The 56,327-nt window shown below is 73.5% G+C and carries 57 protein-coding genes and 1 riboswitch (2 of these 58 running past the window's edge); of the genes, 35 read left to right on the plus strand and 22 right to left on the minus strand.

The features are described from left to right. The 5 genes from ybeY to FHX75_RS23625 form a co-directional block, all read left to right on the plus strand. Window positions 1–445 carry the 3' portion of an rRNA maturation RNase YbeY gene (gene ybeY, locus FHX75_RS23605; RefSeq protein ID WP_154942500.1) on the plus strand. It extends 29 nt beyond the left edge of the window, so only the last 445 of its 474 coding nucleotides appear in the window; the start codon falls outside the window, past its left edge; it ends in the stop codon at window positions 443–445. Next, a complete protein-coding gene (locus FHX75_RS23610) occupies window positions 421–1,827 on the plus strand; it encodes a hemolysin family protein (protein WP_170285454.1) in 1,407 nt (468 codons plus the stop codon). The genes ybeY and FHX75_RS23610 overlap by 25 nt, the downstream gene beginning before the upstream one ends. Next, a complete protein-coding gene (locus FHX75_RS23615; protein ID WP_088960793.1) occupies window positions 1,820–2,206 on the plus strand; it encodes a cytidine deaminase in 387 nt (128 codons plus the stop codon). Before FHX75_RS23610 ends, FHX75_RS23615 begins: the two co-directional genes overlap by 8 nt. Then, window positions 2,203–3,099: a GTPase Era gene (era, locus tag FHX75_RS23620; RefSeq protein ID WP_154942502.1), complete on the plus strand. Its 897-nt coding sequence runs from the start codon at window positions 2,203–2,205 to the stop codon at window positions 3,097–3,099. Before FHX75_RS23615 ends, era begins: the two co-directional genes overlap by 4 nt. Before the next feature lie 160 nt (window positions 3,100–3,259). Continuing rightward, on the plus strand, window positions 3,260–4,666 hold the full coding sequence (locus tag FHX75_RS23625; protein ID WP_425463526.1) for an acyltransferase family protein: 1,407 nt from the start codon (window positions 3,260–3,262) through the stop codon (window positions 4,664–4,666). Here the strand turns inward: FHX75_RS23625 and FHX75_RS23630 are convergent. Then, window positions 4,653–5,429 (minus strand): DUF4097 family beta strand repeat-containing protein, encoded by a 777-nt coding sequence (locus tag FHX75_RS23630; protein ID WP_154942503.1) that lies wholly within the window; start codon window positions 5,427–5,429, stop codon window positions 4,653–4,655. The two genes, FHX75_RS23625 and FHX75_RS23630, sit on opposite strands and share 14 nt — an antisense overlap. A 102-nt stretch (window positions 5,430–5,531) precedes the next feature. Here FHX75_RS23630 and recO point away from each other — a divergent pair, with 102 nt between their 5' ends. The 5 genes from recO (at window position 5,532) to FHX75_RS23655 (ending at window position 8,603) form a co-directional block, all read left to right on the plus strand. Further along, on the plus strand, window positions 5,532–6,407 hold the full coding sequence (gene recO / locus FHX75_RS23635; RefSeq protein ID WP_154942504.1) for a DNA repair protein RecO: 876 nt from the start codon (window positions 5,532–5,534) through the stop codon (window positions 6,405–6,407). A gap of 32 nt (window positions 6,408–6,439) precedes the next feature. Next, window positions 6,440–7,216, plus strand: a complete 777-nt coding sequence (locus tag FHX75_RS23640) for an isoprenyl transferase (RefSeq protein ID WP_211364577.1) — start codon at window positions 6,440–6,442, stop codon at window positions 7,214–7,216. 80 nt (window positions 7,217–7,296) lie between these two features. Further along, entirely contained in the window at window positions 7,297–7,482 is a 186-nt protein-coding gene (locus tag FHX75_RS23645) for a hypothetical protein (RefSeq protein ID WP_088960799.1), read from the plus strand. Between the two features lie 162 nt (window positions 7,483–7,644). Beyond that, window positions 7,645–7,839 (plus strand): thioredoxin reductase, encoded by a 195-nt coding sequence (locus FHX75_RS23650; protein WP_231925317.1) that lies wholly within the window; start codon window positions 7,645–7,647, stop codon window positions 7,837–7,839. Further along, window positions 7,836–8,603 carry a pirin family protein gene (locus FHX75_RS23655; protein WP_154942506.1) on the plus strand — a complete coding sequence of 256 codons (768 nt, stop codon included), beginning with the start codon at window positions 7,836–7,838 and terminating at the stop codon, window positions 8,601–8,603. The genes FHX75_RS23650 and FHX75_RS23655 overlap by 4 nt, the downstream gene beginning before the upstream one ends. Before the next feature lie 98 nt (window positions 8,604–8,701). Here the strand turns inward: FHX75_RS23655 and gndA are convergent, their stop codons facing one another. Both gndA and FHX75_RS23665 read right to left on the minus strand, forming a co-directional pair. Continuing rightward, the gene (gndA, locus tag FHX75_RS23660) at window positions 8,702–10,144 is read right to left on the minus strand and encodes an NADP-dependent phosphogluconate dehydrogenase (protein ID WP_154942507.1); all 1,443 of its coding nucleotides are present in this window, start codon (window positions 10,142–10,144) and stop codon (window positions 8,702–8,704) included. A gap of 140 nt (window positions 10,145–10,284) precedes the next feature. Then, the gene (locus tag FHX75_RS23665) at window positions 10,285–10,581 is read right to left on the minus strand and encodes an MTH1187 family thiamine-binding protein (RefSeq protein WP_154942508.1); all 297 of its coding nucleotides are present in this window, start codon (window positions 10,579–10,581) and stop codon (window positions 10,285–10,287) included. A 250-nt stretch (window positions 10,582–10,831) separates the two neighbouring features. Between FHX75_RS23665 and FHX75_RS23670 the strand changes: the two genes are divergently transcribed. Beyond that, window positions 10,832–11,080 (plus strand): hypothetical protein, encoded by a 249-nt coding sequence (locus tag FHX75_RS23670; protein WP_154942509.1) that lies wholly within the window; start codon window positions 10,832–10,834, stop codon window positions 11,078–11,080. A gap of 329 nt (window positions 11,081–11,409) precedes the next feature. Here the strand turns inward: FHX75_RS23670 and FHX75_RS23675 are convergent, their stop codons facing one another. The 3 genes from FHX75_RS23675 to FHX75_RS23685 all read right to left on the minus strand — a co-directional run bounded on the left by FHX75_RS23675 (window position 11,410) and on the right by FHX75_RS23685 (window position 14,377). Further along, window positions 11,410–12,210, minus strand: coding sequence for an energy-coupling factor transporter transmembrane component T family protein (locus FHX75_RS23675; RefSeq protein ID WP_154942510.1), 801 nt, complete (start codon window positions 12,208–12,210; stop codon window positions 11,410–11,412). Further along, the gene (locus tag FHX75_RS23680; RefSeq protein ID WP_154942511.1) at window positions 12,207–13,658 is read right to left on the minus strand and encodes an ABC transporter ATP-binding protein; all 1,452 of its coding nucleotides are present in this window, start codon (window positions 13,656–13,658) and stop codon (window positions 12,207–12,209) included. The genes FHX75_RS23675 and FHX75_RS23680 overlap by 4 nt, the downstream gene beginning before the upstream one ends. A gap of 134 nt (window positions 13,659–13,792) precedes the next feature. Then, window positions 13,793–14,377, minus strand: a complete 585-nt coding sequence (locus FHX75_RS23685) for an ECF transporter S component (protein WP_154942512.1) — start codon at window positions 14,375–14,377, stop codon at window positions 13,793–13,795. Window positions 14,378–14,452: 75 nt separating this feature from the next. Then, window positions 14,453–14,558: riboswitch (TPP riboswitch) on the minus strand. Between the two features lie 84 nt (window positions 14,559–14,642). On the opposite strand from FHX75_RS23685, the gene FHX75_RS23690 reads away from it, so the two are divergent. The 4 genes from FHX75_RS23690 to FHX75_RS23705 all read left to right on the plus strand — a co-directional run bounded on the left by FHX75_RS23690 (window position 14,643) and on the right by FHX75_RS23705 (window position 19,018). Further along, complete coding sequence (locus FHX75_RS23690) at window positions 14,643–15,473, plus strand: alpha/beta fold hydrolase (protein WP_154942513.1); 831 nt, start codon at window positions 14,643–14,645, stop codon at window positions 15,471–15,473. Between the two features lie 48 nt (window positions 15,474–15,521). Continuing rightward, window positions 15,522–16,271 (plus strand): sugar isomerase domain-containing protein, encoded by a 750-nt coding sequence (locus FHX75_RS23695; protein ID WP_154942514.1) that lies wholly within the window; start codon window positions 15,522–15,524, stop codon window positions 16,269–16,271. Between the two features lie 149 nt (window positions 16,272–16,420). Continuing rightward, on the plus strand, window positions 16,421–16,924 hold the full coding sequence (locus tag FHX75_RS23700) for a DUF6328 family protein (RefSeq protein ID WP_154942515.1): 504 nt from the start codon (window positions 16,421–16,423) through the stop codon (window positions 16,922–16,924). A 120-nt stretch (window positions 16,925–17,044) separates the two neighbouring features. Continuing rightward, on the plus strand, window positions 17,045–19,018 hold the full coding sequence (locus FHX75_RS23705; protein WP_154942516.1) for an acyl-CoA dehydrogenase family protein: 1,974 nt from the start codon (window positions 17,045–17,047) through the stop codon (window positions 19,016–19,018). Between the two features lie 24 nt (window positions 19,019–19,042). On the opposite strand, the gene FHX75_RS30950 is transcribed toward FHX75_RS23705, so the two are convergent. The 8 genes from FHX75_RS30950 to FHX75_RS23740 are packed head-to-tail and all read right to left on the minus strand — an operon-like array spanning window position 19,043 to window position 23,491. Next, complete coding sequence (locus FHX75_RS30950; RefSeq protein WP_170285442.1) at window positions 19,043–19,210, minus strand: hypothetical protein; 168 nt, start codon at window positions 19,208–19,210, stop codon at window positions 19,043–19,045. Between the two features lie 9 nt (window positions 19,211–19,219). After that, entirely contained in the window at window positions 19,220–19,825 is a 606-nt protein-coding gene (locus tag FHX75_RS23710; RefSeq protein ID WP_154942517.1) for a hypothetical protein, read from the minus strand. A 50-nt stretch (window positions 19,826–19,875) separates the two neighbouring features. Beyond that, window positions 19,876–20,268 carry a Fur family transcriptional regulator gene (locus FHX75_RS23715; protein ID WP_154942518.1) on the minus strand — a complete coding sequence of 131 codons (393 nt, stop codon included), beginning with the start codon at window positions 20,266–20,268 and terminating at the stop codon, window positions 19,876–19,878. After that, window positions 20,265–20,564: an ArsR/SmtB family transcription factor gene (locus FHX75_RS23720; protein ID WP_154942519.1), complete on the minus strand. Its 300-nt coding sequence runs from the start codon at window positions 20,562–20,564 to the stop codon at window positions 20,265–20,267. Before FHX75_RS23720 ends, FHX75_RS23715 begins: the two co-directional genes overlap by 4 nt. Before the next feature lie 43 nt (window positions 20,565–20,607). Next, on the minus strand, window positions 20,608–21,474 hold the full coding sequence (locus FHX75_RS23725) for a metal ABC transporter permease (RefSeq protein ID WP_154942520.1): 867 nt from the start codon (window positions 21,472–21,474) through the stop codon (window positions 20,608–20,610). Between the two features lie 2 nt (window positions 21,475–21,476). Further along, window positions 21,477–22,238, minus strand: coding sequence for a metal ABC transporter ATP-binding protein (locus tag FHX75_RS23730; RefSeq protein ID WP_154942521.1), 762 nt, complete (start codon window positions 22,236–22,238; stop codon window positions 21,477–21,479). Further along, window positions 22,235–23,179, minus strand: a complete 945-nt coding sequence (locus tag FHX75_RS23735) for a metal ABC transporter substrate-binding protein (protein ID WP_154942522.1) — start codon at window positions 23,177–23,179, stop codon at window positions 22,235–22,237. The genes FHX75_RS23730 and FHX75_RS23735 overlap by 4 nt, the downstream gene beginning before the upstream one ends. A gap of 54 nt (window positions 23,180–23,233) precedes the next feature. Continuing rightward, a complete protein-coding gene (locus FHX75_RS23740) occupies window positions 23,234–23,491 on the minus strand; it encodes a DUF6703 family protein (protein ID WP_154942523.1) in 258 nt (85 codons plus the stop codon). Between the two features lie 27 nt (window positions 23,492–23,518). Here FHX75_RS23740 and FHX75_RS23745 point away from each other — a divergent pair, with 27 nt between their 5' ends. The 7 genes from FHX75_RS23745 (at window position 23,519) to dusB (ending at window position 30,007) form a co-directional block, all read left to right on the plus strand. Beyond that, entirely contained in the window at window positions 23,519–23,860 is a 342-nt protein-coding gene (locus tag FHX75_RS23745) for an antibiotic biosynthesis monooxygenase family protein (protein ID WP_154942524.1), read from the plus strand. Between the two features lie 105 nt (window positions 23,861–23,965). Next, a complete protein-coding gene (locus FHX75_RS23750; RefSeq protein WP_154942743.1) occupies window positions 23,966–24,439 on the plus strand; it encodes a hypothetical protein in 474 nt (157 codons plus the stop codon). Window positions 24,440–24,553: 114 nt separating this feature from the next. Then, the gene (locus FHX75_RS23755) at window positions 24,554–25,933 is read left to right on the plus strand and encodes a glycine--tRNA ligase (RefSeq protein WP_154942525.1); all 1,380 of its coding nucleotides are present in this window, start codon (window positions 24,554–24,556) and stop codon (window positions 25,931–25,933) included. 150 nt (window positions 25,934–26,083) lie between these two features. Then, the gene (locus FHX75_RS23760; protein WP_154942526.1) at window positions 26,084–26,914 is read left to right on the plus strand and encodes a hypothetical protein; all 831 of its coding nucleotides are present in this window, start codon (window positions 26,084–26,086) and stop codon (window positions 26,912–26,914) included. Window positions 26,915–26,988: 74 nt separating this feature from the next. Continuing rightward, on the plus strand, window positions 26,989–27,906 hold the full coding sequence (locus FHX75_RS23765) for a hypothetical protein (RefSeq protein ID WP_154942527.1): 918 nt from the start codon (window positions 26,989–26,991) through the stop codon (window positions 27,904–27,906). Beyond that, window positions 27,899–28,729, plus strand: coding sequence for a hypothetical protein (locus tag FHX75_RS23770; protein ID WP_154942528.1), 831 nt, complete (start codon window positions 27,899–27,901; stop codon window positions 28,727–28,729). Before FHX75_RS23765 ends, FHX75_RS23770 begins: the two co-directional genes overlap by 8 nt. Before the next feature lie 102 nt (window positions 28,730–28,831). Next, a complete protein-coding gene (gene dusB / locus FHX75_RS23775; protein ID WP_154942529.1) occupies window positions 28,832–30,007 on the plus strand; it encodes a tRNA dihydrouridine synthase DusB in 1,176 nt (391 codons plus the stop codon). Between the two features lie 83 nt (window positions 30,008–30,090). On the opposite strand, the gene FHX75_RS23780 is transcribed toward dusB, so the two are convergent. After that, complete coding sequence (locus FHX75_RS23780) at window positions 30,091–30,753, minus strand: C39 family peptidase (RefSeq protein WP_154942530.1); 663 nt, start codon at window positions 30,751–30,753, stop codon at window positions 30,091–30,093. Window positions 30,754–31,200: 447 nt separating this feature from the next. Next, window positions 31,201–33,003, minus strand: coding sequence for a family 20 glycosylhydrolase (locus tag FHX75_RS23785; protein ID WP_425463533.1), 1,803 nt, complete (start codon window positions 33,001–33,003; stop codon window positions 31,201–31,203). A gap of 414 nt (window positions 33,004–33,417) precedes the next feature. On the opposite strand from FHX75_RS23785, the gene ppdK reads away from it, so the two are divergent. After that, entirely contained in the window at window positions 33,418–36,126 is a 2,709-nt protein-coding gene (ppdK, locus tag FHX75_RS23790; protein WP_154942532.1) for a pyruvate, phosphate dikinase, read from the plus strand. Window positions 36,127–36,198: 72 nt separating this feature from the next. Here ppdK and FHX75_RS23795 read toward each other — a convergent pair whose 3' ends face one another. After that, the gene (locus FHX75_RS23795) at window positions 36,199–36,669 is read right to left on the minus strand and encodes a roadblock/LC7 domain-containing protein (RefSeq protein WP_154942533.1); all 471 of its coding nucleotides are present in this window, start codon (window positions 36,667–36,669) and stop codon (window positions 36,199–36,201) included. Window positions 36,670–36,921: 252 nt separating this feature from the next. On the opposite strand from FHX75_RS23795, the gene FHX75_RS23800 reads away from it, so the two are divergent. The 6 genes from FHX75_RS23800 to FHX75_RS23825 all read left to right on the plus strand — a co-directional run bounded on the left by FHX75_RS23800 (window position 36,922) and on the right by FHX75_RS23825 (window position 43,739). Then, the gene (locus tag FHX75_RS23800; protein ID WP_154942534.1) at window positions 36,922–37,272 is read left to right on the plus strand and encodes a VOC family protein; all 351 of its coding nucleotides are present in this window, start codon (window positions 36,922–36,924) and stop codon (window positions 37,270–37,272) included. 3 nt (window positions 37,273–37,275) lie between these two features. Continuing rightward, entirely contained in the window at window positions 37,276–38,598 is a 1,323-nt protein-coding gene (locus tag FHX75_RS23805; protein WP_154942535.1) for a deoxyguanosinetriphosphate triphosphohydrolase, read from the plus strand. A gap of 10 nt (window positions 38,599–38,608) precedes the next feature. Further along, a complete protein-coding gene (locus tag FHX75_RS23810; protein WP_154942536.1) occupies window positions 38,609–39,442 on the plus strand; it encodes a siderophore-interacting protein in 834 nt (277 codons plus the stop codon). A 142-nt stretch (window positions 39,443–39,584) separates the two neighbouring features. After that, window positions 39,585–41,234 (plus strand): BCCT family transporter, encoded by a 1,650-nt coding sequence (locus FHX75_RS23815; RefSeq protein ID WP_154942537.1) that lies wholly within the window; start codon window positions 39,585–39,587, stop codon window positions 41,232–41,234. 94 nt (window positions 41,235–41,328) lie between these two features. Beyond that, complete coding sequence (dnaG, locus tag FHX75_RS23820; protein ID WP_154942538.1) at window positions 41,329–43,203, plus strand: DNA primase; 1,875 nt, start codon at window positions 41,329–41,331, stop codon at window positions 43,201–43,203. Next, complete coding sequence (locus FHX75_RS23825; RefSeq protein WP_154942539.1) at window positions 43,203–43,739, plus strand: hypothetical protein; 537 nt, start codon at window positions 43,203–43,205, stop codon at window positions 43,737–43,739. Before dnaG ends, FHX75_RS23825 begins: the two co-directional genes overlap by 1 nt. 6 nt (window positions 43,740–43,745) lie before the next feature. Here the strand turns inward: FHX75_RS23825 and FHX75_RS23830 are convergent, their stop codons facing one another. The 5 genes from FHX75_RS23830 to FHX75_RS23850 form a co-directional block, all read right to left on the minus strand. After that, entirely contained in the window at window positions 43,746–44,714 is a 969-nt protein-coding gene (locus tag FHX75_RS23830) for a TAXI family TRAP transporter solute-binding subunit (protein WP_154942540.1), read from the minus strand. Continuing rightward, on the minus strand, window positions 44,711–45,103 hold the full coding sequence (locus tag FHX75_RS23835) for a roadblock/LC7 domain-containing protein (protein WP_154942541.1): 393 nt from the start codon (window positions 45,101–45,103) through the stop codon (window positions 44,711–44,713). Before FHX75_RS23835 ends, FHX75_RS23830 begins: the two co-directional genes overlap by 4 nt. Then, window positions 45,100–47,526: a sensor histidine kinase gene (locus FHX75_RS23840; RefSeq protein WP_154942542.1), complete on the minus strand. Its 2,427-nt coding sequence runs from the start codon at window positions 47,524–47,526 to the stop codon at window positions 45,100–45,102. The genes FHX75_RS23835 and FHX75_RS23840 overlap by 4 nt, the downstream gene beginning before the upstream one ends. A gap of 65 nt (window positions 47,527–47,591) precedes the next feature. Further along, the gene (locus FHX75_RS23845) at window positions 47,592–48,590 is read right to left on the minus strand and encodes a TAXI family TRAP transporter solute-binding subunit (protein ID WP_342799403.1); all 999 of its coding nucleotides are present in this window, start codon (window positions 48,588–48,590) and stop codon (window positions 47,592–47,594) included. Further along, the gene (locus FHX75_RS23850; protein ID WP_246158494.1) at window positions 48,472–50,811 is read right to left on the minus strand and encodes a TRAP transporter permease; all 2,340 of its coding nucleotides are present in this window, start codon (window positions 50,809–50,811) and stop codon (window positions 48,472–48,474) included. The genes FHX75_RS23845 and FHX75_RS23850 overlap by 119 nt, the downstream gene beginning before the upstream one ends. 360 nt (window positions 50,812–51,171) lie before the next feature. Between FHX75_RS23850 and FHX75_RS23855 the strand changes: the two genes are divergently transcribed. The 6 genes from FHX75_RS23855 to FHX75_RS23880 form a co-directional block, all read left to right on the plus strand. Continuing rightward, window positions 51,172–52,104 carry an ABC transporter ATP-binding protein gene (locus FHX75_RS23855; protein ID WP_088960835.1) on the plus strand — a complete coding sequence of 311 codons (933 nt, stop codon included), beginning with the start codon at window positions 51,172–51,174 and terminating at the stop codon, window positions 52,102–52,104. 66 nt (window positions 52,105–52,170) lie between these two features. Further along, a complete protein-coding gene (locus FHX75_RS23860) occupies window positions 52,171–52,707 on the plus strand; it encodes a hypothetical protein (protein ID WP_154942544.1) in 537 nt (178 codons plus the stop codon). A gap of 137 nt (window positions 52,708–52,844) precedes the next feature. Beyond that, window positions 52,845–53,633: an ABC transporter permease gene (locus tag FHX75_RS23865; RefSeq protein WP_154942545.1), complete on the plus strand. Its 789-nt coding sequence runs from the start codon at window positions 52,845–52,847 to the stop codon at window positions 53,631–53,633. A gap of 9 nt (window positions 53,634–53,642) precedes the next feature. Next, window positions 53,643–54,452 (plus strand): ABC transporter permease, encoded by an 810-nt coding sequence (locus FHX75_RS23870; protein ID WP_154942546.1) that lies wholly within the window; start codon window positions 53,643–53,645, stop codon window positions 54,450–54,452. Between the two features lie 64 nt (window positions 54,453–54,516). Continuing rightward, window positions 54,517–55,602, plus strand: a complete 1,086-nt coding sequence (locus tag FHX75_RS23875) for a YihY/virulence factor BrkB family protein (protein WP_154942547.1) — start codon at window positions 54,517–54,519, stop codon at window positions 55,600–55,602. Window positions 55,603–55,810: 208 nt separating this feature from the next. Next, window positions 55,811–56,327, plus strand: the 5' end (the start) of a protein-coding gene (locus FHX75_RS23880) for an ROK family protein (protein ID WP_154942548.1). Its footprint extends 662 nt past the window's final position; 517 of the gene's 1,179 nt are visible here — the first part of the coding sequence; it begins with the start codon at window positions 55,811–55,813; the stop codon falls past the right edge of the window.

The following is a 56,327-nucleotide window of genomic DNA, read 5'->3' on the forward strand; positions in this document are numbered from 1 at the left end:
TGTCGACGTCGACACCGACGCCGTGCTCGCCGTCGCCCGGCACGCCCTCGACGAGATGGGGGTCAACCCCCTCGCCGAGCTCTCCGTGCTGCTGGTCGACATCGAGTACATGACCGAGCTGAACCACCGCTGGATGGGTGGGGACGGGCCGACCGACGTGCTCGCCTTCCCGATGGACGAGGGCAGCGTCGACCACGGTCCGGGGGAGAGCGCCCCGGCCGGCGGTGAGCCGGCCCTGCTCGGCGACATCGTGCTCTGCCCGGAGGTGGCGGCCAAGCAGGCCGCCACCGCCGGCCACACCACCGCCGACGAGCTGCACCTGCTCACCGTGCACGGCGTGCTGCACCTGCTCGGGTACGACCACGCCGAGCCGGAGGAGGAGCGGGAGATGTTCACGCTCCAGGCCCGACTGCTGGCCAGCTGGCGGTCGACCCGGACCCGGTGATGACCACCCAGGCGGCGGCCGCCGCCGGCCTACCCGACCTCCAGCTCATCTTCTTCGCGGCGGGGCTGGTGGTACTCGCCGGTCTGATCGCGATGACCGAGGCGGCGCTCGCCGCCGTCTCCCCGGCCCGGGCCGCCGAGCTGGCCCGGGACGGGGTACGCGGCGCGCGTACCCTCCAGGCCGTCGCCGGCGACGTGGTCCGCCACCTCAACCTGTTGCTGCTGCTCCGGCTGCTGGCCGAGCTGACCGCCACCACGCTGGTCGCCCTCGTCGCGGTGGACACCTTCGGCGCGGGCTGGCGGGCGGCGCTGATCACCGCCGGCGCGATGACCGTGGTCAGTTTCGTCGTCGTCGGGGTGGCCCCGCGCACCATCGGCCGGCAGCACGCGTACGCGGTGGGCCGGGCGGTGGCGCCGCTGGTCCGCTGGCTGGGGCGGGCGCTGAACCCGCTCGCCTCGCTGCTGATCCTGATCGGCAACGCGGTCACCCCGGGGCGCGGCTTCCGCGAGGGGCCGTTCGCCAGCCAGGTGGAGCTGCGCGAGCTGGTCGACCTGGCCGAGCAGCGCGGCGTCGTGGAGCACGGCGAGCGGCAGATGATCCACTCGGTCTTCGCGCTCGGCGACACCATCGCCCGCGAGGTGATGGTGCCCCGCACGGAGATGGTCTGGATAGAGGAGGGCAAGACGCTCTCCCAGGCGCTGGCGCTCTTCCTGCGCTCCGGCTTCTCCCGTATCCCGGTGATCGGCGAGAGCGTCGACGACGTGCTCGGCGTGCTCTACCTCAAGGACCTCATCCGGCGTACCCGGGGCGGCGACCTGCGGGCCCACCAGAGCCCGGTCTCCGAGCTGATGCGCCCGGCGACCTTCGTGCCCGAGTCCAAGCCGGTCGACGACCTGCTCTCGGAGATGCAGGCCGCCCGCAACCACCTGGTCATCGTCGTCGACGAGTACGGCGGCACCGGCGGCCTGGTGACGATCGAGGACATCCTGGAGGAGATCGTCGGCGAGATCACCGACGAGTACGATGTCGAACGCCCGCCGGTGGAACACCTGGAGGACGGCGCGGTGCGGGTCACCGCCCGGCTCCCGGTGGAGAACCTGGGCGAGCTGTTCGACACCGAGCTGCCCACCGACGAGGTGGAGACCGTCGGCGGCCTGCTGGCCCAGTCCCTGGGCCGGGTGCCGATCCCCGGCGCCCGCGCCGAGGTGGCCGGGCTGCGGCTGATCGCCGAGGGCACCACCGGGCGGCGCAACCGGATAGACACCGTGCTGGTCAGCCGGGTCGAACCGAGTGACGCGCCGGACGGGGCGGGGCGCGGCGAGCAGGCCGAGACCCGCAACAACCAGACCAGAACCGAGGAGAGGCAACCCGCCGATGCCTGAGTCACCCGCCGTACCGGCCGCCCGGCCCACCCCGTCCGACCCGGCCGAACTGAGCGCCGAGGACGGCAAGCTGGTCGTCCTGGCGCGGGGCGCGCGTGGCCGGGTCGCGGCCGTCGAGGGCGCGGCGGTGCGGGACCAGGACGGTCGGACGTACGCCGCGGCGAGCGTCTCGCTGCCCTCGCTGACCATCACCGCGCTCCAGCTCGCCGTCGCCTCCGCCGTGGCGGCGGGCGCGAGCCGGCTGGAGGCGGCCGTGGTGGTGACCGAGGCGTCGACGCTGGACGGGGCGGGGCACGCCGCCGTGCGCGACCTTTCCGCCGACGCGCCGATCCACGTCGCGGCGCCGGACGGCACGGTCCTCGGCACGGTGGTCGAGTGACCGGCACCGAGGAGCGTCCGTACCGGGCCGGGTTCGCCTGTTTCGTCGGGCGGCCCAACGCGGGCAAGTCGACGCTGACCAACGCGATCGTCGGCCAGAAGATCGCGATCACCTCCAACAAGCCGCAGACCACCCGGCACGTCATCCGGGCCGTGCTGCACCGCCCGGACTCGCAGCTCGTGCTGGTCGACACCCCCGGCCTGCACCGCCCCCGGACGCTGCTCGGCGAGCGCCTCAACGACCTGGTCCGCTCGACCTGGAGCGAGGTCGACGTGATCGGCCTCTGCATCCCGGCGGACGAGCCGATCGGCCGGGGCGACCGGTTCATCACCGGTGAGCTGGCCGAGCTGAAGGCCACCGTGCTGGCCGTGGTGACCAAGACCGACCTGGTCGACAAGAAGCGCCTCGCCGAGCAGCTGCTGGCGGTCAGCCAGCTGGGCGAGTTCGCCGAGGTGGTGCCGGTCAGCGCGGTCTCCGGGCACCAGGTGGACACGCTGGTCGACGTGATGACCAAGTACCTGCCGCCGTCGCCGCAGCTCTACCCGGACGACATGCTCACCGACGACCCCGAGCAGGTGATGGTCGCCGAGCTGATCCGGGAGGCGGCGCTGGAGGGGGTCCGGGACGAGCTGCCGCACTCCATCGCGGTCGTCGTCGAGGAGATGGTCCCCGAGGGTCAGGTCATCAAGATCTTCGCCGACGTCTACGTCGAGCGGCCCAGCCAGAAGGCGATCGTGATCGGTCACCGGGCCAGCCGGCTGAAGGCGGTCGGCACGGCGGCCCGCAAGCAGATCGAGGAGCTGCTGGGCAGCCGGGTCTACCTGGACCTGCACGTACGGGTGGCCAAGGACTGGCAGCGGGACCCGAAGCAGCTGCGCAAGCTCGGCTTCTGACCGCACCGCGGGCGGTGACCGGCGATGTCCGGTCGGTCACCGGTCCGGCGGCGGTATGGGAAGGTTCACGTCCGCCCCGGGGGTGACGGCCGTTTGGCGGGGTGAAGTCGGAGGGTAGGGAGCGGTTCTGCTCCGCCGCCCCCGACATAGATGCAGGCTGATGCGCAACCGATACCTGGACCTGCTCCGCTTCCTGGCCATCATCCGGGTCGTGGTCTACCACGTCACCGGCTGGGCGTCGCTGACCCTCGTCTTCCCGGCGATGGCGGTGATGTTCGCCCTGGCCGGGTCGCTGATGGCCGCCTCGCTGGACCGCTCCGGCCCGGCCGCGCTGCTGCGCCGGTTGCGTCGCCTGCTGCCCTCGCTCTGGGTGGTCGCGGTCGTCCTCGTGCCCGCCATGCTGATGACCGGCCTGCCGCTGGGCCCGAAGGTGCTGCTCTGGCTCTTCCCGGTCGCCGACCCGCCGGCCAACCACTGGGGCGCGCTGGCGTTGAGCCCCATCTGGTACCTGCGCGACTACCTCTGGTTCCTGCTCGCCTCACCGGTCGCCCTGTGGCTGTTCCGCCGGGCGCCGGTCGCCACCCTGGCCCTGCCGTACGCGCTGCTGCTGGTGATCGAGCTGGGCCTGCTGCCCGCCGCGCCGGTCCCGCTGCGCGAGTTCGGCGTCTACTTCGGTGCCTGGCTGCTGGGCTTCGCCCACCACGACGGCCTGCTGCGCCGGCTCACCAACCGGGTGCTGCTGCCCACCGCGCTGGCCCTGGCGGGCGCCGGAGCCGCCTGGATCGTCACCCATCCCGGGCCGCGCGGCTTCGACCTCAACGACATCGACCTGGGCAACGCGCTCTGGTCCGCGGCGTTCATCCTGGTCCTGCTGGGCCGGGCCCCGGCCACGGCGCACTGGATCGAGCGCAGCCCGGTGTTCAGCCGGGCAGTCACCGTGCTCAACCGCCGGGCGCTGACCGTCTACCTCTGGCACATGTCGTTCGTGGTGCTGCTCACCCCGCTGGTCGACGTGGTCGGCTGGTCGCACGAGGACCCCCTCGGCCTGGCGATCCGGGTGGTGCTGGTCTTCGCCCTGGTCGGGGTGGTGACCCTGCTGGTCGGCTGGGTGGAGGACGTGGCCGCCCGGCGCCGGCCCGAGCTGGTGCCGGGCGGGCGGCGCGCTGCCCGGCCGGCCCGCGCTGTCGGGGCGACGGCCGCTGCCCTTCCGCCGCGAGCGGTCGTCCGCTGTCCCGGTGACGGCGACGATCGCCAGGAGCCCGCCGGGCCGGTGCGCCCGGTGGCCGCCCGCCGAGGCGTACCCGTGCCGCTGAACTCGGCGCCGGTGGCCGCCGATCGAGGCGTACCCGCCGTGCCGGTGCGCCCCGCGCCGGCGGGCCCCCGGACGCCGGCCCGCCCGGTCCGGACGCTCGGCGTGCCGGCCGGCCCGGTGGGTACGGTCGGACGGCCGGCCAGCGGACCCGGCGGCAAGCGGCGCGAGCGGTCGACGGTCGGCGTCGCCGGCCGGGCCGTGGTCCCCGCTCCCCGGGTGGCCGAGCTGGCCACCGTCGAGATCAACGCTGGCTGACGCGCACGTTCCCGCTGCCGGTGCTCAGGTCGAGCACCAGCGACGCCCCCGGGTCGTTCGGCACCCCTAGGTCGCTGTCGCCCGACCCGGTGCTGGACCGCACCCGGTACCGGCCGGCGGGCACCAGCACCTGCACGTCGCCGCTGGAGGCGTGTGCCCGCGCCGAGGCGGGCTCGTCCAGCTCGATCGTGACGTTGCCGGACTCGGCCTCGGCGTTCACCTGGCCCCGCAGCCGCAGCCCGGTGATGTCGCCCGACGAGGCGCGCAGCTCGACCGGGGCGGCCACGTCCTCCACCTCGATGTTCCCGGAGCCGGTCGTGGCGCGTACCGGGCCGGTGGCGCCGGCCACCCGGATGTTGCCCGAGCCGAGGGCCAGCTCCACCACACCGACCCGGCTCAGCTCGACGTCGCCGGAGCCGGTCTCGCCCCGCACCCGGACCCCCTCCGGGGCGGTCACCTCGTACGACACCGAGCAGCGGGGGCCGCACTCCGCGTCCAGCACCAGCTCGTCGCCCCGCACCTCGTACGTGGTGCGCGGCTGGTCGCCCTGGTAGCGCAGCACCCGCTTGATGCGTACCTCGGTGGCCGGCCCGGTGGCCCGGATGACCACGTCGCCCGCGCCCGGCCGTACGGTGACGGTGCTGATCCGCACCGCCTCGGTGTGGTCGAAGTCCAGCCGCCGGAAGGAGAGCGTGTCGCACCCGGCGGCGAGGATGACGGTGGCGGCCGCGCCCAGGGCGACGGCGGTGCGGGGAAGAGCCATGGTCAGCAACCTACGGCCGGCCCCGCCCGCCGCACATCGGGGACGCGACGCCGGTCCACCCCGAACCGACCCTGATTTCCCACCCCGAGGGAGAATGGCCCGATGCCCGGGTACCGCCGCCAGCTCTACCGCGACGACGCGGTGGTCCTGCGTGTGCAGAAGCTGGGCGAGTCCGACCGGATCATCACCCTGCTGACCCGCCGGCACGGCCGGCTGCGCGCCGTGGCCCGGGGCATCCGGCGCACCACCAGCAAGTTCGGCGCCCGGCTGGAGCCGTTCGGCCACGTCGACGTGCAGCTCGCCGGCGACCCGAAGGGCAACCAGGGCAGCTCGCTGCACACGGTCAGCCAGGTCGAGGGGATCGACCTCTACGGCAAGCGGTTCCTCGGCGACTATCCCCGCTACACCGCGGCGAGCGCGATCGCCGAGACCGCGGAGCGGCTCACCCCGGTCGAGCGGGAACCCTCGCTGCGGCTGTTCCAGCTCACCCTCGGCGCGCTGCGGGCGCTGGCCGACGGGAGCCACGCCACCACGCTGGTCCTCGACGCGTACCTGCTGCGCGGGATGGCGCTGGCGGGCTGGGCGCCGGCGCTGATCGCCTGCGCGGTCTGCGGCACGCCGGGGCGGCACCGGGCCTTCTCCGTACCGGCCGGCGGCGCGGTCTGCCCGGACTGCCGGCCGCCCGGCGCGGCCCACCCCGCCCCGGCCACCATCGACCTGATGTCCGCGCTGACCAGTGGCGACTGGCGGGTCGCCGACGCCACCGAGACCGGCGTACGCCGGGAGTGCAGCGGCCTGGTCGCGGCGCACCTGCAGTGGCACCTGGAGCGCGCGCTACGCTCGCTGCCGCTGGTCGACCGGGGTGCCCCGGCGGCCGGCGCGGTCCCGTCACCCGGCGGTGGCGTGGCCGGTCCGGTCCCGCCGCCGCCCGGCGTCGGGGCCGGCGTGGACGGCGTGGACAGGGAGATGACCGAGTGATCCGATCGTTGAGGGCCGGCCGGCGCACGCCGGTGCCGCCGACACCGCACCCGTCGGGCGCCCGGCCGCCGGCGCTGCCCGCCGAGGCGGTGCCGAAGCACGTCGCGGTGGTGATGGACGGCAACGGCCGGTGGGCCAAGGAGCGCGGCCTGCCCCGCACCAAGGGTCACGAGGCGGGGGAGTTCAGCCTCTTCGACACCATTGAGGGCGCGATCGAGCTGGGCATTCCCTACCTGTCGGCGTACGCGTTCTCCACCGAGAACTGGCGGCGCTCGCCGGACGAGGTCCGCTTCCTGATGGGCTTCAACCGGGACGTCATCCGCCGCCGCCGCGACCAGCTCGTCGACCTCGGCGTGCGGGTGGTCTGGTCGGGCCGGGCGGGGCGGCTGTGGAAGAGCGTCATCTCCGAGTTGCAGACCGCCGAGGAGATGTCCCGCGGCAACTCGACGCTGACCCTGCAGTTCTGCGTGAACTACGGCGGCCAGGCGGAGATCGCCGACGCCGCCGCCGCGATCGCCCGCGACGTGGCCGCCGGTCGGCTCGACCCGGCGAAGGTCAACGAAAAGACGGTGGCGAAGTACCTCTACCACCCGGAGATCCCGGAGGTGGACCTGTTCCTGCGTCCCTCCGGTGAGGAGCGGATCTCCAACTTCCTGCTCTGGCAGACGGCGTACGCGGAGCTGGTGTTCCTCGACACCCTCTGGCCGGACTTCGACCGCCGGCACCTCTGGTACGCCTGCGAGCTGTACGCGAAGCGGGACCGCCGGTTCGGGGGCGCGCTGCCCAACCCGGTCGCCCCGCAGGTGTAGACGTCACCGGGCTCGCGCTTATTCGAGCGTCCGGTGGGGTACCTCTTGGGGTAGCAGCCAAGACGCGGAGGTGAACCCACATGATTCAGAAGCGGATTGCCCAGTGGGCGGTCATGGCGGTCGCCGTGCCGCTGGCCGCGGCCGGTGCGCGCCGGCTCAGCCACACGCTGGAGGCCCGTCGGGGCCCGACCGGCGTGAGCCGACTGCTCAGCAAGGGCGCGGACATGCTGCGTCCGCAGAAGGCCAAGCGTCGCCGGTTCTGGTGACCATCGACGTCCGGTACGCCGTCGGCGCCGCTCCCTCGGGGGCGGCGCTGACGCGTTCCGGCCGGTCGGCGCGGCCCGCGCGCGTACGATCGGCGCAGGGCGCGCCGCCCGGGCGCGTCCGCCACGGGGGTGGGGATGCCGGATCTCCGGTACAAAATGATCATGGCGCTGAACGCCGCCGACCTGGGCAGCCCGATCTGCGAACAGGTCGCCGGGATCTGCGCCGAGATCGCCGAGCAGCACTGCGCCGAGCTGGGGCACGCCCCGAGCGTGCGCTCCGGCGAGATCGCCGAGCTGGCCACCGGTGAACCGGCGCTGACCTGGGCGCCGAACGAGACCGGGCAGCGGGCCTGGTGACCGCGCTGGCGCCGAGCCCGGCGGTGGACGTCCGCCGGGCCGAGGACCGGTTCAAGACCCGACTGTCCTGGCTCGACTCGAAGCACTCCTTCTCGTTCTCCCGGCACTACGACCCGGCCAACACCCACCACGGCCTGCTGCTGGTCAACAACGACGACATCGTCCACCCGGGCACCGGTTTCGAGACCCACCCGCACGAGGACATGGAGATCGTGACCTGGGTGCTGCGCGGCTCGCTGGTGCACCAGGACTCCACCGGGCACAGCGGGATCATCTATCCCGGGCTGGCCCAGCGGATGAGCGCCGGCACCGGCATCCTGCACTCGGAGAAGAACGACTCCTGGCGGCTGGAGGGTCGGGAGCCGCACGGCGAGCCGGTCCACTTCGTGCAGATGTGGGTGGTGCCCGACACCGACGGCGTCGACCCCGGCTACGAGCAGCTGGAGATCGGTGACGAGCTGCTGCGCGGCGGCCTGGTGCCGGTCGCCTCCGGCATGGACCGGTACGACGGCGCCTCCGCCATCCGGATCCGCAACCGGTACGCCACCCTGCACGCCGCCCGGCTCGCCGCCGGCGACGAGGTGACCCTGCCCGACGCGCCCTACCTGCACCTCTACGTGCCCAGCGGTGCGGTGACGCTGGAGGGCGCCGGCCGGCTCGGCGAGGGCGACGCCGCCCGGATCACGATGACCGGCGGCCACCGGGTCAGCGCCACCGAGCCCGCCGAGATCCTGGTCTGGGAGATGCACGCCACCCTCGCCTGAGCCCGGCCTCGCTGCCCTTTCGCGCCGTCGGCCCCGGTTTGCGGCGTATCGGGGTGTCCCCGGCTCGGGACACCCCGACACGCCGCAAACCGGGTCGATCAGCCGGCCACCTCGGAGCGGTCGCCGGCCCAGACGGTGTGGAACGAGCCCTCCCGGTCGACCCGGTGGTAGGTGTGCGCGCCGAAGTTGTCCCGTAGGCCCTGGATGAGCGCCGCCGGCAGCCGCTCCGCGCGCAGCGCGTCGAAGTAGGCCAGCGACGAGGAGAACGCCGGGGTGGGCACGCCGGCCCGGGCCGCGTCGGCGACCACCCGCCGCCAGCTCGGCACCCCGGCGCCGACCGCCTCGGCGAAGTACGGCGCCACCAGCAGCGTCGACAGGTCCGGCTCAGCGTCGTACGCCTCCCGGATGCGGTCGAGGAATCGGGCCCGGATGATGCAGCCGCCCCGCCAGATGGTGGCGGTGCCGCCGAGGTCGATGTCCCAGTCGTACTCGCGGCTGCCGGCGCGGATGTGGTCGAAGCCCTGCGCGTACGCGATGATCTTGCTGGCCAGCAGCGCGCGCCGGACGTCCTCGACGAAGGTCTCCCGCTCGTCGACCTGCCACTTCTCGCCGGCGTCGGCGAAGGCCCGGCGGGCGGCGGCGCGCTGGTCGGCGTGGCCGGACAGCGACCGGGCGAAGGTCGCCTCGGCGATGCCGGTGATCGGGATGCCCAGGTCGAGCGCGCTCTGCACGGTCCACCGGCCGGTGCCCTTCTGCTCGGCCTGGTCGAGCACCACGTCGACGAAGGCCCGGCCGGTCGCCGCGTCGGTGTGTGCCAGCACGTCCGCGGTGATCTCGATCAGGAAGGACTCCAGCTCGCCGGTGTTCCACTCCCGGAAGATGTCGGCGATCTCCGCCGGGCTCGCCGACAGCCCCGCCCGCAGCAGGTCGTACGCCTCGGCGATGAGCTGCATGTCGGCGTACTCGATGCCGTTGTGCACCATCTTGACGAAGTGGCCGGCGCCGTCCGGGCCGATGTGCCGGCAGCACGGAGTGCCCTCCACCTGCGCGGCGATCTTCTCGAAGATCGGCCCGAGCTTCGCGTACGACTCGGCGGAGCCGCCGGGCATGATGCTCGGCCCCCGCAGCGCGCCCTCCTCCCCGCCGGAGACGCCGGTGCCGACGAAGTGCAGCCCGTGCCCGCGCAGCGTCTCCTCCCGGCGGCGGGTGTCCGCGAAGTGCGCGTTGCCGCAGTCGACGACGATGTCGCCCTCCTCCAGCAGCGGAACCAGCTCGTCGATCACCGCGTCGGTGGGGCCGCCGGCCTTCACCATGACGATCACCGCGCGGGGTCGCTCCAGAGTGGCGACGAAGTCCGCGAGGGACTCGGACGCGACGAAGGTGCCCTCGTCGCCGTGCTCGGCGACGAGGCTGCGGGTGCGCTCGGGGGAGCGGTTGTGCACCGCCACCGTGAAGCCGTTGCGGGCCAGGTTCCGGGCCAGGTTGCGGCCCATCACCGCCAGCCCCGTGACCCCGATCTGCGCCGTCGCCTGCTGAGCCATCCGTCCGCCACCTCTCGTCGGCCTGCCGTCCTGCGACCGTATCGCGGCCACCGGCCGCCATGGTCCGGACATCGACGCTCGGTGAGCGGCGCGGTGCGGGCCGTCGTGGCCGGGCCCGCCAGCGGCGGCGCCCGCCGGGGTCAGCCCTCGGCCAGGCGGGCCTCGACGTGGGCCACCTTGCCGGTGAGCGCGTTGGTGACGCCGGGTCGCACGTCGGCCTTGAGGACCACGCTGACCCGGGGCGCCTGTTCGGCCACCACGTCGACCGCCCGCTTGACCACCGCCATCACCTCGTCCCACTCACCCTCGACGGTGGTGAACATGGCGTCGGTGTGGTTGGGCAGGCCGGAGGCGCGGACCACCCGGACCGCCTCGGCGACCAGGTCGCCGACGGACTCGCCGACGCCCAGCGGGGTAATCGAGAACGCGATCAGCATGCCGCCGATGGTGCCAGTAAATCGGCTGCGGCCGCCGCCGTCGGCGGGTTAGCGTGTCGGCATGCGTATCTGACGCCCCACCTTCAGCCAGTCGGGCCCGCCGCGTCGTCGGGGGTCCGGCCGCGCCGGGCGTCCGCATTCCCCACCTTTTCCTGCGGGTGGTGTCTCCGTGGTCGGGTCGCCCGGGCCCTTTCCTGCCCGCCGACCGCCCGCCTCGCGGCGCGGTCCCCGCATCCGAAGGAGGCAGCGTATGCCCGCCAAGCGCAGTCCGAAGAAGTCCCGCCCGTCGGCGCCGGCCAAGGTGGCGGTGAGCCCGCCGGATCTCGACGCGCTCACCGTGGCGCCCGCCGCCCCGGTCACCCTGCCGGAGGAGACGGGCTCCGCGCCCGCCGCCGCCCGGCCCGCCCCGACGACCCCGCCGTGGACCGGCCCGGCGGTACGCGGCGGCTCCACCGCCGCCCGTGGCCAGACCCGCCGGTACGCCTTCCGCCGCAGCTGATCAGCGCTGCCGGTACGACTGATCGGCGCTGTCGGTACGACGGCCGGTCGGTCGCGTACCTGATCCGGCGCTCCCGGTGCGGCGACCCGTCGGCTGCTGCACCGGGACCGCGTCCAGCGTGGCCCGGTGAGCCGGTTCGGCGTGTCGCGGCGCGGGGGGTATGACCGCGACGAGCGTGATACCTCTGAGGCATCTTGATACCTCAGAGGTATCACGCTCACCGGACACCTTCCCTCCGAAGGTGGCCGGCCGGAGGGTCCGCCGGCACCGCTCGTCACCACGGCCGAACCTGACCACCGGGCCGCCGGTCCGGACCCCGGTCGCCCGGGTCAGCCGATCAGCGGGCGGAAGGTGCCGAGCGCGACGCTGACCGCGATCGCCGCACTCCCGAGCACGGCCGCTCCGGCGACAAGCAGCCCGTCGGCCACGCCGAACCGCTGCCGGCGGGCGAAGGTGCGCGGGGTACCGGCGTCGAAGCCCCGGGCGTCCATCGCCACCGCCAGCCGGGTGCCCCGCCGGATCGCCCCGACCAGCAGGGCGAACGCGGTCGACACGAACAGCCGCAGCTTCGCCACCGGGTTGCGCCCGGCGTCCACGCCGCGCGCCCGGCGGGCCATCTCGATCATCTGCCACTCCTGGCCGAGCAGCGGGACCAGCCGGAACGCGGCCAGTGTCCCGATGGCGAAGCGGGCCGGCGCCTTCGCGTTCTGCACCAGCGCGTCGGCCAGGTCGGTCGGGTCGGTGGTGGCGAAGACGATCACGCCCGGCAGGGCCACCGCGAACATCCGCAGCACCAACCCGAGCGCCGTCAGCAGCACCCCCGAGGTGACCAGCAGCGGCCCGGCGTCCAGCAGCACCCGGCCGGACCGGTCGGCGGCGAAGAGCACCAGCGTGACCACGATGCCGGCCGCGGCGGCCAGCAGCGGCAGGGCCCGTCGGGCCAGCACCCGGTACCGGATCCCGAACAGCGGCAGCACGGCCAGCTCCACGGCGATCGCGATGGCCGGGGCGACCGGGTCCAGGGTGGCCACCAGGACGGCCGAGAAGACCAACGCGGCGGCCAGCTTCGCCACCGGGTTGCGCCGGGCCAGCGGCGCGCCGGGCGCCGCGACCGGTTCCAGGCTGATCACGGGCGCCGCCCGGAGTCGCCGCCGGCCGGGTCGGGCCGCCGGTTCAGGGTGACGGTGCGGTCGGCGAGCGCGGCGACGAAGTCCGCGTCGTGGGTGACGGTGACGACGGCGTGCCCGGCGTCGCGCAGGTCGGCGAAGAGGTCGAGCAGCTCCCGCCAGGTGCGCCGGTCCTGGCCGAAGGTCGGCTCGTCGCAGATCAGCAGGCGGGGCGCGGTGGCCAGTGCGGTCGCCACGCTCAGCCGCCGCGCCTCCCCACCGGAGAGGGTGTACGGGTTCGCCCCGGCCAGCCGGGTCAGCCGCAGCCGGTCCAGCAGGGCGTCCACCGTGGCGCGTACCGCCGGCTCGGACTGGCCGGTCCGGCGGGGGCCGAGCGCCAGCTCGTCGAAGACGGTGGCGGTGACGAACTGGTGCTCCGGGTCCTGGAAGACCGAGCCGATCCGGCGGGTCAGCGCGGGCGCCCGCCAGCGGTGCGGGGGAGTGCGGTCGTCCGCCCCGGCCAGCGCGGCGGTGGCGGTGACCCGGCCGACGCCGGGGCGGAGCAGCCCGCCGAGGAGCAGGGCCAGGGTGGACTTGCCGACTCCGTTGGGCCCGAGCACGGCGAGCGCCTCGCCGGCGCGTACCCGCAGGTCGGTGGGGGCCAGCCGGGGTGGCAGGCCGAGCCGGTCGGCGGTGAGCAACTCCTCGCCGGGCGGCGTGGTGGCGTGCCGGGGCGGGATGGTCCGGCCCGGCACCCAGACGCCCTCGGCGGCCAGTGCCTCGCCGTGCGCGGCGAAGACCGCCTCCGGCGGGCCGTCCGCGCGGACGCCGCCGCCCGGCTCCAGCACCACCACCCGGTCGACCAGCGGCAGCGCCTCGGCGACCCGGTGTTCGACCAGGATCAGGGTGGTGTCGGCGGACAGCGCGCCGGCGACCGCCCGGCGGACCAGGTCGGCGCCGGCCGGGTCGAGGTTGGCGGTCGGCTCGTCGAGCAGCAGCAGGCCGGGGCGCAGGGCGAGCGCGCCGGCCAGGGCCAGGCGCTGCTGCTCGCCGCCGGAGAGCGCCGCGGTGGGCCGGTCCCGGTCGTACGGGAAGCCGACCCGGCGCAACGCCTCGTCCACCCGCGGCCAGATCTCCCCGGCCGGCACCCCCCGGTTCTCCAGCCCGAACGCGACGTCGTCGCCGCTGCGGGCCATCACCAGCTGGGTCTCCGGGTCCTGGAAGACGATGCCGACCCGTTCCCGGTCCTTGCGCGGGTCGAGCCCGTCGATCTCGACGGTGCCCTCCTGCTCGCCGGAGTCCTCGGGCAGCAGCCCGGCCAGCGCGGCCAGCAGGGTGCTCTTGCCCGCCCCGGACGGCCCGAGCAGCAGGACCCGTTCCCCGGCCTCGATCCGCAGGTCCACCCCGCGCACGGCCCACGCCTTCCGTCCGGCGTGCCGCCACCCGAACCCGCGCACCTCCACCGCGCCCACCCGACCCCCTCCCTACCCAGGCCCACCCGGCTCCCGGCCGGCTCCGGCCGGGAGCCGGCCGGTGATCAAGAGGTTTGCGTCACGACGGTGGCTCCCGTTGACGCAAACCTCTTGATCAACGAAGCGGGGGGCGGTCAGATGGCGGCGCGTTCGCGGCCGGCGGGGAACCGGTCGAGGACGCCGGTGCGGGCGAGGGCGCGGGTGAGCGCGACACTGCCCAGGCCGGCGATCACCAGGGAGCTGACCGCGGTGATCAGGATGTAGGGGAGGCGGAAGCTGCCCCAGGCGGTGTCCGGGTACCAGATGAAGACGTCGTAGAGCGCCGCCGCCAGGCCGGCCAGCGTGGCGGCCAGCAGGGCGACGGGCAGCCGGAAGACGCGGTACCCGAAGGCGGCGAAGGCGAGTTCCGCCGCGGCGGCCTCCAGCGGACCCTGGATGACCAGCGTCCAGCCCCAGCTGCTGCCCAGCGCCACCGAGACCAGCGCGGCGACGGTGAGCGTGAAGAAGGCGGCGCCCGGCTTGCGGATGATCAGGCCGCCCAGGACGGCGGGGACCAGCCAGACGCCGTAGATGGCCGCCCGGCCGGGCAGCGGGATCGCGTCGGCGGGGCCGTTCCAGAGCAGGCCCCAGGCCCAGAAGATGATGCCGAAGGCCACCCCGAGCACCGCCGCGATGACGATGTCGATGGTGCGCCACCGGTTGCTGTCGGTGTTGGTCATGTGTGCTCCCAGTCCAAATGATCGAACCAGGAGAAGACGCACGCCGCGCCCGGTATGGGACCGGACGGCGGCGCGGCTGGAGGTCGACCGAACTCCCTGCGCTGGCATTACCCAGATCAGGTTCGAGGGTCTGCGGGCGGTGCCCGCACTCTCAGCGCTGTGCGCTCCCCTGTCGGATGTGAAGTTGTCTCGTCGACGCTAACAGCTCCGACCCCGCCACGGTCGGCCCGGGTGGACGACCGCCGGGCTGGGTAGGCTGCCGATCATGCGGGTCGAGGCGCGAGGGCTGACGTTCGAGGTACGCACCGGCGGCCCGGAGGGCGGCGAACCCGTCCTCCTGCTGCACGGCTTCCCGCAGCACGGCGGCGAGTGGGACGAGGTGGTGCCGGCGCTGCACGCCGCCGGCCTGCGTACGTATGCGCCGGACCAGCGGGGCTACTCGCCGGGCGCCCGCCCGGCCGAGGTGGCCGCCTACCGGCTGCCGAAGCTGGTCGAAGACGCGGTGGCGCTGCTCGACGCGCTGGGCGTCGAGGCGGCCCACGTGGTGGGGCACGACTGGGGTGCGGTCGTCGCCTGGGGCCTCGCCGCGGGGCACCCCGAGCGGGTCCGCACCCTGACTGCCGTCTCCGTGCCGCATCCCGCCGCGATGGCGCACGCGCTGGCGAACGACCCTCGGCAGAAGGCGCGCTCGTCGTACATGCTGCTGTTCCGCCAGCCGGGCAAGGCCGAGAAAGTGCTGCTGGCCGTGCGGGCGACTGCCCTGCGCCGGCTGCTCTCCGGGGTGGGCGACGCCGGGCGGGTGGCCCGGTACGCCGAGCCGATGCGGGAGCCGGGCGCGCTGACCGGGGCGCTGAACTGGTACCGGGCCATGTCCCGGGCCGACCTGGCGCGGACCGGGCCGGTCGCGGTGCCCACCACCTTCGTCTGGAGCGACGGGGACGTCGCGATCGGCCGGACCGCCGCCGAGGCCTGCGCCGCCCAGGTGACCGGGCCGTACCGGTTCGTCGCGCTCCCCGGCGTCACCCACTGGATTCCCGACGAGGCGCCGGCCCCGCTGGCCGAGGCGATCCTGGCCCGGGTACGCAACCTGGCCTGAGCCCGCCGTGGGCCACCCGACGAGCAGGACCGACGGACGGAGGAACGGATGACGGTGAGCGCCGAGGCATACCTGGCGGTGGTGACCGAGACGATCGGCCGGGTGGCCACGAGCCAGCGGGAGGCGGTGGGTCGGGCGGCCGACCTGATCGCCGAGGCGCTGCGCGCCGACGGGGTGGTGCACGCCTTCGGCACCGGCCACTCCGAGGCACTGGCGATGGAGATCGCCGGCCGGGCCGGTGGGCTGGTGCCGACCAACCGGATCGCGCTCCGTGACCTGGTGCTGGTGGGCGGCGAGCCGGCGAGCATCCTCGGGCCGCACCTGGAGCGCGATCCGGCCGTGGCGCACCGGCTCTACGAGCTGGCCCCGGTCCGCCCGTCGGACATCTTCGTGCTGGCCTCCAACTCCGGCGTCAACGGCGCGATGGTGGAGTTCGCGTCGCTGGTCGTCGAGCGGGGGCACCGGCTGGTGGCGATCACCTCGGCGCAGCACTCGGGCCGGATGGCCTCCCGCCACCCGTCCGGGCGCAAGCTCGCCGACTTCGCCGACGTGGTGCTGGACAACGGCGCCCCGTACGGTGACGCGACCCTGCCGCTGCCCGACGGTGGCGCGGTCGGCGCGGTCTCCTCGATCACCGCGGCCCTGCTGGCCCAGCAGATCGTGGCCGAGACGGTGGCCCGGCTGATCGCGGCGGGGGAGCGGCCCCCGGTCTACCTGTCGGCGAACATCACCGGCGGCGACGAGCACAACGCCGCGCTGGAGGCCCGGTACGCCGGCCGCATCCGCCGAGGGGCGTGAGCGCGAGGAGTGAGCCGGGTTTGCGAGCCCCGCAGTCGCGAACGAGGGGAGGTTCGTGAGCCGGTTTCGCGCGGTTCCGCTTCGGGCATTGGCGTTGCTGCCGGCGGGGTGGGCCTCGTCGGCAGTACCGTCTCTTCTGGAGGTAGCGCGTGTCGAAGGAATCCGAGAAGCAGCGCTGGCAGCGCAACTTCGCCGATCTGCTCCAGGAGTTGCGCGTCGCACAGACCGGCGTGCAGATCCTTTTCGCCTTCCTGCTCACCCTGCCGTTCAGCAACGGCTTCACCCGGACCAGCGGCTTCCAGAAGGACGTCTACATCGTCTCGCTGCTGTCGGCGGCGGCCGCCACCGCGATGATCATCTCGCCGGTCGCCTTCCACCGCGCGCTGTTCCGCCAGGGTCGCAAGCCGGAGCTGGTGCGCTTCGCCCACCGGATGGCCAGCGGCGGACTCGCCTTCATGCTGATCTCGATGGTCAGCGCGGTGCTGCTGATCACCGATTTCGTGCTGCAGCGCGGCGTGGCCCTGGTGCTGAGCGCGCTCACCGCGCTGTGGTTCCTGACCTTCTGGGTCTTCCTGCCGATGGCCCGGCGCAACTGGGGCGAGGACGTCGATGACGACGACGATGACGCGCCGCAGGTGCTGACCGGCGACTGACCCGGTCACCGCCCGGGAAATCCGACGTGCGCGCAACGCTACCCCTGGGTAACACCCGGGGGTAGCGTTGCTCTTGTCGAGCACGTTGACGCATCCGGACCGAGGTTCGAGGGGGCAGCCGTGACCACGACGCACAACAGCCGACCCACCGAGGACGGCGCCGGGCCGCTGCCGGCCGAGGCCGGCCAGGTCTCCGAGAAGGAGGCCCGCCAGGTCGCCGAGGCGGCCCGAGAAACCGCCTGGGACCGGCCCAGCTTCGGCAAGGAACTCTTCCTCGGCCGGTTCCGGCTCGACCTGATCCACCCCTGGCCGCGTTCCGACCCGGACGACGACGCGCGGGCCGAGCGGTTCCTCACCGAGCTCGGCGCGTACCTGCGGTCCGAGGTGGACGGCGCCGCCATCGAGCGGGACGCGTCCATCCCGGACGAGGTGTTCCAGGGGCTGGCCCGGCTCGGCGCGTTCGGCATGAAGATCGACCGCAAGTACGGCGGTCTCGGCCTGAGCAACCTGCACTACTGCCGGGCGCTGATGCTGGCCGGCTCGGTCAGCCCGGCGATCGGCGCGCTGCTCTCCGCCCACCAGTCGATCGGCGTGCCGCAGCCGCTGAAGATGTTCGGCACCGACGAGCAGAAACAGCTCTTCCTGCCCCGGCTGGCCGCCGGAGAGGTCTCCGCGTTCCTGCTCACCGAGCCGGACGTCGGCTCCGACCCGGCCCGCCTGGCCACCATCGCCGAGCCGACCGCCGACGGCACGGGCTACCGGCTCAACGGGGTGAAGCTCTGGGCCACCAACGGCACGGTGGCCACCCTGCTGGTGGTGATGGCCCGGGTGCCGGCCGGCGAGGGGCGGCGCGGCGGCATCACCGCGTTCGTGGTCGACGGCGACAGCGAGGGCATCACCGTCGAGCGGCGCAACGCCTTCGTCGGCCTGCGCGGCCTGGAGAACAGCCTCACCCGGTTCCACGACGTCTTCGTGCCCCGGGAGAACGTCATCGGCGGCGAGGGCAAGGGGTTGAAGATCGCCCTGACCACGCTGAACACCGGTCGGCTGTCGCTGCCGGCGATGTGCGTCGGCGCGGGCAAGTGGTCGCTGAACGTGGCCCGGGAGTGGGCCGCCGACCGGGTGCAGTGGGGCCGGCCGGTCGGCGAGCACGAGGCGGTCGCCCAGAAGCTCGCCTTCACCGCCGCCACCACGTACGGCATGGAGACCATGCTCGACCTCTGCTGCCTGCTCGCCGACGACGACCGCAACGACATCCGGATCGAGGCGGCCCTGGTCAAGCTCTACGCCAGCGAGATGGCCTGGAAGATCGCCGACGAGCTGATCCAGATCCGGGGCGGGCGCGGGTACGAGACGGCCGACTCGCTCGCCGCCCGGGGCGAACGCCCGGCCGCGGTGGAGCAGATGCTGCGGGACCTGCGGATCAACCGGATCTTCGAGGGCTCCACCGAGATCATGCACCTGCTCATCGCCCGGGAGGCGGTCGACGCGCACCTCTCGGTCGCCGGCGACATCATCGACCCGGACGCCGGCCTCGGCCGCAAGGCCCGGGCGGGAGCGCGGGCCGGGGCCTTCTACGCCCGGTGGCTGCCCACCCTCGCCGTCGGTCGGGGACAGCGCCCCCACGCGTACGGCGAGTTCGGCCCGCTCGCCGGTCACCTGCGGCAGGTGGAGCGGCACTCCCGCAAGCTGGCCCGCTCGACCTTCTACGCGATGTCTCGCTGGCAGGGAAAGATGGAACGCAAGCAGGCGTTCCTCGGCCGGGTGGTGGACATCGGCGCGGAGCTGTTCGCGATGTCCGCGGTCTGCGTGCGGGCGTACGCGGAGCGGGACACCCGCCCGGAGAACGTCGAGCTGGCCGACCTGTTCTGCCGGCAGGCCCGGGTCCGGGTGGACCAGTTGTTCACCGCGCTGTGGGAGAACACCGACTCCGTGGACGTCGCGGCGGCGAAGCGGATCCTCGCCGGCCGGTACGCCGCCCTGGAGTCCGGCGTGCTCACCCCGCCGGCCGATACCCCCTGGGTGGCGCGCTGGTCACCCGGCCCGTCCACCACGCCGGACGTCCGCCGCCGGATCCCCCGCCAGGGCGGCTGAGCAGGGATTGGGCCGTCGCTGAAGTCAGCGGGCGACGGCCCAGGCCAGCACCGCCGCGAGGATCAGCCCGTTGAGCACAGCGAGCACCAGGTACGCCTGCGGCGGGATCTTGCGACCCTTGCGGACGAAGCTCACCAGGACGGCGGCGTACCCGAGCAGCAGCACGGCGACGACGATCAGGAAGTACAGCACCGCCACACCCTAGCGCCCGCCCCGCAGGCCGAGTCGGCGCAGCTCCAGTGCGGCGAGCGCGTCGACGGTGGCGTCGTCGCCCCGCCGCCACGCCTCCGCCACGTCCGGATCGATCCTGGTCAGCTTGCGCAGCGGCTGCCCGACGAGGGCGCGCAGCGCCAGCAGGTCCCGCCCGGCCGGGGCGGTGGCGAGCGCCTTCGCCGAGGCGGCCCGGCGCATCCAGCGCACCCGCAGCGGCAGCCAGCCGAAGAGCACCAGGGCGAGCGGGAAGACCAGCACGGCGATGGCGAGGGCCAGGGCGAGCTGGCCGACCAGCTCCTGCTGGTCCCGGCCGGCGTCGGCGACCGCACGGGCCGCCTCGGCCGCCCGCTCGAACGGGGCGGTCAGCTCGTCGCCGACCAGCGGCACCCGGCCGACCTTGCCGCCGGCCTCGGCCAGGTTGTCGGCGAGACCACCGCCGGCCCCCTCCAGCTTCTGTCCGGGTACGGCGAGTTTCTGCACCAGGTCGTGCACCCACAGGGCGAAGCGGATCGCCGCGTACACCCAGACGACGACGAGCAGGTCGGTGAGGAGCTGACGGAGGGCGACAGGGAAGCGATCTGCGTAGATCTTCACGCCGGACAGCGTGCCACGACGCGGCGCGGCGGGCACCCCCTGAATCGCCGTCAGGCGGCGCACTTCGGGCAGGTGCCGAAGATCTCCAGGGTGTGGCTGACGTCGGCGAACCCGTGTTGGGCGGCGACCCGCTCGGCCCAGGTCTCCACCGCCGGCCCGGCCACCTCGACGGTGCGGCCGCAGGCCCGGCAGACCAGGTGGTGGTGGTGCCCCTCGCTGCACCGGCGGTAGAGGTGCTCCCCGCCGGGCGGGCGCATCACGTCGATCTCGCCGGCGTCGGCGAGGCCCTGCAAGGTGCGGTAGACGGTGGTCAGCCCGACCCGCTCGCCCCGGTCCCGGAGCATCGCGTGCAGCTCCTGCGCGCTGTGGAAGCCCTCCACCTCGGCGAGCAGGGAGCTCACCGCCGTGCGCTGCCGCGTGTTCCGCAGCGCCCCCTCGCTCATGATCCCTCCCCGGCGTGGCTCACCGCGTCCGCCACGATGTGCGCCACGTGCTCGTCGACCAGCGCGTACGCGATCTCGCGGCCGCGCCGCGAGCCGCGGACCACCCCCGCCCCGCGCAGCACGCGCAGGTGCTGGGAGACCAGCGGCTGGGGGGCGCCGAGCTTCTCCACCAGCTCGTGCACACACCGTTCACCCTGCGCCAGCTCGCTCACGATCGCCAGCCGGATCGGGGCGGACAGGGCGCGGAGCAGGTCACCCGCGCCCTCGTAGGCCTCGTAGCCGTTCGTGCCGGTCACCCTGCAACGGTAACCAATACCACCGACAGCTGCCGGGGCGGCGTCACCGGAGCACGACCTCGTGCGGCTCGGGCGCCGGCGTACCCGCCGGGGTGGACCGCCGGCGCAGCGTCCGCCAGCCGGCGGCGGTGAGCGCGACCACCAGGAACGAGGCGATCGCCAGGAGCACCACCGAGGCGCCCGGGGCGGTGTCGGCGGTGGCCGCCACCCAGACCCCGGCCCCGGCCGCGAAGAGGCCGAGCGCCATGGCCGCCGTCATGGTGCTGCGGAAGCCCCGGGTGACCTGCTGCGCGGTGGCCACCGGCACCACCATCAGGGCGCTGATCAGCAGCACCCCGACCGCCCGCATGGCGATGGTGACGGTGACCGCGGTGGCCACCGCCAGCAGCAGGTTCAACGTCCGGACCGGCAGCCCGGCGACGCGGGCGTACTCCTCGTCGTGGCAGACCGCGAAGAGCGCCGGGCGCAGCGCCAGCATGGTGACCAGGATGGCCGCGCCGAGCACCGCGATGGTGATCAGGTCCTGCGGCGAGATGGTGGTCAGCGAGCCGAACAGGTACGCGTTGAGGTTCGCGCTGGTGGCGTCGGAGAGCCCGACCAGCATCACCCCGCCGGCGATGCCGCCGTAGAAGAGCAGTGCCAGCGCGAGGTCGCCGGAGGTGCGTCCGCGCGCCCGGACCAGCTCGATGGTGATCGCGCCGAGGGTCGCCACGACCACCGCCACCAGCACCGGGGAGCGGTTGAGCAGCAGCCCGGCGCCGACGCCGGTCAGCGCCACGTGGCCGATGCCGTCGCCGATCAGGGTCAGCCGCCGCTGCACCAGGTAGATGCCGAGCGCCGGGGCGGCCAGGCCGATGACCAGGGCGCCGATCAGCGCGCGCTGCATGTAGGGGTACTGGAAGAGTTCCATGGTCAGCTGCTCCACAGCCCGGCGGGCTCGTCGGGACCGTGCGGGTGCACGTGGTCGTGATCGGGCTCCGCGTGGTGGCCGGCGGGCTCGGGCACCGCGCCGTCGTGGCAGATCCCACCCTGGTGCACCACCACCGCCCGGCTGATCAGCGGTCGCAGCGGGCCCAGTTCGTGGGCGACGAGCAGCACGGTGCCGCCGTCGGCGACGAAGTCGCGCAGCGCGGTGGCGAACGCCTCCTGGCTGGCCGCGTCGACCCCGGCGGTCGGCTCGTCGAGCACCAGCAGCTCCGGCCGGCCGGCGAGGGCCCGGGCGATCAGGGTGCGCTGCTGCTGGCCGCCGGAGAGGGTGGCGACCGGGTCGGCGGCCCGGTCGGCGAGCCCGACGGCGCGCAGCGCCGCGTCGACCGCCTCCCGGTCGGCCCGCCCCGGCGGGCGGAGCACGCCCCGGCGGGCCAGCCGGCCGGAGGCGACCACCTCGCGCACCGTCGCCGGTACGCCGCCGCCGGCGCCGAGCCGCTGCGGGACGTACCCGATGCGCCGCCACTGCCGAAACCGGCGCAGCGGGGTGCCGAAGAGCTCGACGGAGCCGCTGGCCAGGGGGACCAGCCCGAGCACGGCGCGGATCAGGGTGGACTTGCCGGAGCCGTTGGCCCCCAGGACGGCGACCACCTCGCCGGCGGTGACCGTGAGCGACACGTCACGCAGCACGGGTCGGCCGTCGTAGCCGACCGCCCCGTGCGTGACGGTGATGACGGGTGCGGTCACGAGCAGCTCAACGCCGTCCGCAGGGTCTGCAGGTTGGTGCGCATCACCGAAAGGTAGTCCCCGCCGGAGTCGGTCGACAGCCCTTCGATCGGGTCCAGCACTGCGGTCTTCGCGCCGACCTCCGCCGCGATGGTCTCGGCGACCTTCGGGCTGACCAGGGTCTCGAAGAAGATCGTGGTGGCCCGGTGCTCGCGGGCCTCGGCGGCGACCTCGGCGAGGCGCTGCGGGGAGGGCTCGGTGTCGGGGGTGAGGCCGGTGATGCCGACCTGTTCCAGCTGGTAGCGCTCGGCCAGGTAGCCGAAGGCGGTGTGGCTGACCACGATCTCCCGGCGCTGGCAGGTCTTCAGCCCGGCGGCGAACTCGGCGTCGAGCTTCTCCAGCTCGACGCGGAGCGCCCGGGCCCGGGCGGTGTAGTCGGCGGCCCGGTCGGGGTCGGCTCGGCCGAGCCGCTCGGCGAGCTGGTCGCCGACGGCGGCCAGCCGGGTCGGGTCCAGCCAGAGGTGGGGGTCCAGCGCGCCGGCCTTCTCCTCGGCGTGACCGGCCTCACCCTCGTGCTCGTGGCCGCCGGCCGCGGCGGTCAGCAGCGGCTGCACGGTCGCCACGTCGAAGGCGCGGTCGGCGGCGTTCTGGTCCACCGCCTCGTCCACGTTCGGCTGGAAGCCCTTGAGGTAGACGATCAGCTCCGCCTCGTTGACCTGCCCGACCTGGCGTGGGTTGAGCTCCAGGTCGTGCGGTTCGGCGCCCGGCTTGGCCAGGTTGGCGACCGTGACCGCGTCGCCGCCGATCCGCTCGGCGAGGAACTGCAACGGGTAGAAGGCGGCCACCACGTCGACCCGCTGCGGGTCGGCGCCCGCCCCGCCGGTCGAGCAGGCGGCGACGCCGCCGAGAGCGAGCAGGGCGGTGGCGGCGGCCAGGGCGCGCGGAGCGGAGCGGATGTTCATGTCATGAACTGTCCGTGACAACGGAAATGATTGTCAAAAACGCATGAGTGCATGTCAGAGCAGCTTGGCCAGCGCGACCGCGACCAGCAGGGTCAGCATCACCAGCCGGATCATCCGGGTCTGCGGCGCCTGCACCGGCCAGGTGGTCGCCAGCAGCCAGCTCAGCCCGGCGGCGAGCGCGAGCAGCAGCACGCCGCCCACCGGGCCGGGTGCGAAGAACGCCACCAGCACCACCGCCAGGGTGGCGAGGAACACCGACGTCGGGTTGGCCCGGGAGAGCCGGACCAGCAGGGGGCTCTGCGTACGCTGCATCTCACAGACTCTACGAGGAGGACGCCGGTGCTGGTCACCAACCGGTTCGTGGTCGAGGTCGATGTCGCCGACGACTTCGTCGGTCGGGCGCACGCCGCCCTCGCCGCGCTCGCCGCCCGCCCCGGCTACCTGCGCGGCGAACTGCTGCGGGCGCTCGACGACCCGGCCCACTGGTGCCTGGTCACCGAGTGGGAGTCCGTCGGGGCGTACCGGCGGGCGCTGGGCGGGTTCGACGTCAAGATCGCCGCGGTGCCGCTGCTCGCCGAGTCGCTCGACGAGCCGTCCGCGTACGAGACGCTGGCCAGCGCCGCCCCGGACGGCGGGGTCGTGGTGGCCACCAGTGATCGGGCCGCGAGTCCGCACCGTTGAGAGACTGGGCACTACCCTGCACTCATGACCGCACCCGGCCCGGCAGCCCCACCGCCGTACCCCGCGACGCCCGGCCGGGACGGCGCCCCGCCGGCCGACCCGGGGGTGCCGGCCCCGCCGCCCGGCCCGGGAGTGGCCCCGCCGTTCGCCGCGCCGCCCACCGAGGGCGGCCGCAAGCGGCTCTGGCTGGGCCTCGGCGTCGGGGCGCTAGCCCTGCTGATCTGCTGCGGCGGGGGCGGGGCGGCCGTGGTCGGCCTGACCATCAGCAACGCCCAGGCGATCGAGGAGCAGGGGCACGCGGTCACCGACGCCTACTACCGCGCGCTGGTGCGCAAGGAGTACGGCGCGGCGTACGACAAGCTCTGCGACGAGGAGCAGCGGCGCGAGTCCCGGGCGGAGTTCGCCCAGCGGGTGGCCGACGAGCCGGCGGTCGCCGCCTACCGGGTGGGCGAGGTCGACCCCAACGCGCTGACCGTGCCGGTGGACGTCACCTTCAGCGGTGGCTTCCAGGAGACCCAGCAGGTCACCCTCGTGCCGGACCAGCAGACCGGCGGCATGGAGGTCTGCGGGGTCAACTGAGGCGTCCCCGGTATTCTGCTGGGCTCGGGACGCCGCTGGTCGTACCGTTGTCCCGAACTGTTCGTTCCGTCCACATCACGTCCCCGCCGACCGCCAGCCGGCGTAGGAGGAAACATGCCAGCCGACCGTATCGACGCCGTCGTCAGCCTCGCCAAGCGCCGAGGCTTCGTCTTCCCCTCCAGCGAGATCTACGGGGGCACCCGGTCGGCGTGGGACTACGGTCCGCTCGGCGTGGAGCTCAAGGAGAACGTCCGCCGGCAGTGGTGGAAGACCATGGTCCAGCAGCGCGACGACGTCGTCGGCCTGGACTCCGCGGTCATCCTGGCCCGCAAGGTGTGGGAGGCCTCCGGCCACATCGCCGAGTTCGTCGACCCGCTCACCGAGTGCCAGTCCTGCCACAAGCGGTTCCGCGCCGACCACCTGGAGGAGGCGTACGCCGAGAAGCACGGCAAGCCGCTGACCTCGCTGTCCGAGCTGAACTGCCCGAACTGCGGCAACAAGGGCACCTTCACCGAGCCGAAGATGTTCAACGGCCTGATGAAGACCTACCTCGGCCCGGTGGAGAGCGACGAGGGCCTGCACTACCTGCGCCCGGAGACCGCCCAGGGCATCTTCGTCAACTACAAGAACGTGGAGACGGTCGCCCGCAAGAAGCCGCCGTTCGGCATCGCGCAGACCGGCAAGTCGTTCCGCAACGAGATCACCCCGGGCAACTTCATCTTCCGGACCCGCGAGTTCGAGCAGATGGAGATGGAGTTCTTCGTCGAGCCGGGCACCGACGAGCAGTGGCACGAGTACTGGCTCCAGGAGCGCTGGAACTGGTACCTCGACCTGGGCCTGTCGGCGGAGAACCTGCGCTTCTACGAGCACCCCAAGGAGAAGCTCTCCCACTACTCGAAGCGCACCGTCGACATCGAGTACCGGTTCCAGTTCGGCGGCAGCGAGTTCGCCGAGCTGGAGGGCATCGCCAACCGGACCGACTTCGACCTCTCCACGCACAGCAAGCACTCCGGCGTCGACCTGTCCTACTTCGACCAGACGAAGCAGGAGCGGTGGATGCCGTACGTCATCGAGCCGGCCGCCGGTCTCACCCGCGCGGTGCTGGCGTTCCTGCTCGAGGCGTACGACGAGGACGAGGCCCCGAACACCAAGGGCGGCGTGGACAAGCGCACCGTGATGCGCTTCGACCCGCGGCTGGCCCCGGTCAAGGTGGCGGTGCTGCCGCTGTCCCGCAACGAGGCGCTCTCCCCGAAGGCCAAGGGCCTCGCCGCGCAGCTGCGCAAGCGCTGGGTGGTGGAGTTCGACGACTCGCAGGCCATCGGCCGCCGCTACCGCCGGCAGGACGAGATCGGCACCCCGTTCTGCGTGACCGTCGACTTCGACACCCTCGACGACGACGCGGTGACCGTGCGGAACCGGGACACCATGGCCCAGGAGCGGATCGCCCTGGACCAGGTCGAGCGCTACCTGATCGAGCGCCTGCCCGGCTGCTGACCCGGCACCCGACGGCCCCGCCCCCACCAGGGGGCGGGGCCGTCGTCGTCAGTGGCCCATCGGCCGGCGGTTGCGCCCACCCGGTGGTTGAGCCGGGCATGATCTCGTGCGAGCATTCCCGGCGTTGAATCTCATCACGGGGGTGTCTGCATGACGCGCGCGTCGCAACAGGACAACGACCACGACCCGAAGCGGCGGCGCCTGCTGCGCCGCGCCGCCACGGTCGCCGCCACCACGGCCGGTGCCGGTGTCGCCGCCGCGGTCGGCATGCCCGGCGCGGCCCAGGCGGCCCCGGGGGAAAACATGATCATGGGTACGACGAACGACGCCGGCCCGGCCACCACGACGGTGACGTCCTCCGTCGGCTCGGCGCTCAGCGCGCAGTCGGTTGGTGGGGTGCCGCTGCGGCTGGTGCCGAGCTCGGGTCTCTACCCGAACGTGCTCGACTCCGAGGCCGGCACCCTGGCCGTCGACGACCAGGGCGACCTCTTCGTCCGGGCGGGCACCGACGCCAACCCCACCAACGGTTGGGCGTGGACCAGCGAGTGGGCCACCACCTCGGTCGCCGTGCCGCCGACCCGGATCCTCGACACCCGCGACGCCACCCTGCGGCGCAACATCGTCTCCGGGTCGCTGGACTCCCTCGGCCGGCTCCAGCCGGGCGTGCCGATCGTGCTCGCCCTCGACGCGTACGTGCGCGACGGCTACGCCATCAAGGGCAACGTCACCGTGGTCGGGATGACCGGCGCCGGCGTGCTCACCGTCTGGGGCAGCGGCACCAAGCCCACCGCGTCCACGGTCAACTGGGCGACCGCCGGCACCATCCTGTCGAACTTCCTCTTCACCGAGCTGGGGGCCGTCGGGGCGTACCGCAGCGTGCTGACCCTCCAGGCCACCTCGTCGCCGACCCACGCGATCGTCGACATGACCAGCCTGCTGGTCGGCCACCCGAGCCAGGTGCTGCTCGGCGGTGGGGCGTAGGTGGCCCGGCCGTTCCCGGCCCACCTCGGCAGCCGTCCGTCGCAGACCGCCAACCCATCCAACGGGGGAATGAGATGACTTCGTCCGAACCCGACCGCTCCGCCTCGCGGCGTACCCTGCTGCGGCGGGCCGCCGTGACCGGCGGCGCGGCGGTCGCCGCCACCGCCGCCACCGCGGCGAACGCCACCCCGGCGGCCGCCGCCAACGGTGATCCGCTCGCCATCGGGCAGGCGAACCAGGCTTCCTGGGAGACGGTCCTGCACGGCACCGGCCCGGGCGCGACGCTGGTGCTGCAGAACGACACCGGCGCGTCGCTGCACCTCAAGCGACAGGACGTCACCAACCCGAAGTGGGGAGATATCTATCCCACCACGGCGGGACTGGCGCACGTCACCACGACGTCCACCGGCGCGCCGGTGCGCAACGAGGTCCTCACCACGGCGAACGCGACCATGCTGGTGCCGATCCCGCCGACCCGGGTGCTGGACACCCGCTCCGCCGCCGGCCGGGCCCGGCTGCTGGAGGGCCACAGCCAGATCGACTCGCAGGGCCGTGCGGTCGCGGGCGCCTGGCTGCTGGTCCACCTCGACGGCATCGTCAACTACGGCGACGGCCTGATCGGCAACGTCACCGTGGCCAAGACCGAGAAGGGCGGCTTCGCCACCGTCTACGGCCGGGGCAACGCCCCGGGCGCGTCCACCATCAACTGGTGGGGCGCCGGCCAGCTGCTCTCCAACGGCGTGATCACCCAGCTCGGCGCCTGGTCGACCGCCAACGGCGACTACTACCCCGACACCGTGGCGATCTGGGTGCAGAAGAGCGCCACCGCGGTGATCCTCGACGTCACCGGCCTGCTGGTGTTCCACCCGGAGTCGGCCGTCGTCAACAACCCGAAGGGCCTGACGGCCGACTCGGGGACCAGCGGCGTGCGCGCCGACGTGATCAAGGCCAACGCGGAGCGCGGCGATCGGGAGGTGCGGTCCGGTGCGTGACCACGGAACCGAGGAGACCAGCAGCATGACCGAGGAGACCTCGTCACCCACCCGCCGTCGGGTCATCAAGGCCGGCGTCGCGGTGGGCACCGGTGTCGGGGCGGCAACGGTCGTCGGCTCTCCGGCCAGCGCCGACGTCGGTGACCCGGTGATCCTCGGCGCTGTCAACCACGGCTCCGGCTCGGAGACTCTGCTGGTCGGCGGGTCCGCGAGCGGGCCGACCCTCTCCCTTCGGGGCGCCCCTGGGTGGTCGGCGCTATGGCTCAGCCAGGCGACCGACGAGAATCTGCCCCAGGAGATCGCCACCGGTTCGTTGGCCGTGACGAGCCGGGACGCCCTGATCATCGGTGGCAAGGGTGGCGCGAAGGCGTACGTCAACACCTCGCGGTGGGCGAACCGGACGATGGCCGTCGCGCCGCAGCGGATCCTGGACACCCGCACGCTCTCCACCTACAGCGCGAACATCCTGGCCGGAAGCGCCGGCGTGACCTCCGGCAAGCTCAACGCCGGCAAGATCATCCACCTGACGGTGAAGAACGTCCCACCGGCGCTGGCGGAGAAGGCGACCGCCGCGTACGTCAACATCACCGTGGCGGGCACCGTCTCCGCCGGGGTGCTGACCGCGTACAGCTCGTCGATCGCCAAGCCGCAGACCTCGTCGCTCAACTGGTGGGGGCCGAACCAGATCCTCTCCAACCTGGTCGAGGTGCAGCTCGGCAGCTACAACGGCAACGGGCTGGCGTTCGCGATCCACGTCAACGCGGCCACGTCCGTGATCGTGGACGTCTCGGGCCTGATCCTGTCCAGCCCCGGCACGTACTGACCGTCCGCCGGTCGCCGTCGCGGTGCGAGTTCGCTCACCATCGCGGCGGCGACCGGCCACCGGAGGGCGGGCCGCCGCGCGGGGCATGGGATTCTTGGGTACGTGACCAGTCCCGCCCCGTCCGTCGCGCTCCGCCCGCTCACCCTCGGCCCGCACCAGGTGTGGCCGCCGGTGGTGCTCGCCCCGATGGCCGGCATCACCAATGTCGGCTTCCGGCAGCTCTGCCGGGAGCAGGGCGGCGGCATCTACGTCTGCGAGATGATCACCACTGTCGCCCTGGTCGAGCGGAACCCGAAGACGCTGCGCATGATCGCCTTCGGCGCCGACGAGCGGCCGCGCAGCCTCCAGCTCTACGGCACCGATCCGGAGATCACCGCCGCCGCGGTGCGGATCGTGGTGGAGAAGAACCTCGCCGACCACATCGACCTGAACTTCGGCTGCCCGGTGCCCAAGGTGACCCGCAAGGGCGGCGGCTCCGCGCTGCCGTGGCGGCGGCGGCTCTTCGCCCGCCTGGTCAGGGCCGCGGTGGACGCCGCCGCACCGGCCGGGGTGCCGGTCACCGTGAAGATGCGCAAGGGCATCGACGACGACCACCTGACGTACGTGGAAGCCGGGCTGGCCGCGCAGGACGCCGGGGTGGCGGCGGTCGCCCTGCACGGGCGTACGGCCGCGCAGCGCTACTCGGGCACCGCCGACTGGGACGCGATCGCCACCTTGAAGCAGGCCCTCGACGTGCCGGTGCTCGGCAACGGCGACATCTGGGAGGCCGACGACGCGCTGCGGATGGTGGCGCACACCGGCGTGGACGGGGTGGTGATCGGCCGAGGCTGCCTGGGCCGGCCGTGGCTCTTCGCCGACCTGGAGGCCGCGTTCGACGGCCGCCCCGAGCGGCGGCTGCCCTCCCTGGGCGAGGTCGCACAGACCATGCGCCGCCACGCCGAGCTGCTGGTCGACCAGTTCACCGCCGGCAGCCGTACCCCGGCCCGGGGCGAGCGGGACGGCTGCACCGACTTCCGCAAGCACGTCGCCTGGTACCTCAAGGGCTTCCCGGTCGGCAGCGAGCTGCGCCGCGACCTGGCAATGATCGAGAGCCTGGCGCAGCTCGACGACCTGCTCGGCAAGCTGGACCCGACCGAACCCTTCCCGGTGGCCACCCTCGGTCAGCCGCGCGGTCGTACCAACTCCCCGGGCAAGGTCTTCCTGCCCGACGGCTGGCTGGCCAGCCGCGACGACGACACCGTGCCCGAGGGCGCCGAGCTGGCCGACTCCGGCGGCTGACCGCCGCTGGTCCGCGCCGCACGCGCACACGACGAAGGGCCGGCCCCCGGGTGGGGGCCGGCCCTTGTCGGTGTTGCCGTGGATCAGGCGGCGGCGGCGTAGCCGCGGGTGGCGATCCAGTCGGCCAGGTTGTCCACGCTCATCCGGTAGGACATCTGGTCGGCGTTCGCCGAGTCGGCGATCGTGACGACGTTCCCGCCGTCGCGGTAGCCGATGACGCTGATGTAGTGGCCACCCTCGAAGGAGTGGGTGATGCCGTCGGTGTCGGTGGCAGTGCCGGCGATGTTGGCGACCACGGCCCGACCGTCGTCGATGGTGCGGACGACGTCCGCGCGCAGCTTCTCGGTCTCCTTGCGGTCGGCACTGTTGTCGCGGATCTCCACCGAGCGGTAGACCTTCTTGCCGGTCTCCTTGTTCAGCACCGGGGTGATGTCGTTGATGCTGTTGGTGCCGGCCTCGGTGGTGCCCATCTCCTTGGCCACGGCGTCCACGTCGATGTCCTTGCCCTGCACCGACAGGGCGTTGCGGGTGGCCGAGGGGCCGCAGTAGTAGAAGTTCGGCTGGGCCTCGTAGCGCATGGTCAGCTCACGCTCGCCGTGCGACTTGCGGTCGTTCTTCGCCGACGCGGCGCCCTTGTCGGTGGCGGCCGAGTCGGTGTTGGCGGTGGCGAGCGGGCCGGCGACGGCGCCGGTGAAGGCGAGGCCGGCAGCGGTCAGGGCGGTCTTGCGGATCAGATCGGTACGCATGATCGGCTGCCTCTCTGTTCGGGGGTGCGCGGCACACGCAACAGGGGGCGCGGTGCCGCGGGAAAAGTCAGAAGGGGATCGACCCGGCGATCGGCGGGACCTGCTCGGGTGTCCGGGGGATGTAACCGGCCCGGGCGGCCGCGCATTCCATGGGGCCGGTCCCGGGGATTCGTCCGGCCGGGGGAGCGCCGGAGGTACGCCATGTACAACGACCCCACCCCACCGGCCATTCCGCCACCGAGATGGCCCCCGCCCACCCGACACCGCAGGCCAGACGACCTGCTCCCGGCCGATACCGCCCACTCGAAACCGGACATTCAGCCCGAACCGGCAGCCGGCCCCCTCCCCGCCTCGGTGATCAAGAAGTTTGCGTCAGAGACGCGCCGCCCGACGGGCGCAAACTTCTTGATCAACCGAGCGAATGCGGGCCTTGGTGCGAGGGGGCGCTCAGCCGGTGGGGGTCGGCGTGGCGGGTGGGGTGGGGGTTGCGGTGGTCGGGGTGTCGGCCGCGTCCCGCTCGGCCGGCCAGGGGATCTCCGGGGCGCGGTGGAAGGCGATGCCGGCGGTGGCCCAGCGCGGGCCGTGGCCGGCGAGGCGCTCGCGGAACCCGGCCCAGTCGTGCGCCGAGCGGGGCGACCAGCCCAACTCGGCGATGGCGGGCAGCCGGGGGAGGAACATGAACTCGATCTCCGCCAGCGTGGTCACCGACTCGGTCCAGAGCGGTGCCTCCACGCCGAGCACCGCGTCGGCCGGTACGCCGGCCACGTGAGTGCCCGGATCCCAGTCGTACGCGCGCCGCACGTCGATCAGCCCGGCCCAGTCGTGTCCGATCGGGGTGTCCGGGGCGTACTTCATGTCCAGGTAGGCGTGGTTGCCGGGGGAGAGGATCAGCCGGGCGCCCCGGCGTACCGCCTCGGCGACCACCGGGTCCGTGCCGTCGGTGCCCCACCACTGGAGCACCCGCTCCTCGGCGTGCCCGGCCGGGGCGATCTGGTGCCACCCGATGACCGTCTTGCCGGTGCCGGCGACGATCCGCTGGGTGCGCTCCACGAAGCCGGTGTACGCCGCACCCTTGACCTTGAACGCCTCGTCGCCGCCGATGTGCAGCCACGGGCCGGGGGTGAGGGCGGCCACCTCGCCGAGCACGTCGGCGACGAAGTCGTACGTCCGCTCGCTGGCCGGGTCGACGTAGCTGAAGCCGACCTCGGTGCCGGTGTACGGCGGCGGCGCGACCCGGTCCGGCGCCAGCTCCGGGTACGCGGTCAGCGCCGCGTTGGTGTGGCCGGGCAGGTCGATCTCGGGGACGACGGTGACGTGCCGGCGGGCGGCGTACCGGACGATCCGCCGGTAGTCCGCGCCGGTGTAGAAACCGCCCGGGCCGCCGCCGACCTCGGTGGCCCCGCCGACGGTGGTCAGCGCCGGCCATGAGTCGACGGCGATCCGCCAGCCCTGGTCGTCGGTGAGGTGCAGGTGCAGGTGGTTGAGCTTGTACCGGGCCAGGTGGTCGATCACCCGCAGCACGTCGGCGACGCCGAAGAAGTGCCGGGAGACGTCGAGCATCGCGCCCCGGTACGGAAAGCGCGGCCGGTCGACGAGCACGCCGCCGGGCACCACCCAGCGGGCGGCCACCGGGGACGGGCTCTCGACCGCCGCCGGCAGGAGTTGCCGCAGCGTCTGCACCCCGTGGAACAGGCCCGTTGCCGTGTCGGCGCTGATCCGCACCCCGGTGGGGGTGACGTCCAGGCGGTAGCCCTCGGCGCCCAGCTCATCCGCGCCGACGGTGGTCGGTCCGGCGGCCGACGGCGTCGGATCGACGCCGCCCGGCGACACCGGCTCCGCGACGCCGCCCACGCTCGCCGCGCCGTCCGTGCCGGCCGGCTCAGCGGCGCCGGCGACGGCGCCCGCCGCGCCCGCGCCCGCCGTGTCCTCGGCCGCGGTCCGGGGGCGGGGTACGCCGGCGGGCGGCGTCGCGGCGGCCAGGGTGAGCACCAGCGGGCCGCCGGTGGTGGTGGCCTCGACCACGATCGGCAGCGGGTACCCGGTGGCCGGTCGCAGCAGCTCGGCGAGCTGTTCGGCCACCTCCCGGGCGTCCGGGTCCGGGCCCACCCGGACGGCCGCGTCGGCGGGGAGGGTGAAGTCGGCCGTCGGGTCGGGCCGGACCTGCTCCGGGGCCGGCACCACGTCGCCCAGTCGGACCGGTGCGGGCGGGGCCAGCAGTTCCCCGGCGGTCAGCTCGGCGGCCCGGGCCAGTTCGGCGGCGGCCGGCCGGTGGGCGGACAGGTCGACCTGACCCGGCGGTTCCCGGTCGGCCCCGGCGCTGGTTTCCGGGCTGGTGGCGGGGGTGGGCGGCACGGCGGCGGCTCCGGGGTGTATTTGCGGCGGATATGGCAAAGGTCAGGTTCAGCAGAACCGGTGCCGTCAAGAGTACGAGGAGACTCGCAATTGCGTGATCCTGCGCGTGGAAGCGTTCCCAGAAACCCCCACGAACGCGGATAGTCGTGATAGCTGTGCCTATTGTCACCGAACGGTCCCAGGCCACCCGATGTTCGCTTAACCTTCGCCCACCGATCGGTGCCGGCACGGGATTACCGGTGGCCTGCCCCGGGGTATGAGGCAGCTGAACCTTCGTTAAGTGTCAATTCCGGCGCGCGTGGGAGGGCTCTGGTGGCAGCGCAAGAGACGGTCGATCACAAGTACGTCTACGACTTCGCCGAGGGCAACAAGGACCTCAAGGACCTGCTCGGTGGCAAAGGGGCCAACCTCGCCGAGATGACCAATCTCGGGCTGCCGGTCCCGCCCGGGTTCATCATCACCACCGAGGCGTGCAAGGCGTACCTGGCCACCGGCGAGGAACCCGCCGGGCTGGCCGGTCAGATCGCCACCCACCTGGAGGCCCTGGAACGCGAGATGGGCCGCCGCCTCGGCGACCCGGACGACCCGCTGCTGGTGTCCGTACGCTCCGGCGCGAAGTTCTCCATGCCCGGCATGATGGAGACCGTCCTCAACGTCGGACTCAACGACCGCAGCGTGGTCGGGCTCTCCGCCCAGGCCGGCGGCAACGACCGGTTCGCCTGGGACTCGTACCGCCGGCTGATCCAGATGTTCGGCAAGACCGTCTGCGAGGTGCCGGGCGAGGAGTTCGAGCACGCCCTGGACGAGGCCAAGCGCGCCAAGGGCACCACCAACGACCTCGACCTCGACGCGGACGACCTGCGCGGGCTGGTCGACGCGTACAAGAAGATCTTCGTCAAGCACACCGGCCGGGAGTTCCCGCAGGAGCCGCGCGAGCAGCTCGACCTGGCCATCCGTGCGGTCTTCGAGTCGTGGAACGCCGAGCGGGCCGTGGTCTACCGCCGCCAGGAGCGCATCCCGGCCGACCTCGGCACCGCGGTCAACGTCGTCTCCATGGTCTTCGGCAACCTCGGCCCCGACTCCGGCACCGGCGTCGCCTTCACCCGCGACCCGGGCAGCGGCGCCCAGGGCATCTACGGCGACTACCTGACCAACGCCCAGGGCGAGGACGTCGTCGCCGGCATCCGCAACACCGTGCCGCTGCAGGAGCTGGAGCAGCTCGACAAGAAGTCCTACGACGAGCTGCTCGCGTTCATGGCCCGGCTGGAGGGGCACTACAAGGACCTCTGCGACATCGAGTTCACCATCGAGCGCGGCAAGCTCTGGATGCTGCAGACCCGGGTCGGCAAGCGCACCGCCGCCGCCGCGTTCGTCATCGCCGGGCAGCTCGTCGACGAGGGCGTGATCGACCTCGACGAGGCGCTGCACCGGGTCAACGGCGCGCAGCTGGCGCAGCTGATGTTCCCCCGGTTCCGGCTCGACCACGAGTTCCAGCCGGTCGCCAAGGGCATCGGCGCCTCACCGGGCGCCGCCTCCGGCAAGGTGGTCTTCACCTCCGCGCGGGCGGTCGAGCTGGCCGCCGAGGGGGAGTCGGTGATCCTGGTCCGCCGGGAGACCAACCCGGACGACCTGAACGGCATGATCGCCGCCCAGGGCATCCTCACCTCGCGGGGCGGCAAGACCAGCCACGCCGCCGTGGTGGCCCGGGGCATGGGCAAGACCTGCGTCTCCGGCGCCGACGAGATCGACGTGAACGTGCCGGCCAAGCGGTTCACCGTGGCGGGGCAGACCGTCAACGAGGGCGACATCGTCTCCATCGACGGCACCACCGGCAAGGTCTACCTCGGCGAGGTCCCGGTCATGCCGTCCGAGGTGGTGCAGTACTTCGAGGGCAGCCTCGACCCGGAGCACGTCGACAACCCGCTGGTCCGGGCCGTACACCGGATCATGAGCCACGCCGACGCCAAGCGGCGGCTGGCGGTCCGGACGAACGCCGACACCGGGGCGGACGCGGCCCGGGCGCGGCGCTTCGGCGCCCAGGGCATCGGCCTGTGCCGCACCGAGCACATGTTCCTCGGCGACCGGCGGGAGCTGGTCGAGCGGCTGATCCTGGCCCGCACCGACGACGAGCGGGAGTCGGCGCTCGCCGCGCTGCTGCCCTTGCAGCGCGACGACTTCAAGGAGATCTTCCGCGAGATGGACGGTCTGCCGGTCACCGTGCGGCTGATCGACCCGCCGCTGCACGAGTTCCTGCCCCCGCTGGAGCAGCTCGCGGTCAACGTCGCCGTCGCCCAGGAGCGCGGCGAGGACGTCGCCCAGGAGGAGGCGCTGCTCGCCGCCGTCCGGCGGATGCACGAGGAGAACCCGATGCTGGGCCTGCGCGGCGTGCGCCTCGGCCTGGTCATTCCGGGCCTGTTCGCGATGCAGGTCCGGGCCATCGCGGAGGCCGCCGTCGCGGTCACCCGCGCCGGCGCGGTCGCCAAGCCGGAGATCATGGTGCCGCTGGTCGGCGCGGTGCAGGAGCTGGAGACGGTACGGGCCGAGGCCGAGAAGATCATCGCCGAGGTGGTCGGGGACAGCGGCGTCGAGGTGCTGATCGGCACCATGATCGAGGTGCCCCGGGCGGCGCTGACCGCCGGGCAGATCGCCGAGGCGGCGCAGTTCTTCTCCTTCGGCACCAACGACCTGACCCAGATGGCCTGGGGCTTCTCCCGTGACGACGTCGAGGGCGCGTTCTTCTGGCGCTACCTGGAGCTGGGCATCTTCGGCATCTCGCCGTTCGAGTCCATCGACCGGGACGGGGTGGGCCGGCTGGTCCGGATCGCCGCGGAAGAGGGCCGGGCGGCCCGGCCGGAGCTGAAGCTCGGCGTCTGCGGCGAGCACGGCGGCGACCCCGACTCGGTGCACTTCTTCCACGAGGTGGGCCTGGACTACGTCTCCTGCTCCCCGTTCCGGGTGCCGGTGGCCCGCCTGGAGGCCGGCCGCGCGGCCGTCGAGACCGACGGTTCCGACAGCCGCTGACCGCACGACCGACGGCGGCTCCGGGTCCTCCCGGAGCCGCCGTCGTCGTGGGTGGGTGTGGTGCCTGGGGCCCTACAGCGGCGGGCGCCGCCAGGCCGATCCGGGCCGCCGCCTGGCCAGCGCCGGCAGCGGGGTACGCACGGCGAGCGCGCCGTGCACCTGCGGCACCGGCGTCGCGCCCACCGCCACCCGCTGCGAGTCGAACGCCGAGCCGGCCCGTTCGGCCACCGCCCGCGCCTCGGTGTGCAGCGCCTCCAGGTCGGCATCCGCGCCGGTGACCAGGGTGAGCAGCGCGTGCCGCCCGGCCGGATAGGTGACCACGGAGCCGGTGGCCGTGTGCACCACCGACTCCCGGAAGCCGCCGCCGCGCACCGTGTGGGCGACCTGGTGCCCCACCCCGAAACTCACCGCGGCGAGGGCGGCCAGGTGGGTCGCGTCGGTGGTCGGCAGGTCGCTGGAGATGAGCATCCCGTCGCGCCCGCCCAGCACCGTGCCGGCCACCTCGGGGCGGCGTCGGCGCAGCCTCCGCAGCTCCGTGTCCATCACCGTGTCAACGTGCACGAGCGTCCCCCGTTCCTCGCGTTCCGGTCGTCGGTGTCACGTACCGCTCCCGGCACGTTACCGAAGGCCACGCCGCGCCCGCGATCCCGTGACGGTCGGCAATCGGTCGACAACTGTCGTCTGATCGGCGGTTGCGGACCCGCCAGGCGGCGTTCGCCGGCGCGCCCCGCGGGCCACCCGGGCGTAACCTGAGCTCCCGCGATCAGTTGCGTACGACCGGCGAAGGGTGGCCGCATGACCAGCGTCTGGGAGAGCTTGACCGTCGACGCCCGGGACCCGTCCCGGCTGGCCCACTGGTGGGCCGAGGCGCTGGGCTACCAGGTGATCGCGGAGAAGCCGGACGGGGTGGAGATCCGCCAGTCGCGCGACCGGCTGCCCGGCATCGTCTTCGTCCCGGTCGCCGACGGCAAGGAGATCAAGAACCGGCTCCACCTCGACCTGCGCCCGGCCGACCAGGAGGCCGAGGTCGAGCGGCTGGTCGACATGGGGGCCCGGCACGTCGACGTCGGCCAGGGCGACGCCTCCTGGACGGTGCTCGCCGACCCGGAGGGCAACGAGTTCTGCGTGCTGCGACAGCAGGGCTGAGGGGTGCGTGACGCCGACCCGGCCGGGCCGTGGGACGCGTCCGACGCGCGGCGTCGGGTCGACGAGGCGCCCAAGGACACCGGCTACGGCCGGTCGCCGTACGAGCGGGACCGGGCCCGGGTGCTGCACTCGGCGGCCTTCCGGCGGCTGGCCGCCAAGACCCAGGTGCACGTCGCCGGCACCGACGACTTCCTGCGTACCCGGCTGACGCACTCGCTGGAGGTGGCCCAGATCGCCCGGGAGATGGGCGCCCGGCTGGGCTGCGACCCGGACGTGGTGGACACCGCCGGGCTGGCGCACGACCTCGGCCACCCGCCCTTCGGGCACAACGGCGAGGACGCCCTCGACCGGCTCGCCGCGCCCTGCGGCGGGTTCGAGGGCAACGCCCAGACGCTGCGCGTGCTGACCCGGCTGGAGGCCAAGGTGGTCGGCCCGGACGGCGTACCCGCCGGGCTCAACCTCACCCGGGCCTCGCTCGACGCGGTCGGCAAGTACCCGTGGCCCCGGCAGCCGGGACTGCGCAAGTTCGGGGTGTACGACGACGACCGGCCGGTCTTCGACTGGCTGCGCGAGGGCGTACCCGCGGGGGACGGCGGCGGCCCGCCCGGCGGCGCGCGGCGCTGCCTGGAGGCCCAGGTGATGGACTGGGCCGACGACGTCGCCTACTCGGTGCACGACGTGGAGGACGGCATCCACGGCGGCTACCTCTCGCTGCGGCCCCTGCTCGACGACCCGGACGAGCGGGCCGCCCTCTGCGTCGACGTGGCCGCCGTCTACTCCGGCGAGTCTCCGGCCGACCTCGGCGAGGTGCTGGTCGACCTGCTCGACGAGCCGGAGCTCGCCGCGCTCGCCGGGTACGACGGCAGCCACCGCGCGCAGGTCGCGCTGAAGGCCACCGCCAGCGTGCTGACCGGCCGGTTCGTCTCCGCCGTGGTGACCGCCACCCGGGAGCGTTTCGGCCCGGGCCCGCACCGCCGGTACGCCGCCGACCTGGTGGTGCCGCGTCGGGTCCGGGCCCAGTGCGCGCTGCTGAAGGGGATCGCCTGGCGCTACGTGATGAACCGTCCGGGCGTCGGCGCCCGGTACGACCGGCAGCGGGAGGTCCTGGCCGAGCTGGTCGGCGTGCTGGGCGACCGGGCGCCGGACGCGCTCGACCCGGTCTTCGCGCCGCTGTGGCGGGCCGCCCCGGACGACGCCGCCCGGCTGCGGGTGGTGGTCGACCAGGTGGCGTCGCTCACCGACCCGGCGGCAGTGGCCTGGCACGACCGGCTCGTCCGGCGTGCGGGTCGCTCTCCCGACCCGGGGCCCCGGAATGACTTAGGTTAGCCTAAGTGACATGACGGAGCGCCCCAAGAAGGTCACGTCCGCCCGGGTCCTGCGAACCGAGCGGCCCACCCCGCACCTGATCCGCCTGATCCTGGGCGGGGAGGAGCTCGCCGGGCTGCCGGTCGGGGAGTACACCGACCACTACATCAAGATCGTCTTCCCGGCGCCCGGGGTCGACCACCCCAGGCCGCTGGACCTGGCCGCGATCCGTCGTGACCTGCCCCGCCACCAGTGGCCCCGGCTGCGCGCCTACACCGTGCGCGCCTGGGACCCGCTGGCCGGCGAACTCACCGTGGACGTGGTGCACCACGGCGACGAGGGGCTGGCCGGGCCCTGGGCGGCCCGGCTGCGCCCCGGCGACGAGGTGCTCTTCGTCGGCCCGGGTGGGGCGTACGCGCCGGACCCGACGGCGGACTGGCACCTGCTGGTGGGCGACGAGAGCGCGCTGCCGGCGATCGGCGCGGCGCTGGAGCGGCTGCCGCTCGGCGCCCCGGCCGCCGTCTTCGTCGAGGTCGACGGGCCGGCCGACGAGCAGCGGCTGCTCAGCCCCGGCGCGGTGGCGCTGACCTGGCTGCACCGGGGCACCCGGCCGGTCGGCGAGGCGCTGGTCGAGGCGGTCCGGGCGCTGGAGTTCCCGCCCGGCCGGGTGCACGCGTTCGTCCACGGCGAGGCGACCTTCGTCAAGGAGTTGCGCCGCCTGCTGCGCGTCGAGCGCGGGGTGCCCCGCGAGGCGCTCTCCATCTCCGGCTACTGGCGCCGGGGCATGGACGACGAGGGCTGGCGGTCCACCAAGGCGGACTGGAACCGCCAGGTCGAGGCCGAAGAGGTCGCCCCGGTCGGCTGACCCCCGACCGCGCCCCGCCGACCTCGTACCCCGGTTGTTCTCGGGGCCGCGATGGCTCCGCGAGCACGGTGCACCCGTCGGCGCGGGTGAACCGTGGGGGTATGCGGCTTTTCAGGAGGTTCGCCGGCGGCACCATGTGACCATGGCGGAGCGGGCGGGGGAGTCGGCACGGGAGGCCGGGCCGGCGGGGCGGATCGACCCGGTGGTGCTGGTGCTGGGCGTCGCCGGGGTGCTGGCGGTGGTCGGCTGGGGGGTGTTCGGGGGCGGCTCGCTGGCCGGGTTCGGCGCCGCCGGGCTGGCCTGGGCGATCAACACCTTCGGCTGGTTCTTCGTGGTCGCCGCGGACGCCTTCCTGGTGCTCTCGGTGGTGATCGCGGCGTCCCGCTTCGGCCGGATCCGACTCGGCGCGGACGACGACGAGCCGGAGTTCAGCACGATCGCCTGGGTGTCGATGATGTTCAGCACCGGCATGGGCATCGGCCTGGTCTTCTATGCCGTGGCCGAGCCCATCCAGCACTACGCCGCACCGCCACCGGCCGCCGGCGTCGAACCGCAGACCCCGGCCGCCGCCGAGGTGGCCATGCAGTACACCCTGTTCCACTGGACCCTGCACCCGTGGGGGATCTACGCCATCGCGGCGCTGGCGCTGGCGTACTCGACGTTCCGGAAGAAGCGGGGCAGCCGCATCTCCGCCGCGTTCGAACCGCTGCTGGGCGCGCGGTCGTACGGGCGGGTCGGCCAGGCGGTCGACCTGCTGGCGGTCTTCGCCACCGTCTTCGGCTCGGCGACCAGCCTGGGCCTGGGGGCGCTCCAGGTGGCCGCCGGCCTGGAAAGCGCGACCGCGGTGCCCGACAGCACCGCGATCGAGCTGGTGGTCATCGCCGCGCTCACCGCCGCCTTCGTGGTCTCCGCCTTCACCGGGCTGCACAAGGGCATCAAGTGGCTCTCGACCACCAACGTGGTGCTCGCCGTCGGGCTGATGGTCTTCGTCTTCGTGGCCGGGCCGACCATCTACACCCTGGAGGTGCTGCCCGCCTCGGTCGGTGACTACCTCAGCCGCCTGACGATCATGTCCACCCGGACCGGGGCCTTCTCCGACCCGGCCTGGCTCGGCGCGTGGACCATCTTCTACTGGGCGTGGTGGATCTCCTGGGCGCCGTTCGTCGGCATCTTCATCGCCCGGATCTCCAAGGGGCGCACGATCCGGCAGTTCGTCACCGGGGTGCTGCTGGTGCCCAGCGGGGCCAGCGTGATCTGGTTCGCCATCATGGGCGGCACCGCCCTGCGGGTGCAGACCACCGGCACCCGGGACCTCGTCGCCGATGTCTCGGCGAGCACCGAGAAGGCCCTCTTCGGCCTGCTCCAGGCGCTGCCGTTGGCCGCGCTGACCACGGTGCTGGCGATGGTCCTGGTGGCGCTCTTCTTCGTCACCGGCGCCGACTCGGCGGCGCTGGTGCTGGGCTCGCTCAGCTCGCGGGGCGCGCTACGGCCGCACCGGGGCGTGGTGGTGCTCTGGGGCGTGCTGATCGGCGCGGTCGCCGCCGCGCTGCTGCTCGCCGGTGGCCTGGCCGCCCTGCAACAGGCGACGATCCTGGTCGCGCTGCCGTTCGTGGTGGTGATGCTCGGGCTCGCCGTGGCCCTGCTGCGCGACCTGGCGCGGGACCCGACGGTCAACCCGCCCGTGGCCAGGCCACGCCGCTACGGCCTGCTCGCCGCGATGCGGGCCGCCCGGTCGTACGAGGAGGAGGATCCGCCGCCGGTGACCCGGTGGCTCCACCGCCCCCCGCGGTGACACCACCCCTGCCGGCGTCGTTCGCCACACGCCCGTGCCCCCGGCGGCGGATCGTCGGTCCGGCAGGGCAGGATGTACGCCGAGGGGGTGGCAGATGGCTGGGCGGATCCGGGACGAGGACATCGCGCTGGTCCGGGAACGCACCTCGATCGCCGAGGTCATCTCCGACACGGTGACCCTCAAGTCCGCCGGCGGCGGCAACCTCAAGGGCCTCTGCCCGTTCCACGACGAGAAGAGCCCGTCGTTCAACGTCTCGCCCGCCCGCAACGTCTGGTACTGCTTCGGCTGCGGGGCCGGCGGCGACGCCATCAAGTTCCTGATGGACGCCGAGCACCTCAGCTTCATCGAGTCCGTCGAGCGGCTCGCCGCCCGCGCCGGCATCCAGCTGCGCTACGTCGAGGGCGACAACGCCGCCCCGCGCCCCCGCCCCCAGCAGGGGCAGAAGCAGCGGCTGGTGGCCGCGCACGCCGCCGCCGTCGAGTTCTACCAGGCCCAGCTCACCACGGCCGCCGCCCGGCCGGCCCGGGAGTTCCTGGCGCAGCGGGGCTTCGACCGGGCCGCCGCCCAGCGGTACGGCTGTGGTTTCGCCCCGGACGCCTGGGACCTGCTCACCAAGCACCTGCGCCAGCAGGGCTTCACCCACGACGAGCTGGTCACCGGCGGGCTGTCCCGCCCGTCGCGCTCCGGGACGCTGATCGACCGGTTCCGCCGCCGGCTGATGTGGCCGATCCGGGACATCACCGGCGACGTGATCGGCTTCGGCGCCCGCAAGCTCTTCGACGACGACGACGGCCCGAAATACCTCAACACCCCCGAGACGCCGATCTACAAGAAGTCGCACGTCCTCTACGGCATCGACCAGGCCAAGCGGGAGATCGCCAAGCAGGGCAAGGTGGTCGTCGTCGAGGGCTACACCGACGTGATGGCCTGTCACCTCGCCGACGTGCCGACGGCCGTGGCGACCTGCGGCACGGCGTTCGGCGCCGATCACATCGCGGTGCTGCGCCGGCTCCTGCTGGACACCGACGCGGTGGCCGGCGAGATCATCTTCACCTTCGACGGGGACGCCGCCGGCCAGAAGGCCGCCCTGCGCGCCTTCGAGGACGACCAGCGCTTCGTCGGGCGTACCTTCATCGCGGTCAGCCCGGACAACATGGACCCGTGCGAGCTGCGCCTGGCCAAGGGCGATCTGGCCGTGCGCGACCTGGTCGCCCGCCGCGAGCCGCTGGTCGACTTCGCGCTGCGCCACGTGATCAACCGGTACGACCTGGACACCGTCGACGGACGGGTGGAGGCGATGCGCCGGGCCGCGCCGCTGGTCGCCAAGATCAAGGACCGGGAGAAGCGCCCCGAGTACGTCCGCAAGCTCGCCGGCGACCTCGGCATGGAGATCGAGCCGGTGCAGCGCGCGGTGCTCGCCGCCGACGCCAACCCGACCGCCGAGCGGCGCTCGCCCGCCCCGACCCGGTCGACGGCGGCCCCCGCGCCGGCGGTGGACAGCCCGCAGTCGATGGTCGAGCGCGAGGCGTTGAAGCTGGCCCTCCAGGAGCCGGTGCTGGCCGGGCCGATGTTCGACGCGGTCGAGGCCCCGGAGTACCGGCACCCGGTGCACGCGGCGGTCCGCGCGGCGATCGCCGCGGCGGGCGGGGCCGCGGCGGCCACCGCCGGCGCGGTCTGGATCGAGTCGGTCCGCGACGCCTGCGAGGACCTGGCCGCCGGGGCGCTGGTCGGCGAACTGGCCGTGGAGCCGCTGCGCATCGACGGCGAACCCGACCCCCGGTACGTCTCGATCACCATGGCCCGGTTGCAGTGGGGCTCGGTCACCGCCCGGATCCGGGACCTCAAATCCAAGATCCAGCGGATCAACCCGGTGAACAACAAGGACGAGTACTTCGCCCTCTTCGGGGAACTGCTCTCGCTGGAGCAGCACGCGCGGGCGCTGCGCGAGCAGGCCGCGGGAGGACTGTGATGGGACTGTTCAGCCGCAAGCCGAAGCTGCCGCCCGCCGCCCGGCCCCCGCTCGCCGACGACGAACGGGTGCTCGCCTGGGCGGCCGCCGGCAACGGCGAGGGCGATGGCGTGGTGGTGGCCAGCAACCTCGGGCTCTGGCTGCCCGGCCGCGCGCACCGGCTGGGCTGGCACGACATCCTCAAGGCGGTGTGGTCCGGCCACGAGCTGACCGTCACCCCGGCCGAGCGGGTCACCGAGCGCGACGGCTACCAGGTGGTGGCGGACTGCCCGGCCGAGACCTACCTCCTGGTCGACCCGGGCGAGCTGCCGCACCAGGTGCGGGCCCGGGTCACCCGGTCGGTGGCGTACACCGCGCACCACCCGGTGCCCGGCGGCGCCGGGCGGGTCGCGGCCCGGCGGGTGGCCGGTGTGGACGGGCTGAGCTGGACCGTGCGCTTCGACCCGGGCACCCCCGCCGACGACGAGGCCGTGCTGGCGGAGGCCGACCGGCTGGTCGCCGCCGCCCGCGCCGCGACCGCCCCCGCCGACGCCTGACCCGGCTCACCCGCCCTGGTAGAACCGCGCCGCGCCCGGATGCAGCGGGATCGGGTCGGTGCTGGACGCGCTCTGCCGGGTGAAGTTGCCCGCCTCCGGGTGCACCCCGATCAGGTCGCCCTGGTAGGCGAAGAGCAGCCGGGTCAGGTCGTACGCCAGCTCGTCCGGCATGTCGGCGCTGACGAGGATCATGTTCGACACCGTGACCGTCGGCGTGCCCGCCAGCGTGCGGTAGGCGTCCTTCGGCAGCTCGGCGGTGGTGTAGACCGAGCCGTACCGGGCGTTGAGCGGCTCGATCAGGTCGGCGATCGGCAGCAGCGTGAACGTGCCCGGCGCGCTGGAGAGCAGGTCGGCGATGCCCGGGGTGGGCAGGCCGCCGGAGAAGAACATCGCGTCCAGCGTGCCGGCCCGCATCCGCTTGACCGTCTCCGGCAGCGACAGGGTGAACCGGTCCACGTCCCGGTCCGGGTCCATCCCGGCGGCGGTCAGCAGCCGCCCGGCGATGATGTCCGTGCCGGACTTCGGCGAACCCGTGGAGACCCGCTTGCCGCGCAGCCCGGCGAAGTCCTTCACCTTGGCGTCGGCCCGCACGATCACATGGGTGTAGTTGCTGTACACCCGGGCCAGCGCCCGCACCGGTTGCGGCTGCCCGACGAAGGCGCCCTGGCCGGTGACCGCGTCGGCCGCGGTGTCGGCGAGGCTGAAGGCGATCTCCATGTCGCCGCTGGCCAGCCGGGTGACGTTCTCCACCGAGGCGCCGGTCGGCTCGGCCCGCGCCTCGTACCCGGGCAGGTGGCGGCTGATCACGTCGGCGTAGCCGCCGCCGAGCTGGTAGTACACGCCGGTGGTGTTGCCGGTGGCGAGAAAGATCCGGCCGCCGTGCCAGGCCTGCGGCGGCGCGGCCGGCTGCCCGCAGCCCGCCACCAGCAGCGTCACCAGCAGGGCGGCCAGCCAGGGCGGTGGCCGGCGGGTCACGCCCGGACCGCCGGTTCCAGCGCCTCCGCCACCCGCTGCACCAGGGTCGCGGTCTCGAAACCGATCTGCCCCAGGTCGCAGCCCGGCGCGGCGAGCACCCCGAGCAGGGCCCGCTCGCCGACCGCCATCACCAGCATCACCCCGCCGTCCATGTCGACGATCTGCTGGCGTACGCGGCCGGCGGACATCAGCCGCGCGGCGCCGACGGTCAGGCTGGCCAGGCCGCTGATCACGGCGGCGAGCTGATCCACCTGGTCCGGGGAGAGGTGCGGTGAGGAGGCCAGGCGCAGCCCGTCCTCGGAGACGGCTACGGCGTGCGACACGTCCGGCACCTGCTCGGCGAAGTTCGCCAGGAGCCAGTCCAGGCCGGCGCTCACGGGTGTGGTCATCGGTGTCTCCCGTTGGGTCTCGTCTGCTGGTTACGTCGCATCGCGCTGGCCACCCCCTCGGCGAGTGCGGACAGTCGGGCCCGCACCACCTCCGGGTCGAGCAGGTCCTCCGCCGGCCGGGCCGGCGCAGTGTTCGGCAGCGTCGGCAGCTGACCGCCGCGGGTCCGGCGGGGCAGGCCGGCGCCGGAGGCCGCCGGCCCGGTCGACGGGTGGGCGGCGCCGGGCGGGGGCGCCACGGCGGCCCGGAGCACCGGCGGCCGGGGCGGGGCCGCGACCCGGGCACCGGGGCTGACCACCGGCAACGTCACCGTCGGCGCGTGGTGGACGTCGGTCGGGTCCGGCCGGAACAGGCTGCCGCCGTACGTCGGCGTCAGCTGGGGCGCGGGCGTCGGGTTCGGCACGGTCGTCGCCAGGGCCGGCGCACCGGCCCCGGCCCGGAACCAGGCCGCCGTCGAGGCGGGCTGGCGGACCGGGACGGGACGCCGGGACACCGTCTCCACCCGGACCAGCGCCGACTCGGGCACCTCGACCTGGGCCACCGTGCCGGTGCCGGTGTTGTGCAGCTGCACCCGGATCCCGTACCGGGCGGCCAGGTGGGCCACCACGTGCAGGCCCATGCTGCCGGCCGCGGCGCTGGAGAGCACCGCCGGGGCGAGCAGCCGCTTGTTGATCGCGGCGAGCCGGCCCTCGCTGATGCCGATGCCCTGGTCGTGCACGCGCAGCGTGAGCCCGTCGACCGTCCGCCGGCCGTCGACCTGCACCAGGGTGTGCGGCGGCGAGTAGTTGGTGGCGTTCTCCAGCAGCTCGGCGAGGAGGTGGACCAGGTAACCCACCGCCGAGCCGTGCACCGCGGCCGCCGGCACGTCGATCTCCACCCGGGTGTAGTCCTCGATCTCCGAGGAGGCCGCGCGCACCACGTCGGCGAGCAGGTGGTCCCCCTCGTACGCCCGCCCCGGCTCGCCACCGGCGAGGACCAGCAGGTTCTCGCCGTTGCGGCGCATCCGGGCGGCGAGATGGTCCAGCGCGAAGAGCCGGGCCAGCGCGTCCGGGTCGGTCTCGTCGCGTTCGAAGTCGTCCAGCAGGCGCAGCTGCCGGGTGATCAGGGTCCGGATCCGGCGGGCCAGCGCCTCGGCCATCCGGGTCACGTCCAGCCGCAGCTCGGCCTGCTCGCCGGCGAGTCGCAGCGCCGCCCGGTTGACCGTGTCGAACGCCTCGGCCACCTGCGCGACCTCGTCCCGCCCCTGCCGGATGTCCTCGGTGAGCCGGGTCGCCTCGCCCTCGGCCGGCGTGCCCTCGCCGGCCGCGATCGCGGTGATCCGCTCGGGCAGCTCCGAGTTGGCCACGGTGAGCGCCGCCACCCGCAGCCGGCGCAGCCGGCGGCTGGTCCGGACGGCCAGCAGCGCGGCGGCCAGCAGCGAGGCCGCCGCGACGGCGGTGGTGGCCCCGCCGGTGACCAGGGCCCGCCGGCGGGCGTCCCGGGCCAGGCTCGCGGCCTGCTGGTCCAGGTCCTCGGAGAGCTCCCGGCCGAGCAGGTTGAAGCGCCGGATCGTGCCGCTCTGGGCCACGTACCAGGCGTCGCCGTCGACCTTCAGCGCGGCGGCCAGGGTCTCGCCCTTGACGGCGGTGTCCCGCATCCGCTGGGCGGTCGCCACGTCGGCGCCGGCGACCAGCCGGGCGTACGCGGCCTCGGCGTCGGAGTCGGCGATCCGGGAGAACTCGGCCTGGCGCTGCTCCCGCGCGCCCCGCAGCTGGCCGAGCCGGACCAGTTCGCCCTGGGCCAGCTCGCCGCGGACGAAGACCGTCCGGAGCAGGTCGCGTTCCAGCGCGGCCAGGTGTTCCTGGCTGGCCACCGCCGCCACCTCCCGGGCGGCGTTGGCCAGTTCGGTGTCGCGCAGCTGCGCGGGCAGCGCGTCGGCGACGGTGAGCAGCGACTCGACCAGTGCCACGTAGGTGGGATCGGCCCCCTCCGACGTGGGCGCCGACCGGCGGGCGGGGTCGAGCTGGTAGAGCTGGTCGTCGGCGGTGTCGAGCACCCGCCCGAGGTCCGGTGCGGCCCGGCGGGCGTCCCGGCTGGCGGTGCGGAACCGGTCGACGGCGGTGTCCACCCGCAGCCGCTGGGCGTCCACCAGCGGCCGGCCGGTGGTGCCACCCCGCTGGCGCAGGGCGGCCGTCTCGCCGAGTTCCCGCTCCAGCTCGTGCACCAGGCGCACGGTGGCGGTGGCGGTGCCGGCGAGGACCCGGGCCCGGTCGGCGTCGGCGGAGGCGTCCAGCGCGGTGCTGGTCTGGGTGGCGCCCAGCACGACCAGGCCGATGGTGGCGACCAGGATCGGTGCGAGCAGTTGGGTGCGGACCGACCAGAGCCGGTCGGTGTGGTCCGCCGGCCGATTGTGCCGGCGGACGCGGGCGGGGCGGGGGAGCGGCACGCGGGTCTCCCGGAAAGGGTCGGGGACGCCGGGCCCGGGCGGTGGCCCGGACCCGGCGCCGTCGGTCAGCTCGCGCCGAGGTCCTGCAGGGCCTTGGCCGCCCCGCGGTGCAGCGGTACGGGGTCGGTCTTGCGGGCGTTGTCCAGGTTGATGCCCTTGGCGGCCGGGTTGGCCTGGGCCAGCGCGTCCTTCTTCTCGAAGACGGTCCGCGCGACGGCGCAGGCGACGTTCGCGTTGAGGTCCTTGCGGACCAGCAGCACGTTGGGCACCACGATGGTCGGGGTGTCCGTCGCCGTCTTGTAGACGTCCGCGCGGATCGTCCCGGCCTGGTACGCGGGGTTCAGCTCGGTCATCTTGGGCAGCAGCGGGGCGATGTCCAGGAACTTCACCTTGTCGCCGGCCGTGGTGAACAGGTCGGTGACCCCGCCGGTCGGCACCCCGCCGGACCAGAAGAAGCCGTCGATGCTGCCGTCCTTGACCCCCTCGACGGTCTTGGCCAGGTCGAGCCGCTGCGCCTGGATGTCCTTGGCCGGGTCGAGACCGGCGGCGGTGAGCAGCCGGTTGGCGATGACCTCGGTGCCGGACTTGGGGGAGCCGGTGGAGATCTTCTTGCCCTTCATGTCGGCGACCGAGCCGATGCCGGCGTCGGCCCGTACGACCACCTGGGTGTAGTTGTCGTAGATTCGGGCCAGCGCCTCCACCGGCTGCGGCGAGGTGAAGCTGCCCTTGCCCTGCACCGCGTTGACGGCGGTGTCGAAGAGCGAGAAGGCGACGTCGTACTGGCCGCCGACGAGCTGCTCGATGTTCTGCACCGAGGCGCCGGTCTCGGCGGCGGTGCCGGTCAGCTTGCCGTCGGTCGTCGTGGAGAGCTGGCCGGCGAGGGCGTTGCCGACCACGTAGTAGACGCCGGTGGCGTTACCGGTGGCGATGCCGACGCGGGTGCTGTCAGTGACCTTGCAGGTGATCTCGCTGGCGGCGTCGTCCTTCGTCGCGCCGTCCTGTTTGCCCCCGCAGCCGGCGGCGCCGCTCGCGACGAGGGCGAGCGCCCCCACTCCCGCGGCCAGCCGCACGTTGATCCGTCTCACTGTTTTCCTCCCCAGGGTTCACCGGTGGTGTTGCCGACGGCTCGCCGGTCCGGTTGGCGGAGCCGCGTCGTACGAGGACACCCGCCACCACGGCGGCGGCCAGGACCGCGCCGACCGTGACGGGTACGGGTTCGAGCCAGAGCAGCGTCAGCCCGGCCAGCGCGCCGAGGATCCGCTCCGGTACGCCGGCCGGGCCGACGCCGGGCAGCCAGCCGCCCGCCGCCACGGCCAGCACGGCGACGCCGAGCGCGGAGACCACCGCGGCCACGGCGACCCGCTGCGGTCCGCCGATCCCGAGCAGCCCCAGACCGGCCGGGGTGATCACGAAGGCGATCGGGATCAGGTAGGCCGGCAGGGCGTACCGGAGGGTCTGCCACATGGTCGGCACCAGCCGGCCGCCGGTGACCGCGGCGGCGGCCACCGCGGCGAGCGCGGTCGGCGGGGAGACCTCGGACAGGACCGCGAAGTAGAAGACGAACATCGCCGCGGCGGGCGCGGCGACGCCCAGGTCCAGCAGGGCCGGGCCGATGATCACCCAGCCGATCACGAACGAGGCGGTGACCGGCACGGCCAGCCCCAGCAGGGTGAGCGCGACGGCGGCCAGCACGGCGGTGAGCGCCAGCACCACGGCCGGGTCGGACGAGACCGCCTGCGCGCCGGAGACCAGCAGTGCCGCCGCCTGCGGGCCGAGCCCGGTCTTGGTGGTGGTCGCCGTGATGATGCCGGCCGCGGCGCAGACCGCGCTGACCGCGAGCACCCCGCGCGCGCCGGTGCCCAGCGCCTCGACCAGCCGGGCCGGGGTGAGCCGGTGCCGACGGTCCAGGAAGGACAGCGCGGCGGCCAGCACGGTCGCTCCCACCACCGCCTTCGTCGCCGAGACGCCCAGGGCGAGCAGGCCGGTGATCACCAGCAGGGACAGGAAGTGGTAGCCGAAGCGGCCCAGCAGCCGCCAGGGCGAGTCGGCGTGGACGACCACCGGGCGCACGCCCGAGCGCCGGGCGTCGATCTCGACCGCGAGCAGGATGCCGAGGTAGTACAGCACCGTCGGGATGGTCGCCCAGCCCAGCACCTGGAGGTACGACACGCCCAGGTACTCGGCGATGATGAAGGCGGCCGCGCCGAGGGTGGGCGGGGACAGGATCGCCCCGACGCCGGCGGCGGCGAGCATCCCGCCGGCGCGCTCGGCCGGGTAGCCGGCCCGGCGCAGCACCGGCCAGGTCACCGCGCCGATGCTGACCGTCGTCGCCGCGCCCGATCCGGAGACCGTGCCGAGCAGGAAGCCGGAGGCGACCGCCGTACGCCCGGCGGCGGTCCGGGAGCGCCGGAAGGCGGCGGCGGAGAGTTCCACGAAGAACCGCCCGGCCCCGGAGAGGTCCAGCACCGCGCCGTAGATGGTGAACAGCACGATGTACGAGGCCGCGACGTCGAGCGGGGTGCCGTAGAACCCGCTGTCGGAGTTGTAGAACGCGTCCACGAGCTGGCCGAAGTCGAGCCCGGCGTGCGCCACCGGCCAGGACTGCGGCAGCAGCCCGCCGTAGTAGCCGTAGGCCAGGAACAGCAGGCAGACGGCCGGCAGGATCCAGCCGGTGGTGCGCCGGCAGGCCTCCAGCAGCAGGAGCAGCAGCACGGTGCCCATCGCGACGTCGAGCCCGACGAGCAGGCCCTGCCGGTCGAGGAAGGCGTCATACCCGCCGCCCCCGCCGCCGACGGTGAACGGCAGCACCGGGTAGAGGCAGGCGACCAGGGCCGCGGCGGCCAGCAGCCAGTCCGACCGGGTCGGCCCGGCCGGGTCCGGCCCGTCGCCGGAGGCGGGTGTGCGGCCCGGCCGCCAGGGGATCGAAAGGCCCGCCGGGTACGCCAGGAACACGGTCGGCAGCACGCCGGCCAGGAAAATGATCAGGTAGTACTTGCTGCCCTGTGGAAGTGGTTGAAAGACCTGGACAAGCGCCAGCAGCGCGATCCCCACCGTCGTGCCGGTGACCAGAAGACCGACCGGGCCGGTGAGCGAGCGTCCCGGTTTCTCGTCCTCGAATTGCGCCGCGAGTTCGCGGGTGTCCGGCACGGCGACGCGGGGTGGTGCCCCCACCGTGACCTGCGGCGGCAGGGCTGCCGGAGCGTCCTTGAGGGCGGCTCCCGCCCCCCTGGAGCCGGTGTGCGGCGCCGGTGGGGCGGGACCGTCGGAGAAGCGTACGGACGACACGAGGGGGCACGATACGCCAATTATCTACGCCACGGAACATTGCCGATTATCATTGCGGTCGGTAATGGCGATCTATTTCAATCACGCAGAGGAATCTGAATAAAGGAGGATTTAACAAATTGATGGAGCTGAACTGTTGACAGGCGCCGGTGGTCGGGGTGCGTCCGAAAAGGATCTGTCCAGTATGGCCCGCATCGCCCCACTGGTGGTCGCGTCGACGGCCCGACGGTTCGTTGCACGGGAGCGTAACGCCCGGTGACTGTCCGTAGTGTCAACTACTCTGCGTTGTCGGTTCCGAGCCCGCTGTGGCGGGGCCGGAAACCCGTCGAGGGTGTCGGACGTCGCCGGTAGGGTCGGCCGGTGACCACTGCTCAACCACTCATCCAGGCTCGGGGGCTGGTGAAGCGGTTCGGCGACTTCACCGCCGTCGACGGCATCGACGTCGAGGTGCGTCCCGGCGAGGCGTTCGGCTTCCTCGGGCCGAACGGCGCCGGCAAGTCCTCCACCATGCGCATGATCGGCTGCATCTCCCCGCCCAGCGGCGGCGAGCTGCGCATCCTCGGCATGGACCCGGTGCGCGACGGCCCCGCCATCCGGGCGCGGCTCGGCGTCTGCCCCCAGCTCGACAACCTCGACCCCGAGCTGACCGTCCGGGAGAACCTCACCACCTACGCCCGCTACTTCGGCGTCCCCCGCGCGGTGGCCCGGGCGCGCGCCGCCGAGCTGCTCGACTTCGTGCAGCTCACCGAGCGGGCCGACAGCAAGGTCGAGCCGCTCTCCGGCGGCATGAAGCGCCGGCTGACCATCGCCCGCGCGCTGGTCAACGAGCCCGAGATCGTGCTGCTCGACGAGCCGACCACCGGGCTCGACCCGCAGGCCCGGCACCTGGTCTGGGAGCGGCTCTTCCGGCTCAAGCAGCAGGGGGTGACGCTGGTGCTGACCACCCACTACATGGACGAGGCCGAGCAGCTCTGCGACCGCCTCGTGGTGATGGACGGTGGGCGGATCGTCGCCGAGGGCTCGCCCCGGGCGCTGATCGAACGGCACTCCACCCGGGAGGTGGTGGAGCTGCGCTTCGCGGCCGAGTCGCAGGAGGCGTTCGCCGGCAAGCTCGACGGGCTGGGGGAGCGGGTCGAGGTGCTGCCCGACCGGATCCTGCTCTACGTCACCGACGGGGACGCCGCCGTCGGCCAGGTGGAGGCGCGCGGCCTGACGCCGGCCAGCGTCCTGGTCCGGCGCAGCAGCCTGGAGGACGTCTTCCTGCACCTCACCGGCCGCACCCTGGTCGACTGACGGCCGTGGCCGGGCGGCCCCGGCCGCTGCATAGCATCGGCGGTCGACGGGGGAGGAGTGTCCACCATGGATGCTGTATCGAGACGCCAGGCCGGGCTGACCGCGCTCTACCTGGGCGTGTTCGCCACGATCTGGTTCAGCGTGCCGGCGGCCGACCCGCCGCTGCGCGCCGCGCTCGTGGTGGCCAGCGGCCTGGCCCTGCTCACCGCGCTGCTCGGCGCGGTCGTCGTGGTCCGGACCGGGCGCGCGGCCGCCGCCCTGCCCCGGGACCGGGCCGCCGACCGCCGGTACGGCGTCATCGTCGCCGTCGAGTTCGCCGTGGCCGTGCTCGGCGCCCTGGCCCTGGCCGGGCTCGGCTGGTCGGAGTTCGTTCCGGTCCTGGTCTGCGCGGTGGTCGGGCTGCACTTCGTGCCGCTGGCCCCGGTGCTGCGCGACCGGCTGCTGGTGCCGCTGGGCGGCGCGCTGTGCCTGGTGGCGCTGGCCGGGCTGGTCGTCGCGCTCACCTCGGCGGTCCAGGCCGGCCTGGTCGCCGGCACCGGCGCCGGGCTGCTGCTCTGGGGCTACGCCGCGCGCGCGTTGCTCACCACGACCCGCACCGCCTGAACCGCGCCCCACGACGGTCCACCGCCGGGCCGGGTAAACGGCGCGACACGCGGGGCGGGCGACCGTAGGGTTGCCGCGGCCTGTCGTACCCCCGGGGTAGGAAGGCCGTGGTGGACGGCGGGTGAGAGGAGGTCCGGGTGAGCGTGGCGCAACGGCCCCCGTTGCCGAGGGTGCCGGCGCTGGCGGTGCTGGCGCACTACCTGACCGGCTACCGCCGCACCTGGCGGGCCGGGGTCTTCTCGTCCTTCCTGCTGCCGACGCTGACCGTGGTCGGCTTCGGCCTGGGCGTGGGCGCGTACGTCGACCAGGGCGTCGACGGGGTGCGGTACCTCGACTGGATCGTGCCCGGGCTGCTGGCCTCGACCGCGCTCCAGGTGACCATCGGCGAGTCGACCTGGCCGGTGTTCAGCAACTTCCAGTGGATCAAGACCTACTCGGCGCAGACCGCGGCGCCGCTGCGGATCCGCGACATCCTCGCCGGCCACCTGGCCTTCGTGCTGTTCCGGGCGCTCACCGCCAGCGTCGCGTTCCTGCTGGTGACGGCGCTGTTCGGGGCGCTGCGTTCGGGCTGGGCGGTGGCCACCCTGCCGGTGGTGGCGCTGCTCTGCCTGGCGGTCGCCGCGCCGACCTTCGCCTACGCGGCGGTGGTGGACAGCGACAGCTGGCTGGCCATGCTGTTCCGGTTCGCGGTGATCCCGATGACGCTCTTCGCCGGCATCTTCTTCCCGGTCGAGTCGCTGCCCGGCGTGCTGCGCTGGCTGGCCTACGCGACGCCGCTCTGGCACGCCGTCGACCTGTGCCGGGCGGCGACGCTCGGCGTGGCCCCACAGTGGTCGGTCGCCGGCCACCTGCTCTACCTGGCGGCCTGGGCGCTGGGCGGCTGGCTGCTGGCCGCCCGGCTCTTCCGTCGCCGGCTCGTGGTCTAGGAGGCTCGCGTGGTCACTCTCGTCCTGCCCCGGCTGCTCGACGTCTCCGGCACGTCCCGCCGGTCGGCCTCGGTGGTCGAGCGCAACGTGGCGGCGCTCAAGTCGGTCTACTGGCTGCTGCTGCTCTCCGGGTTCGTCGAGCCGGTGCTCTACCTGTTCTCCATCGGGGTCGGGGTGGGTCAGCTGATCGACGGGCTCACCCTGCCCGACGGCCGGGTGGTCGAGTACGCCGCGTTCGTCGCCCCGGCCATGCTCGCCTCCTCGGCGATGACCGGGGCGCTGGCCGAGACCACCTTCAACTTCTTCGGCAAGATGAAGTACCTCAAGCTCTACGACGGGATCATCGCCACCCCGGTGCGGCCCTTCGAGATCGCGCTCGGGGAGCTGGGGTGGGCGATGGTGCGCGGCTCGGCCTACTCGGCGGCGTTCCTCGCGGTGATGGTGGCGATGGAGCTGACCTCCGTGGGGCGGGCGCTGTTGGCGTTCCCGGCGGCGGTGCTGGTCGGCTTCACCTTCGGCGCGATCGGCATGGCGCTGGCCACCTTCATGCGCAGCTGGCAGGACTTCGACCTGATGGGCTCGGCGCAGTTCACCCTCTTCCTCTTCTCGGGCACCTTCGTGCCGGCCGAGGACTACCCGGCACTGCTGCGCTGGCTGGTGGAGGTGACCCCGCTCTACCGCTCGGTGCACCTGATCCGGGACATCTGTGTCGGCGGGTCCGGTTGGCTGTGGCTGCTGGACCTGCTCTACCTGCTGGCGTTGACCGTGCTCGGGCTGGCCGTGGCGTCCCGGCGGATGGTGGGCCTGCTCTACAAGTGAGGGGTTAACGGGCGGCTTCCCCGGGGCATGTCGGGGGGACAACCGTTGACCACGAGGAGGGGCGATGGCCTCCGACGACACGTCCGCCCGGGCCGGGCGCGACCGCGACGACCAGAACAGCGCGACCGCGGCCGGGTCCCGTTCGAGCGACCCGGGGGGCCGTAACCCGCGCGGCAGCCGGCCGGTCGGCCCCGACGAGGGCCCGGACAGCCCGGCCGAGCTGCCCGGCTCCGGCTGGATGGCGGCCCTGAAGCGCACCGTCAAGGAGTTCCAGGACGACAGCCTCACCGACTGGGCCGCCGCGCTGACCTACTACGGGGTGCTCTCCATCTTCCCCGGGCTGCTGGTGCTGATCTCCCTGCTCGGCCTGCTCGGCGACCGGGCCACCCAGGGGGTCAAGGACACCGTCAACCAGGCGGTGCCGGAGGAGAACATCCGGAAGATCATCGAGGGCGCCATCGAGCAGGCGGGCGCCTCGGGCGGACTGGCCAGCATCGCCGCGATCGTCGGTCTGCTCGCGGCCTTCTGGTCCGCCTCCGGCTACATCGCCGCCTTCATGCGCGCCTCGAACACCATCTACGACGTGCCTGAGGGGCGGCCGATCTGGAAGACCCTGCCGATCCGGCTCGGGGTGACCGCGGTGATCGGCGTGATGCTGCTGGCCTGCGCGGTGATCGTGGTCTTCACCGGCGGCCTCGCCGAGCAGGTCGGTAGCGCGATCGGGTTGGGCTCCACCGCGGTGACCGTGTGGAACATCGCCAAGTGGCCGGTGCTGCTGCTCCTGGTCAGCCTGATGTTCGCGATCCTCTACTGGGCCTCGCCGAACGCCCGGCACGGCGGCTTCCGCTGGGTCAGCCCGGGCGGCGTGCTGGCCGTGGTGATCTGGCTGGTGATCTCCGGCCTCTTCGCCCTGTACGTCAGCAACTTCGCGTCCTACAACAAGACCTACGGCGCGCTGGCCGGCGTGATCATCTTCCTGGTGTGGCTGTGGCTGAGCAACATCGCCATCCTGCTCGGCGCCGAGTTCGACGCGGAGCTGGAGCGCGGCCGGGCCATCTCGGCCGGCCACTCGCCGGAGGAGGAGCCCTACGTCGAGCTGCGCGACGACCGCAAGCTCAGGAAGAAGCGCAACGCCGCCGGGGAGCGCTAGCCCCTCCGGCAGGCCCGAGGTCGACCCCGTCGCGTCCGGCGCGACGGGGTCGACCTTTTCTTGATCCACTATAGCTTTTGTCCTAACGGACAAAAGTTGGCGGCGGATTGACCGAAGCTATGGACAGGAGGCACGGAAGGCTCCTACTGTGTCGGACACAACACATCGACGTCACATCGATGTGAACACCGACGCGGAGGTGGATCCCGTGCGGACGGTAGAACCCCTGCACCTACGGCTGTTGCGGCTGCTCCGCGACGCGGGGCCGGCGTCCCGGGCCGAGCTGGGTGACCGCCTCCAGATGCCCCGGCCCCGGCTGCTGGCCGAGCTGGAGCGGTTGGTCGGGCTGGGCCTGGTGGCCGAGGCGGGACTGGCCGCCTCCCGGGGCGGGCGCCGCTCGACCCTGGTCGAGCTGGACCCCCGGTTGCGCTTCGCCGCCGTCGACCTCGGCGCCAGCTCGATCGACGTCGAGGTGGTCAACGGCCGGCTGGAGCCGGTCGCCGCGTACGCCGAGCCGGCCGACATCCGCTCCGGCCCGAAGGTGATCCTGCACCGGGTCAACGAGCTGCTGCACAAGGCCCGGGTGGACGGGGCGTACGAGAAGCTGGACGGCGTCGGCGTGGGCGTTCCCGGGCCGGTGAGCTTCCGCGACGGGGTGCCCGTCTCGCCGCCCATCATGCCCGGCTGGGACCGGTTCCCCGTCCGTGAGCTGCTCACCCGCGAAC

Origin of the sequence: Micromonospora palomenae (assembly GCF_007829925.1) — a bacterium.
GTDB classification, from domain to species: Bacteria; Actinomycetota; Actinomycetes; order Mycobacteriales; family Micromonosporaceae; genus Micromonospora; species Micromonospora purpureochromogenes.

Bases quoted from the DNA above. Each gene is read 5' to 3' on its own strand.
- FHX75_RS23860 (WP_154942544.1), top strand. From the start codon at position 52,171: ATGGATGCTGTATCGAGACGCCAGGCCGGGCTGACCGCGCTCTACCTG.
- FHX75_RS23715 (WP_154942518.1), bottom strand. From the start codon at position 20,268: ATGAGCGAGGGGGCGCTGCGGAACACGCGGCAGCGCACGGCGGTGAGC.
- FHX75_RS23690 (WP_154942513.1), top strand. From the start codon at position 14,643: ATGCGGGTCGAGGCGCGAGGGCTGACGTTCGAGGTACGCACCGGCGGC.
- FHX75_RS23765 (WP_154942527.1), top strand. From the start codon at position 26,989: ATGACTTCGTCCGAACCCGACCGCTCCGCCTCGCGGCGTACCCTGCTG.
- FHX75_RS23645 (WP_088960799.1), top strand. From the start codon at position 7,297: ATGATTCAGAAGCGGATTGCCCAGTGGGCGGTCATGGCGGTCGCCGTG.
- FHX75_RS23795 (WP_154942533.1), bottom strand. From the start codon at position 36,669: ATGGACACGGAGCTGCGGAGGCTGCGCCGACGCCGCCCCGAGGTGGCC.
- FHX75_RS23615 (WP_088960793.1), top strand. From the start codon at position 1,820: ATGCCTGAGTCACCCGCCGTACCGGCCGCCCGGCCCACCCCGTCCGAC.
- FHX75_RS23810 (WP_154942536.1), top strand. From the start codon at position 38,609: ATGACGGAGCGCCCCAAGAAGGTCACGTCCGCCCGGGTCCTGCGAACC.
- FHX75_RS23825 (WP_154942539.1), top strand. From the start codon at position 43,203: ATGGGACTGTTCAGCCGCAAGCCGAAGCTGCCGCCCGCCGCCCGGCCC.
- FHX75_RS23665 (WP_154942508.1), bottom strand. From the start codon at position 10,581: ATGCTGATCGCGTTCTCGATTACCCCGCTGGGCGTCGGCGAGTCCGTC.
- FHX75_RS23760 (WP_154942526.1), top strand. From the start codon at position 26,084: ATGACGCGCGCGTCGCAACAGGACAACGACCACGACCCGAAGCGGCGG.
- FHX75_RS23735 (WP_154942522.1), bottom strand. From the start codon at position 23,179: ATGAACATCCGCTCCGCTCCGCGCGCCCTGGCCGCCGCCACCGCCCTG.
- FHX75_RS23625 (WP_425463526.1), top strand. From the start codon at position 3,260: ATGCGCAACCGATACCTGGACCTGCTCCGCTTCCTGGCCATCATCCGG.
- FHX75_RS23835 (WP_154942541.1), bottom strand. From the start codon at position 45,103: ATGACCACACCCGTGAGCGCCGGCCTGGACTGGCTCCTGGCGAACTTC.
- FHX75_RS23815 (WP_154942537.1), top strand. From the start codon at position 39,585: ATGGCGGAGCGGGCGGGGGAGTCGGCACGGGAGGCCGGGCCGGCGGGG.
- FHX75_RS23695 (WP_154942514.1), top strand. From the start codon at position 15,522: ATGACGGTGAGCGCCGAGGCATACCTGGCGGTGGTGACCGAGACGATC.
- FHX75_RS23875 (WP_154942547.1), top strand. From the start codon at position 54,517: ATGGCCTCCGACGACACGTCCGCCCGGGCCGGGCGCGACCGCGACGAC.
- FHX75_RS23630 (WP_154942503.1), bottom strand. From the start codon at position 5,429: ATGGCTCTTCCCCGCACCGCCGTCGCCCTGGGCGCGGCCGCCACCGTC.
- FHX75_RS23725 (WP_154942520.1), bottom strand. From the start codon at position 21,474: ATGGAACTCTTCCAGTACCCCTACATGCAGCGCGCGCTGATCGGCGCC.
- FHX75_RS23650 (WP_231925317.1), top strand. From the start codon at position 7,645: ATGGCGCTGAACGCCGCCGACCTGGGCAGCCCGATCTGCGAACAGGTC.
- dnaG (WP_154942538.1), top strand. From the start codon at position 41,329: ATGGCTGGGCGGATCCGGGACGAGGACATCGCGCTGGTCCGGGAACGC.
- FHX75_RS23755 (WP_154942525.1), top strand. From the start codon at position 24,554: ATGCCAGCCGACCGTATCGACGCCGTCGTCAGCCTCGCCAAGCGCCGA.
- FHX75_RS23740 (WP_154942523.1), bottom strand. From the start codon at position 23,491: ATGCAGCGTACGCAGAGCCCCCTGCTGGTCCGGCTCTCCCGGGCCAAC.
- FHX75_RS23685 (WP_154942512.1), bottom strand. From the start codon at position 14,377: ATGACCAACACCGACAGCAACCGGTGGCGCACCATCGACATCGTCATC.
- gndA (WP_154942507.1), bottom strand. From the start codon at position 10,144: ATGGCTCAGCAGGCGACGGCGCAGATCGGGGTCACGGGGCTGGCGGTG.
- FHX75_RS23800 (WP_154942534.1), top strand. From the start codon at position 36,922: ATGACCAGCGTCTGGGAGAGCTTGACCGTCGACGCCCGGGACCCGTCC.
- FHX75_RS23780 (WP_154942530.1), bottom strand. From the start codon at position 30,753: ATGCGTACCGATCTGATCCGCAAGACCGCCCTGACCGCTGCCGGCCTC.
- FHX75_RS23670 (WP_154942509.1), top strand. From the start codon at position 10,832: ATGCCCGCCAAGCGCAGTCCGAAGAAGTCCCGCCCGTCGGCGCCGGCC.
- recO (WP_154942504.1), top strand. From the start codon at position 5,532: ATGCCCGGGTACCGCCGCCAGCTCTACCGCGACGACGCGGTGGTCCTG.